Source organism: Hymenobacter baengnokdamensis (assembly GCF_008728635.1).
Lineage (GTDB): Bacteria > Bacteroidota > Bacteroidia > Cytophagales > Hymenobacteraceae > Hymenobacter > Hymenobacter baengnokdamensis.
In genome coordinates this window covers 1720859-1777863 of record NZ_CP044285.1, presented here as the reverse complement: position 1 = coordinate 1777863, position 57005 = coordinate 1720859, and the positions used below count along the sequence as shown (strand labels likewise).

The following is a 57005-nucleotide window of genomic DNA, read 5'->3' as shown; positions in this document are numbered from 1 at the left end:
AGATTATTTCGATAAGAAGCTTTGGAATGCTAGTATTATCCAGGTAGGAGGCGGCTGGACCTGGGGCAGCGCAAATAATACATTTAATACACTTAAGGCTAGGTCAGGTGGTGGATTTCTACGCACAGCCTTACGATTAGCCGACAAAACGTGGGAAGAGAAAAGCGGTTTGGCGGGTTTTATGTACTGGCATACACAACTCGTACTTAACATCCAGTATCAGCAATACCAAAATTCAGCAACCAAGCTGCCTGTAAAATCGCGTACTGTAACAGACTCCTTGGACAGCCGCTTGTGGTATGGCGCACGCCTTCTAGTAGGGGGAGCATACTTTCGAATGTCAATCGAAGGCTCAGTTCAAAACCTTTCCTATAATCAACTAGCGGAAGATGCTATTAAGAAAGTGAATAAGCAACTTCCAGGGACTATTTACAGCGCCACTATTGGTGCCGAAGTAAGGCTGGTAGATAAATTATGGCTAGAATTTGCAATTGGTAGCGCGAAGCCTAGTGGCCAAAATAGTCAACTACTTGCCCTATCGAGCCTCAAATACGCCATTCGAAACAGCCAGCGGTTTAAAACAAATTAAATATGTAAAATACTTTCCTTTAATTCATCTAGCTGTACATATGACACCCAACGGACAGTTAACAAAGGAGCAGTTGACCGAGCAACTGAGCTTGGCTGAGCTTGAGCGAAAAATAGCAGAAGCCAATCTGGGCACAACCAAGGCTCATAATGAGAAAAAAACAATCTTAGCGGGCAATACTCAAAATGCTGCGCAGGCTACCACGCCTCCGCCCAATGCGGCAAACAAACCCGAACAGCAACATAAGTCTGAAGAGCAGATACAAGCGGATGCCGCGAAAGCCCAGAATGATACCGTACAAGCCTATGTCAATGCTTTTAAATCCAGTGAGGTAACTCCTCCTACTGGTAAAATTACGTCTAAAGGGGATTTTATAGAGACTAGGATACTGGCGCGCGAAACCTTAGCTGCCACGCTTAAAAAGTTTCTAGACGAGTGGGCGAAAGCGGGCGAGCTAACCACAAGTCCTAAATGGCAGAAATTAGAAGAGCAAAAACAAGCTGCGAAAGTAGCTGCAGATGCAGCAGCGGAAAAACAGAAGGAAGCAGATGATTTAAAGGTAAAGGCGAAAAAGCAGAGGGAAGAGGAGAATAAAGTCGCACAGGAAATCGCAAGCGAACAAAATAAAGCAGATACTTCGAAGACAGCGGATGAATTAAAGTCGGCGGCTGCAAACAAACAGCAGGAGGCAGATAATTTAAAGGTAGAGGCGTCAATAGCTGCCTTAGTAGCAAAGAAGTTGGTTATAACATTAGTGTTGATTCAGCCAGCCGATGTAGCCGCATTAGAGCTATGTACACAGATGCTAGCTCAATTAACGGTTTTCCAAAAAGATTACCAAAATGCTTACGATGCTGCTACGGAGTTTTTGAATCCAAAGGAAACTGCTTTAGCTGAGACATCATTGCTTAGTCCCGCTGCGGCCGTTCCAGGGATAGTGGCAACTGGGATTGTGAGCTCTGTTGCGAAACTAGTCGCATTGTTTCGGACTACTACTGATATTACAAATGCGGATATACCCGTCGATAGCGCTCTATTGACGGCTACACTTGTTCAAGTAGCACAAGCAAAGAATAAGGAAGATAATGTAATTATGTGGCGGGTATTCGCTCCCAGCCTCTTCCCCGTTGATATGCTTCAAGAAGCAATCAGCCAAGACTCGTCCGGCCGGCCTGTTCTGCCACTGCCACTAATAAGCTCTTTGGAAAACTTATACCAAGAAGCTCAGCAAGTAACTAATAAGTTGGAACAGCAGATTAGCGACAAACAGCTAGAGCAAAGTTCCTTACCTGCAGAAGATGATTCAGGAAAGGCCGACTTGCAGCGCTCTATCACCGACTACAACTATCACCTTGACAAGCTTAGAGCTCTTGGTAATTCCTACAGCCAACTTAGTATTGGCTTTGCTGCCGCCACTAGCCCATTGGTGAGTTTAATCCGAAGCTCCCAACTCTTGAATAAGCTTCGCGAGCTGAACACATATACGGTAATGCTAACTGCAACATCAAAGGGTAGCACACGCACAAAGAGTTGGCTTTGGAACAGCGACCATATTAGCTTCAGCGCTGGTACTGAGCTAAGCTATCTGGTATTCGGAATAGATGGGCAGATTATTTATGCTGGCAGCACATGTGAGTACACACCATATACTAAATCTCAGGATATTCCTGGGAAGCTAATCAAACATTGATAAACACAATCGAAAAGTCTATGGAACCTGCAAACGAAACTCCAAAGCAACAGCCAGACCTTCAGCTAGGTAAGGCTACAGCCCAATTTGACCGTCGTAGCCTCAAATTTGCCTCGCTACTTAAGAGTGCAATGCTGCTACCTGATACGTATGACTTTGACGCAGCTCATCCAGATGTTCTTATTCCTACTCCAATGTTCGCTAATGACGTACATGGCGACTGCGTAATAGCTGGGCGGGCACATCAAACGATACGGTTTGAATTACTCGAACAAGACAGGATTATTGAAATTACGGACGGTGATGTTACTAATGAGTACTTTCGGGAAACAGGCGGTAATAATATTGACCATGGGCTGGTCGTGCTGGACTCTTTGAAAGAGTGGCGTAGCAGCGGCTGGCAGGTTGGCGATGACAGCTACTCTATCTCAGCCTTTGCTGAAATTAACTACGCCAACTCCGAAGAATTTAAGCAGGCTGTATATAGTGATGTTGGCTTAGGGCTAGGCCTACAGCTTCCTCTTTCTGCCAAACAACAATTTTTCAATAAACAGCCTTGGCAGGTTTCCCAAGGCCCTGACACCGCAGTAGGCTCCTGGGGTGGACATTACGTGCACATCTGTGGCTACACACCTGAAGGTCCGGTCTGCGTTACTTGGGGCAGAAAGCAGCCCATGACTTGGGACTGGATGGCTAAGTATGCTGATGAAGCTTATGCTATATTTGACGCAAACAATAACTTCAAAAAGAATATAGTGGATACGCTTAAGCTACAAGCTTTTATTGAGACTTTGCAATAGAGCTCACTGCGCAGCTATGCCACTTAAGACATATGTCAACTGAATTGCTAGCGTATATAAAAGACTTAGCTTCGCCACGCATGTGTAGGCCTGAGGTGGTCCTTTAGTATGTGAGTAGTCTGCCCGCCTTAGCTAAAGAGCACGCCGCAGCACTTGCCGTATCTCTGCCGCTGCCTTCTCGGCTGACCCTTTAGGGCGCTGGTCCCAGGCCGCGAACATACCGGGGTGCCGATAGGTTGTGGTGATAGGTAGACGGTACAGGTAGAAGAAGATCATATCGTACCAGTGAGGCGACCTGGCGCCAGGCAGGTCACCCCAATGATGAAACATACGGTGGAGGTAGAAATTGACAGCAAAATTCTCTTCCGCCCTCAGAAAGAATGGGGTGGTTGGGTGCCAGTGGACACGGAGCTAAGGTAGGTTAAAGTGATAATGGAGTTCGGTTTCGAGCGGGGTACGATAGCCCAGCGCCGAGTGCAGGCGCTGGGTGTTGTAGTAGTGATCGAGGTACTCGGCCAGTTCGAGCCGGGCCTCTTCCAGGTCGGCAAAGCAAGCGCCACGGGGTAGTAACTCGGTCTTGAGGGTGCTCCACCCGCTCTCGGCCAGGGCGTTATCGTAGGGGTTACCCGGTCGGCTCAGGCTGGCAATGGCCTGCGTGCGGTCGAGCAGGCTGGTAAAAGCGTCGCTGGTGTACTGGCTGCCCCGGTCGGCATGCACGAGCAGACCGGGCGGGGGCTGACAGACGGTTACGGCCCGGTTAAAAGCAGTCAAAAGCAGCTCCGTGTGCAGCGACTCGCTTAGGTGCCAGCCGACCACGCGCCGGGAAAAGGCGTCGCGCCAGCAGGCCAGGTACGCCCACTGGCCCGTGGCCAGGCCCAGGTAGGTAATGTCGCCCACCCAAATTTGGTTGGGAGCCGCGGCGGCCGGCCAGGTGGCGAGTTTGTTGGCAGCCGCGATGGCCTGTGGGTCAGCCTGGGTGGTGCGCGGGGACCGCGTGCTAGTGCGGGTACTGAGCGCACGCAAGCCACTCGCGCTGAGCCAGCCGCGTAGCCGCTGCCGGCCTACTTCATGCCCTTCGCGGCGCAGTTGGGCGCGCAGTCGGCGCTGCCCGTAGCGGCCGGCATGGGTGGCAAATACGCGCTGGGCCGCCACTTGCCAAGGAGGTAGCGTTTGCTCGGTCATCGGTGGCCGCTTGCACCACGCGTAGTAGCCGCTGGGGCTGACGCCCAGCCGTCGGCACTGCTGTCGCACGGGCCAAGAGAGGGCGTGTAAGGCAATGAACGTGAAGCGTTTCATCGGCCCGTCTTTTGTGAAAATGCGCGTCAAGCATTTGGGCGATGGTCAGCGCTTTTTTTAAAATATCACGCGCCATTTCGGCGCGCGCCAGCTGGGCCCGCAACTGCTTGTTTTCCTGCTCCAGCGCGTCGCTGCCGGCTGGACGAGCGGCTTGGGCGCGGGCCGCCCGCACCCATTTGCCCAACACGGCCTCGCTCATGCCCAGCGCCTGGGCGACCCGCGCCGCCATTTGCCCATCTTGGTTCACGCGGCGCACCGCCTCGCGTCGAAAGGCCGCATCATACTTGGTTCGGGGCCGTTTACCGGCTGGCTTTTCTGCTTCCATGACAAGGGAAAGTTACTTTCTCCGTGTCCACTTTCACCCGACCACCTCATAATAACGCTTGGTACTGCCAGCAGTCTAGCAAAGCGCAAGAGGCCTGCCTGCGAGCCACGTCCTTTTGATAAGCCCCTGCGGCCACCTGCCGCATGTATTTAGCTTTAAAAACTGGCGTATATTTCTTGCGGGTTACCGGCAAGCCACTCAGAATGATTTTGTTAGGCCTGGACAGAAGAAGACAAGTTTTGCCAATGTCTATTTTTACTAGACTTCTTCACAAACAGCTCATACTTTACACAGCCGCTCCCTTTAGTAAGGGTTGACTTTCCTAATTCTAACCATAGTCAACATATGTTTAAAGCCCTAAACCGTCTGATTGCATATATCACAGGAGAAAATAAGGAGGCGGAGCTAACGTTAGCACGGAAACAAGCACTGAGAGATGCTCAGCTTCACGCTGAAAAGGAGCAGAGTAAAGCAGCTAAGAAAGCAGTTGAATCGAATGAGCATTTAATAAGGAGGAAAAACGAAGAAGATAGGCAGGCCGCCAATCGTGCGCAGGAGTCCAAAACAAACAAAGCTATAATAAATAAAAACGCCGAACGAGAAAGAAATGAGCCACCATTGCTGGCTAAGTATGAAGTGGCTAAGCCTAAAGAGAAGCCCAAAAAAAACAAAATAAGCTCCTTATTCTATAAAGAAGACTTTTGGGATGGTGCTGATTGGGCTACAGAAATAAAATTATCAGAATCAGAAAACCTATTTTGGGAAATAGCTGTCGACCCTGATTTATACTGCCATGAGTCATTTTATGAATCTGAATCAGAACCAAGAGATTTTTGGGATGATACTGATTGGGCAACAGAAATAGAACTATTAGAATCGGAAAGTCTATTCTGGAAAACGGTAGAGGAAGAAAGAGAGTGGCGATATGAAATAGAGCAGGTTAAATCCAAAAGAGGCTTAGTAACAACTCCTGAACGGCTAATTAAAAAGCTACTTCCTAGTGTAGAGACACAAAAAAAAGACTGGTTTAAATTCCAACAGGTACTTAAAAAGCATAATATCTCCCGTCTGTACCATTTCACAGACCGAGAAAACCTTGCCTCCATTCGTGCAGCTGGTGGATTACTGTCTTGGTATTCATGCAAAGAGAATAGTATTAGTATTGCACGCCCCGGTGGCAGTGAATTCTCATGGCAGCTTGATGCAAGGAAGGGGCTGGCTGATTATGTCCGCTTATCCTTTATTCACGACCACCCAATGATGTACATTGCCAAGCAAGATGGCCGCCTCAAATCACCAATATTGCTTGAAATTGACCCGGCAGTAATCCTTCTTCAACCAACTAAGTTCAGCTTGATGAATGCTGCCAAAAGTGGGGTAACTGCAACTGGTGACTTGGAGAAATTTATGGAGCTTAAATTCGATGTGTTTCGTAAGAAGTACTTCGACCTGACTGATGAAGAAAAGCCGTATTATCAAGCAGAAATATTGATTCATAGAATGTTACCTGCTAAATACATCCTCAATCTTGACCAGCTTCCGGTATGATTTACGTTGAAAGCAAGCGCAAGTCTCTAGCAACCATTCGCGCCAAACATCCGAATTCTGTCATTATTGATGTAACATCGCGAGGCGAAGAACCATGGGTTCAGGTTAGTCCATTCTATCCACATGGTGGTATTCCGGTTCCATACTCAGAATCTATTTTTTCTGCTTCCGTTGAGGGAGTGTGGCAGGGGTTGAAAGTTTTTGAAGGAGAGGACGTCGACTTCTCTAAGTTCACAAACGAAGCCATGAAGGGCATTAAGCGTACAGTGCGAAAATTTGGTAAGCCTCTTGGACACCGTAAAGGAGTTTATGGAACAGAACTGCTTGACTACGGCACAGCTCGTGAAAAAATTTATTTGCGTACATACGCTTGGATGCTAGAAAATAAGGTTGCAGACATCATAGAAAGACTCACCCATATGGCTGAGACAGGTGATGTAGTATTGCTGGACTATGATACCAATGACGATATAACTAATCTCAAGTCCCCGATTTCACATGCTTCTTTGGTGAAACTTTACATTGAAAAGAAGCATCCGCATCTGAAAGTGTCTACTGTAGCACCACCTGTTGATTTGCTAAAAGCAGATATTATTAAACCAGCTAAGCCTCCTAGGAAACGTTCAACGCCGAAACCTAGCGTAATTAAGGGAAAAGACGACCCTGGGCAACTAAGCTTTCTATAATCCGAAACGAGCAGGCCAGATGGTTCGCTTGTTTTATGTTTAGGGGTAGTAAATTTCCGTTCAACACCTACTGTATGACGCACAGACAGATACCGTTCAGTAAGAAGATTGTATAGGAAGTAGCGGCTATACTTGCGGGGCTTATTCAGTAGCGCGGCCTGTTCCTTATGGATTATCTCTCTTCGTATCGGAAACGACTTGTTAAGCTAAGAGTAGATTCGGAGAAGGTTGACGGGGTAAAAGTAGAGTCGCCCTACAAGCCGGCGCTGTTGCTGGCGGTACTGGAAGGGGTAGAGGGAGGGCTGATTCAAGACAACCGGATTGCGATTACGCCGGAGCTGATTGCGGCTTTTAAGGCGTACTGCCAGCTGCTGAGTCCGGGGCCGGTGTACGCGGCTTGTCCGTTTCAGCTGCCGTTTTTTCACTTGCAGAGTAGTGGCTTCTGGCATTTGCACGCCTGGCCAGGGAAGGAGTTGGTGTTGACTTCGTCGAAGTCGGTGCGCAGCTTTGGGCACTTGCGGGAGGTGATTGCCTACGCTTCGCTGGATGCGGCGCTGTGGGAGTTGGTGCAGCAGCCCGTGGCGCGGGAGGAGATTAGGCAGGCGCTGCTGACGCGCTACTTCCCGCTGACGCGGCACTACTTCCGGCCGCGGGCGGGGCAGGAAAAGCTGGATGAGCTGGGGAGGCAGATGCTGGAGGAGCCGGCGGCCGTGTATCGGCGCGTAGACGTGGCAGATGAGGAAGAGGTGCTGGTGCGGAGCGCAGGGTTTAGCCGCGGGGTGATGAAAGCTTATCAGACAACCTGCGCGGTGTCAGGCTTGCAACTGGTGAGCACGACAGGGGCGGCTCCCCTACTCGATGCCTGCCACATCATACCCTGGGCGGTGAGCCACGACGATAGCATCGGTAATGGACTTGCGCTGTGCCCAAACCTGCACCGGGCGTTTGACCGGCATCTGTTTTGGATTGATGGGGACTACCGGGTACGGGTGGCGGAGGGCTTCGGCGAGTTGGGCGGGCACGATTACGGGGTGCAGCGCTTCAATGGGCAGCAGTTGCGGCTACCGAAGGTGCGGGCATGGTGGCCGCGAGTAGAGAATTTGGCGGCACAAAGGAAATGAGACGGCGAAACAAGTCTAGACTTATTATTGGAGCTGACTGATTGCAAATACCCCACTTAAATCGTTTGGCAATTCGATATTATAATCCACCCCCTGTTCATTTCTATCTAACCTAGATTCGATTGGGCGATTTAATAGCCTCAAAATGTAATTAGGAGGTGAATTAACCAGATAGCGCTCTCCATCACCCTCAACAGCCCCTATAAATCTTAAAATATACAACATTCGCTCAGTTATAGAATCATCATCATCAATACAGAACGGAAAGCATACAAGAGAAGAAAGTGGATAGGATAATGGTAGAGTATCTGAAATACTTCGTTTTAGCCTCAAACCTGTAGATGTTTTAATTCGTAATTTTTGAACATGTTGTGCCGCCACTATAGAGCATCCAAAATCGATATCGTTGTAGTATGGAGACCACATTTTAATACGACCAGATGCAGAAGATGGCAAAGAATTCCAGTATGAATATAGACAGTAAAGTGGCACCCTAGGACGCTTTACATCTTCGTTATTTGCCATATCAATTAATCTATCACACTGGTAAACATCTTTCAAAGCCATTCCTACTGCTTTAGTCTTACTGACATAAGAATGGTGCAAATGCTTAAATCCTTTACATGATTCATCTATGACTTTGGCTTGCACTCTTAAGCCCAGCCACTTGCCTGATTTTCCTCGAAACCACCATTCCCAATCTGCTCCGTTTCTACCTTCTACAGGTTTACTAAATGCCTCCATCTTAAACCCTGACAACCTTAACCGCAGCAAATCACGAATAAGCAAATCAGTTAGTGTTTCCTCCCCGAAAAGATAAGAAATACTATGACCTTCTTGAATTCGATTCCAGGTAGCAACAGAAGCCTTACTGAATGCAGAACATAGCAAACCTATCATATTCTTTTTATTTATTAAAAAATGTCTCTAGCTAAGCTATTTTTCTCAAACATAAAAGATAAATTATACTTTATGAATCGAAAAAGAACAGATTTCAGCCCATTGGTAAGCAGAACGCCAATTAAATCTTTAGTGGGTATCACTTACGAGGCATATGTAAATCACAAATCAGGCAATAATCTACTAAGCTTAATTTCAACGAGTACTTCAATAAGCGAAAATTCTAAAGAGCTTAATTATCGTATTCAATTTCTATTTGATACTAAAACCAATTTAGAATCCAGCAAAAAGGAAATAGAAGAAACATTTGAATTATGCTTTAAAGTTATTCAAGAAGACAATGGCTACGACATTGATTCTGATATTGAAATATACATTACACCCCTGATTTCATTAGTTGGAGAAGCTCATTTTAGCAGTGATGAAAATGAACGAATCATAACCAAGCTAGAAGAAAACATGAGAGATAAAATAGATAGAATAATTAAACAAGAAATTAATTTTCCAGTCATTATTGAAAATATAGTTTTGTGGTACAAAGCTCATTATGAATATTTAAAATATCTGAGCGTTGGATTTAAGTTTTATGAACTATCTTATTTAAAACAAATTCATAGAAATAGGGTCATCGACTTTGAAAGCTTGAAATCTTCATCACCTATCTATTTTATTCACTTTGTAAATGTGTTCAAAACGGCATTTGCTTCTATAAGTATAAATTACAGACTTAAATACAGAGAGTATTACTTAAATATGGCATTGCAACAGATAATTGTTGCAAAAAATGCTGGATATTTTTCTAGTTTTGGATTAATGCTTGAGGATTATTACAAAGAAAAGTTAGTAAATAAAAAATTCCTAAACATACTTTATAAATATCTCACGGGATACGGAGAAAAACCCTGGAGATTATTTTCATTATTTATGTGTGTAAATTTCCTTTTCGCTCTTATATTTTGTTCAATGCCATGTGATTTTGCAAGTCCTGCTGGAGTTCCATCTTTACACGAACTTTGCTGGCTAGAAAGATTTGCTACGTTTGTGACATTTAATAACACAACTATGTTGACAATTGGCTACGGGGATATATACCCAGCCAAGATTGGAGCAAAAGCACTCGTTATGGCTTTACAAATTATAGGCTTTGCTATATCAAGCTCTGCAATCGCGCTTTTTCTGAGAAAAATGTTACGCTTTTAATCTTAACGAGTAAGCAAAAGCTACCAAGCATTACTAATTACTTGCAGATTAAAAGCGCGGGTTTTGCGCAATAATACTTCAAGTCAAATTCCTACATTACCATCCTTATTCCAAGGAATTACCGTGCTCCTTTAGCCAGTCTTTGGCTTTTTGGTAGTGGGGCAACTGGACGGCAACGATGTTCCAGAACTGGGGAGAATGGTTGAATTCTAGTAGGTGAGCCAGTTCGTGAACGATGACGTAATCAAGGACGGATACGGGGGCCTGGATAAGGCGCCAGTTGAAGTTCAGGTTGGCGTTGGGGGTGCAGGAGCCCCAACGGTAGCGCAGGTCAGAGATTAATATTTGCTCGTATTGGACGCCGAGGGAGGCTGCAAACCGGGCTACGCGGGGTGTGATAAAGACACGGGCGCGCTCCTGAAGCCAGCGCATGACCAGGCCACCAGCACGGGGTAAGTCGGCGGTGCTCAACTGGAAATGGCGGGCATCGAAGTGCAGGCCGGGGGCGGCGGCATCGGATACCTGCAACTTGTGACGGCGGCCTAGGTACAGAATGGAAGAACCTGCTACATAAGTGCTTACTACAGCAGCTTCGGGATACTTCTGCGGGTGGGCGAGCTTGGCACGCAGCCAATGCTTTTTCTGCGCTAGAACTTGGTTTATCTGCTCGGGGGTGGTGCCGGTGGGCGCATGGACTACTAAGCGACGGTCGCGCTCGACGGTGAGGCCGAGGGTGCGACGGCGCGACGAAAAAACAACGTCGTATTCGAAGGGGGCCATCACCCCGAAGTTAGGCGTCGGAGCGGATTGCATCGGGGTTGAGGCGGGCATACTCTAGGAGGCGAGTAGTGATTTCCTTGCGCTGAGCAAAAGCGTTGGGGAAGGTGGCGCGGTGCTCAGCGGAAATAATGGTATCGGTCAACTCGGTGCGTAAGCGATTTTGCGCGGGAATATTATCCCAAAAAACGGAGAGGCTTAGCTCGGTGCGAAAGTGATGTACGAGCTGCTGAGTGAGTGTGACGAGGCCGCTAATCTGGTCTTCGGTGGGGGCATCAGCGCCGGCTCCTATTAGTTCGGAGCGCAGGATGCGGAAGGTGGGCATTTCGGAACGAGGGCGCAGGCCGTAGGTCGGCTCCTGGTCTTTGTTCTTGATTTTGTTGCGCAGCGCTTCAAGCAGGCGGTAGATTTCTTCCCAATTGTCAGCGTTAGCCTGGAGAATCTGGTTTAGGGCTTCGGCAAAGGAGGCGTACAATACGGGGTCTTCGCTGAGGCTGATATCGATATGGTGGCGGATGGCATGCTCAATACCGGCGGCTTTTGCCTTGGTAGTTCTGAGTTGCGCAAACTGCTGTTCAAATCCCTCGTCGGTGATACTGAGGGGTTCTACTTTGGTAGTTACTCCTAGTGAGGTGAGGTATTCGTCGACAATGGCGCGAAGCTTTTCGGGGATACCGCGCAGGCTCATGCGCTGGTCTTGGAAGTGGCGGCCGGCCATGACGTTGATGGCGGCTAACTCCTCGAAAGCTGGCTTGTAGTCGAGAGCTTCTTTGTGTGGGTACAGCGCATTAAGGGCACTGCTGAACTTTTGGAAAGCAGTGGTGAACTCAAAACGCAGGTCTTCATCATAGAAGAGGTCGTAGAAAGCGTCGAGGTCAGTGAGGTCGGTTAGGCCGGCGTGGTCGAGGAGGTCAAGCACCTCTTGATGGGCTATTTTGAGGTCAGCTAACTCTTGGTCGAGGGTGCTGAGATTTTCAATAATGTCCTGCTTTTCGCGCTCATCGTAGGTTTCGAGGGCATCGTTGAGGTGGTGACCCAGGCCAACGTAATCCACGATGAAGCCGTTGACTTTATCGGCGCTGTGGACCCGGTTGACGCGGGCGATGGTTTGCAGCAGGTTGTGGGCTTTGATGACGCGGTCGAGGTAAAGAACTTGCTCGATGGGCGCGTCGAAGCCGGTGAGGAGCATGTTATTGACGATGAGCAGGCCAATATTAGCATCGGCCTCCGGGTCGGGGTTGGCTCCTGAGTCGGGAAATGGCTTCTTGAAACCAGCTACTGCGGCTTTTTGTGGAGCCTTGGCAGTGTGGGCCTTGATGCGAGGCGGCTCGTTGTGGTCGCCAGCAGAGATGACAACGGCGGCTCGCAGGGCACGCAGCCGGTCGAGGGGGACATTCGTAGGGTTATCGGCTTCCAATTCGGCCACGAGAATGGGCAGCTCTTCTTGAATGGCCTCGTAGTAGCGGATGGCGGCCTCGCGAGAGGTGGCTACTAGCTGGCCTTTGAAGCCGCTGGGCAGAACCTGCGTGGCGAAATGGCGCAGCATGTCGCGGGCTTTGGCTCGGATGACGGGAATCGCCTCGAGGTAGGCTTGGCGGGTGGCATAGCCAAGGATGTGCAGCTTCTCTCCTAGCTCATATTCCGAAAATACATCGGCAAACTTGCCTTCGGCAGCGGCCTGGTCGGTGAGCTGGGCTTCGTGAGTGCGGCCCTCGTACACGATGCGCAGGGTAGTGCCGTCCAATATGGACTGGCGCATGGTATACTTGTCGATGTAGTGCTGGTACTTGTGGTCAGTTTTTTCGGTGGGGGTGCCGGTGAAGCCTACCCATGTGGCATTGGGTAGAGCGCGGTCGAGGTTGGCACCGAGGCTTTTGAACTGGGAACGGTGAGCCTCATCGGTGAGGATAAGGATGTGAGAATCGGTGTTGAGGATGGGGAAAATGGCTTGCTGCTCGGTCTCCTGAAACTTCTGAATCATGGCCATGACCACGTCGGAAGAAGAGACTGTCAGCATTTCCTGCAACTCGCGCACGCTGTTGGCCACCTCGACGGGGTAGCCGAGGACGGTGCTGGTACCGTGCAGCTGGTCTTCGAGGTCGGTGCGGTCGGTAACAAAGACAATTTTGTGGCCACGTAGGGCGGCCTCCTGGCGGTATAGCTCGCGGACCAGGAACATCATGGTGAGCGACTTGCCGGAGCCCTGGGTGTGCCAGATGAGGCCGCCGCGCTGGGCGGAAGTGTTGCCGGTGCGGAGGCGCTTGATGGTTTCCTGCACGGCGCGGTACTGCTGATAGCGGGCCACTACCTTGACCATCTGGCCCCGGTCGTCGGTCTGGTATATGCTAAATGAGCGCAGGATGCGCAGTAGGTGAGCGGGCATGAGTAGGCCATGCGTTAGGCGCTCCTGCTGGTTGGGGGGGCCGGCTACTCCTTCGTGGGGCACGTCATCGAGCGCTACGGGGTATGGGTCGGTCCAGCCGTGAAAGTGCTTGCGCAGGCTGGTAGTGATGGTACCAAATACGGCCTCGGTGCGGCAGGTAGCGACAATCAGCAGGTTGAACAGAAACAGGTCGGGGTTGCCTTCGCCCTGGTAGCCGCGCTGGCCGGCGTAGCGGAGCATCTGCTTGATGGCGTCATCAATCGGCTCCTGCACTTTGGGCGACTTGCATTCGATAACGACTAGGGCTAGGCCGTTGACGAACAAGACAATGTCAGGGCGAATATGCTCGGCGGTGGCGGAACCGGGGACGCGGACCTTAAACTGACAAACAGCGTGGAACTGGTTGAGGCCACGGCGGTCGTGGCCGTAGTCGAGGCCATCGAAGTCGAGAAGGCGGACGGTGGGGCTTTTGGCCCCAGTCTGGCGGTTTTCGCTGACCACGATACCGTCGAGTAAACGCTGCTGGGCAGTTTGGTTATTTTGGATGAGGCTGGCTGAGGGGAAGCGCAGCAGTTCGCTGATTACCTGGTCGAGCTGGTCGGGGGCAAGCCAGGGGTTGAGGTCCTGAATGCTGTCGCGCAGGACGCCAGGCAGGTGGGTTTGCCGAAAGTCGGCGTTGCGGCCGGTAGCAGCGTAGTCGTTCCCAATGTTAACATCAAGGTCAATGACCGTGTAGCCGATGCTGGCTAGGTGCCGGAGCAAGGGTAGCTCGACGTGGTGGCGCTCATCAAATTTGTGGGTAGGGTTAGGAACGGCGGGCATGGCGGCGGCAGGAGCTTAAGCTTCAGAGAAAACAGAATTAAGGTTGCTCGTTAGAACACGACCAATTAGAAGGTCTTGCTTGAGTCCTGTTTTAATGCGGCGAAGCTTATCAAGTCGCATAGTTTGCTGCTGAATTAGTTGTTCCTCTAAATCTAAGACATAGCCAATTTTGATTTGTTCTTCAATCTTAGGGCACGCAAATTCGATATCAAGAATTTGATAAGAAGAGATATGCTTAACAGTGGTTGCACCTGTCTTAGCTTCAATCTTTTTGAGGTGGCCTGCAATAAAATGAAATAAGAAAGAATCATCAATTTTATTTACTATTGGCACCAGCTTACAAACTCGCTGATTCAGTAGTGCTGGTCCACCTTGCCAACGACGGCAATTAAACTCCCCGTCCATACCGATAAGCATATCATTCTTATTTACCACATACTGCGGCTTGTAATTTCCCGCATACTTTTCGGTTGTAGTTAAAGAATCTAAATCCCGAATACGGATTAAGGGCATTCCTTCTCCTTGTGTAAACAGTTTGCTGTCAAATGCAAACCCATTCAATATACCACAAACCTGACTCAATTTTTTTACGTCCCAATCTGCCGGAATACGACCTATGTGCGAATCTTTAAATTCATCAGATTCTCTGTTGCGCAAGTGCTCATAGGTATCACCGAGAAAGTTTAGTGTAATCAGAGCATTACTTATTTCTAGCTCAAGCTGTTTATTTCTTGCTTCAATACTATTTAAGCTTACCCCATACTTATCCCACAGTTTCTCTAGTCCAGCCAATAGGGCACGGCGTTCGGCCTGAAGGTAGCGGGTTAGCTCGCGGTTGATAAAGTGATGGTGCTTGCGCAGAATCAACTCCTGGGCTTGGGCTTCGGTGATAGGGCCGCCGATGCCAGCAAGGCGGCTAGCGGCTGTAGTCAGAAGCTTAGTAGTAAAGGCAATAACTTCGTCGGTCTTGACGAGGTCTTTTTTGAGAGGGGTAGCGGCCTTTGCGGCGTCGGCTCCGCGCTTGGTGGCGGCTTTTAGTTTGTCCTCGAACGTAGTGCCAGCTACGTTGTGCTGAGTGAAGAGAGCAAGCAGCACCTGGCGCAGGCCCTGGCGATGTTGCTGGGAGATGACTAGCTCGGCCTCGGTAGTAACGGCGTCGAAGCCGTAAAGCTTGAGTTGAATTAACTCATCGAGGTCGAGGCGCTGAGCCGTGGCTTGGTCTCGGAGCAACTTGATGCGGGCCTCGGTTTGCTTAAGGTTAAGGAGTATGGTTTTAATAGCTAACGCTTTTGGGTCCTTAGTACTAGTAGCAAAGTCACGTAGCTGTTCGGTAAGATAATCGCGCACTGACTTTACAGTTAGCTCCTCGTCTTCGCTCAACTCATAGCCAGAATTCCCTAACAGCTCATCGAGGGTAGTTTGGGCAGTGGCGAGTTCGTCGGCTAATATAGCCAAATGCGCTTTTTCGGCTTGAAAAAATTCCTCCTCGATATAGCTAGCCGGAATCAACGAGGGACTCCAGCCAGCAGCAGTGATAGTTTTCAGGTCGTAGCGAATGCCCTGCCACCAGTTAGCGAATACGCCTGCCAACTGGAATGAGGTGAGAATGCGGGCCGGCGCAAGGTGGTGGCTCAGAGAATTGAGAAGGTGCTGGCGAATAGGCGCTAGGCGCTGGGGCTGGCGCTCTAGGCTAGCGAAATCATTACGGGCCTCTTCCCACCAGCTTTCTACTTCGCTCAACTGCTGAGTCAGGGTAGCCACGAGGCCAGGGTCGGCGTCGAGGGTAGCACGTAGTTGAGGGCGAGTTACAAGAGTAGGAGTGAAATCGAGATAGGCCGGGTCTTCAGGACGAGGCTGGACAAAGGCGTTGATGTTGGCCTTGAACACTTCGGCGCGGGGGCGTAGGGCATCTACTTCGGGAGCGGGCAGACCACCAAGAAGGTGTGCCCGAACATCCTCGGGTTCGGGCAGAGGTGTATTGTCGACATAGCTCCGAATATTGAGATTATAATCGTTTTCTTCTATCTCTTGCAAGGTTACCCAACGCGAGTAATTGAATACTTCCTGGTGGTTGGCAAACACTGTAACTATTTTCTCAACATCCTCAGGGCGGAGGAAATTTTGAGCTTTGCCTTCGCGGTACTCAGCGTCTGCATTAATGAATAGAACTTGGTCGAGACGGTCCTCAGGCTTATTATGCTGGCCCAAAATCAGAATGCAGGCCTCAATGGTGGTGCTATAGAATAGACCTGGAGGTAGAGCGATGATAGCGTGGAGTTGGCGGCGAGCTAATAATTCCTTGCGAATGTTACGTTCAGCCGCACCGCGAAACAGTACGCCGTGGGGCATAACGGTGGCCACCATACCGGTAGGGCTCATGCTAGCCAACATATGCTGGACAAACATGAGGTCGGCCTTTTTGCCGGTTTCGGGCGTGAAATGCTGAAATCGGCTTTTGAACTGCATCCCCTCCAAGGAATAGGTTTGGGAAAAGGGCGGGTTGGCCAGGATGCGGTCAAACTGCTGGAGGCGGCCCTGGCCGTCGAGCAGCAGGGGGTTCTGGATAGTGTCGCCGTTTTCGATGTTGGCATCGCGCACGTCGTGCAGCAGCATGTTCATGACACAGATACTCCACACGGTACCATTCTTCTCCTGGCCAAAAAGGCGTAGCGAGCGGGGGTTGTGGCCTTGCTCCTCGATGTATTGGCGAGACTGGATGAGCATGCCACCGGAGCCCACGGTGGGGTCGTAGACACTCATACCGGGCTGCGGAGCAGCGAGGCGCACCATGAGGCCCACTACCTGAGCGGGGGTGTAGAATTCGCCGGCCTTCTTACCAGCTGAATCGGCAAATTCTTTAATGAGGTATTCGTAGGCAGCTCCGAGCAGGTCGGGGAATTCAAAGTTGTCGTTGGTGAGGCGGATTTTGCTGAAGTGCGTGAGCAGGCTCACCCAAGTGCCGTCGGAGATGCGCGCCTGGCCTTTGCCACGCGTGGCATTGAAGTCAATATTACCTTCCAGCACTTTGTCGAGCTGAGGGTTGGCTTTTTCGAGGGCGGCAATGGCTTCGTTGAGCTTCTGGCCAACGCCCGTTTTGAGGTCTTTCAGGTTTTCCCAGCGAGCAGCAGGCGGCACAAAAAAAGTGTCGCCGTAGGCAGCTTCGTCTTCGAGGTATTCGGTTAATTCTTCGGGGCTAAGGTGGCTGTGCTTGGCACGAATAGCCGCGCGCTGCTGGTCGAATTCGTCGGAGAGGCGCTTGAGGAACAGCATTCCGAAGATGAATTCTTTGAATTCGGAAGCGTCCATGTTGCTGCGCAGGTCGTCGGCAGCGCGGTAAAGAAAGCGTTCGAGTTGGGCAAGGGAAATCTTAGCGGTGGGCATGAAGCGGGGTAGTATAAACTATACAATGATAAGGCTTCTGGAAGGGTGCAGCAAGGAAAATGGAGCTGGTTACTAACAACAGACATGTAGTGAATGGAGTAGCATTACCTTGCAAATCCTAGCTTAAATTCCTGTATTCTGCCCTATGCCAACGCTTACCGAAACGCTTGCTCCATGGATTGAAGACTACCAGCTACAACTACCCCGCTGGACCCAAGAAGAACTATATAAATGGCGGGCGGTGAAGGTCTTTCAAGATAACTGGGACTTGGAAGCCATGGATTTCCCGGCTATGCTGCGGCAAAGTTTGGCGGCGACAGCCAACTTGCTCACGTCGTCGATGTACTACGCCCGGTTAATGATAGAGCGCTTTGCTGACCAGCGGCCGGAGGATGTACGAGCGGCTTTTCGGCATTTGTTTGATGAGGAACTGCCGCTTTTAACGAGGCTAGAACAGTTTAGAAGTTCGGCTGAGGTATGGCGGCAGGAATTGACCACCCCAGCCAACAGCAGCTATCAGCATCAGCGGGCACTGCTGGCTTATTTGACTTTGCATTACCCAGAGCGCTACTACTTGTATAAGGCAGAGATGTACAAGAACTTTGCGGCACTAGTTGCGGCCCCATTTGACAACCGACACAAGGCAGCTGTTACACGGGTGCAGGACTACCTAGCACTGGCTGAGCAAGTACGGGAAGTGCTAGCCCAAGCGCCGGCACTATTGGCGGCGCACCAAGCACGTCTCACTCCAGAATGCTACCCTGATACCGCGCTGCATCTGCTGACGCAGGATTTTATTTACTGCACGGTGCGGGCCAGCGCGGAAGCCGCGCAGGAAGAAGCAGCCGAGACGGGCAACGGTGATGCAGATGATGAAGAGTACCCTAGCGACGAAGCGGATGGTACTACTGATGGTGAGGGCGGTGCTACTGAGATTCCAAGGGTGAAACCACACTGGTGGGCGATAGGAGCAGGCGAGGACGGCTACCTGTGGGAAGACTGGAAGAAGGAAGGTATCATGTCCGTGGGCTGGGACTTTATGGGAAATTTGCAGGGCTACCCTTCGAAGGAAGCTATGCGCCAGCGTTTATTGGAGGACAACGCAGATACGAAACGGAATAACGATGCGCTGGCCTGCTGGGAGTTTTGCCAGGCTATCCGGCCCGGTGACATCGTAGTAGCCAAGCAGGGCAAAACAAGAATACTGGGCTTAGGACGCGTTACTGGGGCCTATGAATACGATGAGGAAAGGGACGAGTTCCTGCACGTGCGGCAAGTATCGTGGCTGCTAGAAGGCCCGTGGATACGAACTGCCGACGTGGCGTTTACAACGAAGACGCTCACCGATATTACGGGTTATCACCTGACGCAAGCCATAGAGTTAGAATTGGAAACACCGACGCAGCTGCACCGCATTCCGGCTAAGGAGTCGGGTGAGGGCAAGAAGAAAAAGCCAATTGGGCTTCCTCCCTACACTTTTGCACAAGCGTCGGCTGACTTATTTATGCCCGATGAGGCGCTGGCCGGGCTGCTCAACAGCTTGAAGCGCAAAATGAACCTCGTTTTGCAGGGACCTCCTGGGGTAGGTAAGTCGTTTGTAGCGAAGCGGCTAGCGCACTTACTACTAGGTGAAGCCGACGACACGCGGGTGGAAATGGTGCAGTTCCATCCATCGTACAGCTACGAAGATTTTATAATGGGCTACCGAGCTTCGGGTACTGGTTTTGTGCGCGAAGCAGGGGTATTTTTGAAATTTGTCCGCGATGTGGTTTTGGTAAATCCAGAAAAAAACTACGTGTTTATCATCGATGAGATGAATCGGGCTAACCTGGGCAAAGTACTGGGTGAGTGTATGCTACTTCTGGAAAGCGACAAAAGAGGACCCGAACACAAAGTAATGCTGCCTTACGGGGGTGAGTACATGTATCTACCTGATAACCTGTATCTGATAGGCACAATGAATACGGCCGACCGGTCATTGGCATTGGTGGACTTCGCGTTAAGGCGGCGGTTTGCCTTCAAGCGATTGCAACCAGAACTGGGGGAGCGGTTTATTAGCTACCTGACGGAGAAATACGGCCTAACAGCGGTCTTCGTGACGCAGTTGACGGATGCTGTGGGGCGGCTTAACGCACAGGTAGCGGGAGACCGGACCTTAGGGGCTGACTTCTTGATTGGACACAGCTATTTCAGTGGGGGGCCACAGGAAACAGAAAGCCCCGAAGCATGGTATGAGCGAGTACTGGAAGATGAAATAGGGCCACAACTGGAAGAATACTGGATAGAGAACCCCAGCTTGGCGCAAGAGGCGCGGAAGCTGCTAGACCTAGCACCAGTGATGGTCAGCGAAAATGAATAGCCCGGCGCAACCGCTGGCGACTTACAGCCCTATCCGGGTCGAAAACCTATACTACCTTCTCAGCTATGCGTGGGGGTTGCTGCCGGTAGAAGCGCCGGAAAGCCGCGGGACGGAAACTCCGCCGGAAACCTTACTGGAGCTTCTGGCTGTGCTGCTGCGTGACCGACTTGAACAGCTGGTGAAGCGGGGGTTGGACCAAGACTATCGAACGGAGGAAACGCTGACGGCTATGCCTCGGGGGAAGCTGCTACTGGGCCGCTCGATGAGAGAGTTGACGCTGCCCCGAGCCAGATTGTGGTGCGAAACCGACCACCGGACGGTGGACACGACTCTAAACCGGCTGGTGAAAGCAGCCGCGCAGCGGCTTGCCGAGGAAGAAGCCGTCAGCATGGCCATTCGAGAAGAACTACGGTGGCACCTGCGCTCTTTTAGGGGCGTGCAGGAAGTGCCATTGCTGGCCCCGAAGCTTGGCACAGTCCGGGTGTACCGGCACACGGCACGGTATGGGATGGCGGTGCACATCAGCCAACTTGTGCGACACCTAGCACTACCTACACAGGAGGCGGGCACGGTACTAGTGCCGGATGTATGGCGGGATGAGCGAAAGATGGCCCAACTATTCGAGCAATTTGTTAGGAACTTCTATGATTTCCACCTGCGAGGAAAAGCAAAGGTGTGGGCCAAAGCATTTCGATGGAATCTAGTGGCAGAGGATGACCAAGCAAAGAAGCACCTGCCCCGAATGAAAACGGATGTGGTCATTGAGTACTTGGATAAAAAGCGAATTGCACTACTGGAATGCAAATTCTACCCACAGGCGCTAGCGGCTGAGCATTATGGAAGCCGGCGAGTGAGGTCTAGCCACTTATACCAGCTGTTTGCCTATCAGCAGCATTTAAAGGGGCAGTTTCCGGGTCGAGAGCTACGCTCGGTACTGCTATATCCAGTTGGTGACGAGTCGTTATTACTGCGCTACCAGCTGGAGGGAGAGCCGGTACGAGTGTACACGCTGAATCTTAATCAAGCGTGGCAGGACATACACAAGGATATGCTGTCTTTATTAGAAACTATTTAGCGCAAGGAAAACACCATAACTCTCAGGAGTTATTCAATGGATTAGCATCCAACGTGAGTACATTAAATAACACGTATAGGCAGCGCGATAAAGAGAGTATAATTACTGTAAGCACTGCGGCAGCTAGTAACAAGTTGTGCCGAGGTGAAAACATGTCAGTGATAAACATAGCGGCGTGCATTATTGCAAATGCAGCGACTAGCTCTATTATCGCGAATTGGAACACATGTACAATTCGGCCATAATTATCACTGTTGAATAACAGCTCCATACCGTTTACAGATTCATCTACTTTCTTGGCTTGAATATTAGCCTTGAAAGTGACTATAATAGTGAGTGCAGCTATGATGAAACCCGCTAGCGAAACTGCAGTACTTGCTAAGCTACTCTGAATACCGTTCAAGTTGTCGGAAGCAATTGGCAACCTGCCTGCATAATAATGAAGACCCAAAAATATTAATAGGCAAACAATTGCATCACTGATAAGCGGATGCGCCAAATACGAATCTACTATTCGAAAAATTATTCTCATATTATCCTACGCTTCTGCATCGAGTCAACCATTTTGCCAAACATGTCGAGGGAGTTTAGCACACGGGATTTAGCCCTTTTCTCCACGCTAATACGGTCTTTGATGTCATCTTTTAATAAGTCAAATACTTGTAAGGTGCCCCTAGAATCAGAATCTTTAGCGCGAACCTTGAACGTTTCAAAGTCTTTTCTACGCAACGGATTACGAGTCCATTCATTAATAATATCCTTAACAAAAGCCATCGCCGAATTCAGCTGATTTGCGCTGCTTAAATCAAAGTCTGGACGAAATACTAATCTATTACAGTTGAAAAAATCTTTAGACACTGACATTGAGGTAGCCAAGCCAGGACTGTATTTCTGAATTTGACCAATACTATCGGAGGGGACGCATATCTCCAATGATTTTAAGGCATCAACTCGTCGCTGAAAATCTTTGAGTGAGTCTTCGGTGAGGAGGGGCTTGAGTACTACTGCTAGTAAGCCAGCGCTGGCCCCTACGTGTTCCAAGTACTCCGCTAGCTCATGCGCCTTTGCACCGGCAACGTTATATTCTACTGCTATTCGCCGACGGTTTTTCTTGTAGTCGATGACGAAATGAGTAGTTTCAACAATACCTTCATCTTCTGCCATTTCAATATCTCGGGCCTCATCAGTGGCCATGTTCAGAATTTCAGGGGAAATATCAATGCGAACAGCTCTGAGTTTACCGTGAATTTGCTTTTCTGCGGGCACGAAGCGGATGCCTTGAATAAACAACTTTTTGTCAACACTTTTGAAGTACCGATTCTCTGCCCGGTCTTCCGACATTTTAATGATTTGGCGGAATAGCTCAACGAAATGCTCCTGTGGCAGGGAGTCATCTTTGAAGCTGAAAGTGATGTCGTAGTAGTGAACTGTTCGGTCGCAGTGGGCTATCCGGGGAGGGGAGGCTTGGGGTTGGGCTAGAGAAGCTAAGGCCTTGGCCGTAAGTTTTTTTGTTTTCTTAGGAGTGTCCACTGAGCAGATGTTATATATTGGGCCCAAGGTAGAAACAAGGTCAACAATGATTGCTGTTTTAGCAAAGCAAAGCTTCAGTCTGATTCCAATAGTACTTCTATTTAACTAGTTGCTCTTCAGGTTTTGAAACAGGCCCCGGCGCATGGAGCAGGCGGCGATAACCTCGTCGGTGGCGCCGTTGCGGTGCTTGGCCACGTCTAAGAGGATGGTGTCGGTGGTGGAGGTGCCGTCTTCGTACTCGGCGATGTTGTAGTACTCGCCACGCCAGAGGAAGATGATGCAGTCGGCATCCTGCTCGATGCTGCCGGACTCGCGTAGGTCGGAGAGTAGGGGGCGCTTCTCCCCTCCCCTCTTTTCCACGTCGCGGCTCAGCTGGGAGAGGGCAATGACGGGGGCGTTGAGCTCTTTGGCCAGCTCCTTGAGGCCACGGCTGATGCTGGCAATCTCCTGCTCGCGGTTGCCTTTCGTGTCGCCGCGCATGAGCTGGATGTAGTCGACCAGGACCAGGCCCAGGGGGTGCTGCGCGTGGAGGCGGGCGCACTTGGCGCGCAGCTGCTGGATGGTGAGGCCATGCGTGTCGTCGATATGCAGGCGGTGGCCGTGGGTACGCAGGCGCTGGGCCTGCTCCTGGATGTGGGCTACCTGGTCGAGGCCGCCGGGTAGGTTGCCGCGGCGCAGGTCGGAGTTGGAGTAGCCGGGCACCTCGCTGGCTACCAGGCGCTGCATGAGCTGCAGGGTGGGCATTTCGAGGCTGAAGACTACGGTGTGCTGCTGGTGGTCGAGGGCAGCGGTGCGGGCGAAGTGTAGCAGAGCGGCGGTTTTGCCCATGCCGGGCCGAGCGGCCAGAATGATGAGGTCGGCGGGCTGCCAGCCGCCGGTGAGGCCGTCGAGCTGGGTGAGGCCAGTAGGGATGCCAGTGAGGCCCTTTTGCTGCACGGCCTGGGCCAGGCGGTCGAACGCAGCCTGGAAAGCGGCCGCGGCGGTTTGGGCGGGTTTGGTTTCGAAGGCTTGGTGCAGGCCGGTGAGTTGGGCTTGGGCATCGGCCAGCAGCTGCAAAGGGTCGCGGGTATCGTCGTAGCCGCGAGCGGCGAGCTCGGAGCCAGCGCGGATGACGACGCGGCGGGCGTGCTGCTCCTGCAGAATCCTGCAGTGGGTTTCGAGGTGGGCGGCGGAGTTGATTTTGTTGGTCAGGCCCGCTACGAAGGCTACGCCGCCGGTGCGCCCCAGGGTGCCGCAGTGGCGTAGCTGGGCCACGACGGTGAGCATATCGGCGTGCTGGCCAGCTTGCACCAGGTCGCGGATGGCCAGGTACACTTGCTGGTGAGCGGGTAGGTAGAAAGCCTGTTCGTCGGGGAGCGTGGCCAACAGGGTACGCTGAGCATCGGCTTCGAGCAGGGCGGCGCCGAGGACGGCGGCTTCGAGGTCGAGGGCTTGGGGGGGTAAGTGGCTGGGCCGAGGCGGCGTAGGCACGGCACCGCGGCGGGTAGAGGGGGTAGAAGACAACATAATGAGTTAGCTCCAGCGAGTGGGGTCAGTGGGTTTGGGGGCGGTGCGGGCGCGGGTCGGTGGGGCGGCTGCCGGGCTTCCGGGGGCCGCGAGGAATTGGGGACGGCGGCGCATCCAGCCACGGAAAGCGGCCTGCCAGTCTATCATGGGAGTTTTGCCGCCGACGCGCCAGCCATTGCTAGCGAAGTAGTCGAAGAAGGCAGTGGCCTCGGCCGGGGCGTCGAGGCTGGTGGGGTACTGGCTGGCGGCGTAGGCGCGCACCTCTTCGGGGGTGGGTCGCCGGGGGACCTCACCCCCGGCCCCTCTCCCAAGGAGAGGGGAGCCAGACGACTTCTTTTTAGCAATGGGAGTGGGTAGGGCGGCCTCGGCCGCCTCTCCCTCTGAACGTAGTGAAGAGGTAGTAGAAAGTGAAGATGAAAGGTTGCTCTTCTGTTGGCCTTTTTGGGAACGAGTGTTGGCTTTTGGGACAACAGGTGTTAGCTCATTTTCAACAGCTGTTAAAAGGGGGGTGATTGGGGCTAGCGGTGTGGTGCTCTCAGTCAACAGTTGTTGAACAGGTGTTGCTTGCTGCTCAACACCTGTTGCATTAGCTGCCCGCTTCTGAGCAGAGGCCTTGCCGGCGCGTGATTTTAGCTCGCGGTACTCTAGCTGCTTAGCCGCCTCGGCGCGGAGGCGTGGGTTGTAGCGTAAGGTATCGTCTTGGGGATTGACGGGGAACTTGCTTAGCAGCAGCTTGCGGCTGGTGGCCCACTGGTCGGCGGAGAGGCGCGCGGTGCGGCGGAGGCGGTCTTCGTCGTTGGGCAGGAAGCCGGGCCGGTCGGACTGCCAGGAGTTGAACAGCAGCAGGCAATATGCGCCCACCTCATGGGCTTCCATGAGCTGCACGTCGGGCGAGCTTAGGAAATCGCCGGTGTAGAGGAGGAACGCGGGCGCCTTCATGCCATTGGGCGCATGGGCACCACTATGAATTCTTCGCGGCTGGACTTAGGATACTCAAATAGGTCGAGCTGGCGATAGTCGGTGCACTTGCCGCGCAGAGCCGCTTCTACTTCAGTGAGAGCGGTTTGCACATCAGCTTCTAGTAGACCGGTATAGGGGTAGGCACTGTGCTCGTCTTCGAAAAGCAGGTAGGAAGTAGTCAGGTTCAGCACCCGGCCGCCGGTCAGCTCGCGCTGGCCGACCAGGGTGACGCCAGCCTGATTTTTACCCAGTGAGAAGCCGGTGACGGTGAAGGCGGCGAAGCGGGCGGGTAGCTCCTCCCCGGCGCCAGGCCAGTAGTCGGCATCTTCGGTTAGCTGCTCGGTGAGCAGGCAGAGGTGGGGCACCAGACGGCTGAAGGTGTGGAGCAGGTCGGGGTGCACCTGCTCTTGGCAGATGAGCGCGAAGCTTCGCGCGGGAGCATCCTCACTGCGCTGCTCGGTGAACTCGCAGGCGAGGTGCTGGTCTTTGAGCCGGGCTTTCTGCACGGCGATAATGGACCGGTTTTCGGGGCTGTCAGGGCCAACAATAAGCAATAGCTGGGGCATGGGGTAAGAGGATAGTGGAAATGGTGAATGTTAGGTTGGTGATATGCTGCGCGGGTGGTGAAACTTCACCTCCAGCCCCGGTTCGCTTTATGGGCGAAGCCCAAGGAGACGGGAGCCGAGAACACCACTAATTGTATGCGGGCTAGCCAGCGCTAAGCAGCTTGGGCGAACTGCGGGCGGTTATAGCGCTTCAGGTAGCGCTCTAGCTCGGAGCGGCGGAAGCCCCACTCCTTTTCGTTGAGGCGCACGCCGGAGAGCCGGCCTTGGCGGCGGGCCTTGCGGATGCCATCGAGCGACATGTGGAAGAGGTCGGCGACCTGGCGCACGGTGAACAGTTCGTTGGGGTCGGGCGGGGCAGGTAGGGCGGCAGCGCGGGCAGCCTCGTTGGCTTTGAGCCGCTGCACGTCGGCCAGCAGCGCCCGCCACTCCTGCTCGGGAATGACTACGGCGACGTGCATGGCTTAGGAAGCGAGGGTTTGGGTGCGGGCTTCGAGGTCGCGGCGGTGCTGGAACTCGGCCTCGGCCACATTCAGAAATTCCTCGGCGATAACCGAGTTCTTCACCCGGCCTTGTACTACCTGGTACACGGCGGAGGTGGTGTAGACAATGCCACGGGCGGCAAGGCTTTCGACTACCCGGCGCACGCTGCTATTGCGGGGCCCGAGTTTGGCGAAGATGTCGCGCAAGGTGGCGGGCTTAGGGTCGTCTAAGGGGACGACTGCCGGAATTTTGATTTGCTCCGGTAGCAAGTTGTTGGTTGGCTCTTGCATTTTTGTTGTAGTATGTTATATTTGTTGCGACTACGCTCCAAATGTAGGCTACTACTACAACATAAAGCAAACAATAAGGGTCGGCCTGACCTGTCAAATTATGCAACAAGCAACTCAGATTGGTGACCGCATAAAGCTACTCATTGCTGAAAACCAGATGAGTACCTATGAAGCTAGTAAAAAATTAGGCTACGACCGGGCGTCTAAACTTTACAAGCTTATCGCAAATGAAGTGAAGCCGAGCTACGAGACGATGCTCGATTTAATGAATACCTGGCCGAATGTGTCACCTGATTGGCTCCTAAAAGGCGTGGGGCCGATGCACCGGGATGAGCAAACGAGTCAGCCAGCGCGGGAAGAGGCTAGCCAACAGAATGAGGCGGTAGTAGCGCTGAAGCGGCCGACGCCAGATTCGGGGCGCATGCCCGCCGTCATTGCAGTGAACCCGGATAATAACGAGGAAGAAATCTTGGTGGTGCCGATTAAGGCCCAGGCCGGCTACTTCCGCTCGGGTAAGGACAAGGACGTGCTACGCGAGTATGGCACGTTGAAGCTGCCAGGCTTTGATGGCAAGACGTACCGGGCGTTTGAGGTAGATGGCGACAGCATGGAGCCGACCATTGGCCGCGGCGACTACCTGCTCTGTGACTTCGTGGAGCATTGGGACCTAGTGAAGCCTGGTCACGTCTACATCATCGAGACGATAGATGAATTCATCTGCAAGCGTCTGCGCGGACCGCTGCCAGAAGGCAAGCCGATTGAGATGCTATCGGACAATACGTTCTACGAGCCCTACGTCATCGCTTTTGACCGGGTAGTGGAAATCTGGCAGGTGCGCGGGCAGCTGACACGGCATATCCCGGCTAACTCCAACGCGGCCCACGAGCGGATGTACCGGCTCATGGAGGATATGGCACGCGACTCACAATTGCTGAAGCAGACGCTGCTGGAAATCACCAACCGGTTTGCCATGCGGCTCGTGCCGGAGGGTTTGTAGTGACGGGGTCACTGATACGGTCACTAAGCATTAGGCTTTTACTATTTAATTACTCATTTACTCACTGTTTGCCAATGAATTAAATGCAGTAGATGGTGACCTGGCGGTACCCCGGCTCTGGGTACTAGGAGACCCTAAAACAGCCTCCAAACCACTAAAAACCCCCTTTTCAGCATTGCTGAGAAGGGGGTTTTCCCAATTTCGGCCTACCCCAACTGACCACTTACTGACCAAGAAAAAAACCACTGACCAACATGGGCTATTCCGCGAACGTGGTATTGCGTCGACCGGCGCGTAAGGATGGCACCTGCCAGGTGCGGCTCATCGTAATTCTGAACGGCCGCTCGGTACCGGTGGCGCTGAAGGTGGCCTGGCCGCCCGCGCTATTCGACGAGGAAGCAGGGCGGTGCGTCGCATTGCTGCCGGCGAAGGAGCGCGGGCCCGGCTATGGCGCCCAGCTTGAGGCCGCCACCGCGGCGGCCGGCGGCCGCGCGGGGCTAGCTCAGCTGGCCAGCGACTATAACCTCATCATCGGCCAGGCCCAGGCGAAGGCCAACAGCATTTTCGTCGAGGCCCGGCTGAGCAGCACGGTGCTCACGGCCGACAAGTTTTTGCAGGACTACAATACGGAAGGCAGCAAAACCGACTTCGCCAAGTATTTCCATGATAAAATCATCGAGCGTCACCGCAAGGGTAAGATTTCCGATAATACCCGCAAAAATCATTTGAGCACCTGGCGCGAATTAAAACGCTTTCGTGAAGTAATTCCCTTCCACACCCTCACAATTGATTTCGCCGATGATTTTAAAGAATATCTCGACAAAAGAATTAAAAGCCTGAACACCCGTTGGGGCCGGCACAAGGATGTAAAAACTTACCTGGCTCTGGCCAAGCGTGATAAAATAAAATTCGAGAATCCTTACGCCGACTTCACCAACCAAAGCGGGCCGGGCAAGTGGTTACCGCTATCACCCGACGAGTTGCGCAAGCTGGAGGCCTACTATGTGCTCTGCGCCCCAGGCACGCCGCAGCGCCGCATCCTATGCAAGTTTTTATTCAGCTGCAAATCAGGTCTGCGCCTGGGCGACCTGAAAAACATCGGCAACGCGCAGCTGGAGGGTAACCGCCTCACCTTCGAAATGCAAAAAGGCTGGAGCAAAAGCCTTCAGGCTAGTATGCTCCCGCTCACGCGCCAAGCGCTGGGCTACTTGGTCGATGCCCAGGAAGAGGAAGGCGGCGCCGGTTTTCGCGATTATGCCGACCAATATGAGAATCGTGCGCTCACGGCCATCGGCGTGCAGTTGGGCATCGAAACGAAGCTGCACCACCACGTCGGTCGCGAAACCTTTGCCACCAACTTCATCCGGTTGGGCGGCAAGGCCGAAATATTGCAGAAGCTGCTGGGCCACAAGAAGATTTCGACCACTATGAAATATGTGCACGTCGATGACGAGATGAAATCCGATGCGATTGCCAGCCTCGACGCAATGGATATCGAAAAATTATAGGCCCGTACTTTACACTATGGAGCAAAACGCAACGACCCGCACCTACGTCGGTGAAACCATTTCTCCCATTCATCGGCCTTCAGCGTGATGCCGGTTTTCGGATTGGCCAGCGCTACACTGGCACCCCACAACCCGAAGGCACCGTGCTTGTGGCCACTGCCGGCGGCCAACCGGGCACCGGCATCACGCTGAAGGCCGATGAATGGGAGAAATGGTTTAAGAAATAAAAAGCCCCGGTCGATTGGCCGGGGTTTTTATTCAAAGATTCAGCGGCAGCTGTACATGGAAAGCCGCGTGCTATTTCTTATCTCGCGACAAATATACCGTTGGCTCAAGGGGCATTCAGGTAGCTGTTCACTTTGCCCACCGACACTCCTAGCGTGGCGGCAATCTTGCGCTGGCTCAGCCCCTGGCCAGCCAGCTCGCGGGCCCGGCTGGCCACCTCCTCCCCTAGCGGGCGTCGGCCGTGCTGATAGATTTTGCCAGCGGCTTCCACCTGAGCACGCTTGCGGGCCTGGCCCAGGCGCACGTTCTCGCTGTGGCGCTCGTTGCGGTAGCCGGCGGCCCACGCGATTATGGCCTTATATAAAGCAGCCATCGGGCCGGTGGTATTCAGCATCGGTTCGCAGTAGCTCCAGAAGGCTACTCCGCATTGGTCGAGCGCAGCGGTGTACTCGAATACCGCCTCGATACCCTGGCTGCTGAAGCGGTCGAGGGCAAAGACGCGCACCAGGTCGAAGTGGCGTTTGCTGGCATCGCGCATCAGCATTTGGAATTGCTTGCGGCTAGCCTTGCCGCCAGATTCCTCATCGACGTACTCCTTTATAATCGTGTCGCCGGCGCGTTCAGCTTCGCGGCGTAGCAGCACGAGCTGGTTTTCGGGGTTCTGGTCTCTATCGCGGGTTGAGACGCGGGCGTAAAGGGCTACTCGCATTTTGAATATTTGCCTTGTCAGGGGCGAAATAGCGCTTAATAGGTTCAGTCACACATACGACAGCAATAGCTGTTATGAGCGCTATTAAAAAGTTTAATCTTCGTTCGCGCCATTTTTTGGCATTTTCCAGAGCTTCGGCAACCCCTTGCTTATCTAGGCTTTGCCCATGACTTACAAAATACCTGCCTTTTACAGAAATATCTATTGGATAAAGAATAAGTTTTATCTCAGGGAATGTATTTTCTGGGGATGTGGCAACTTGATTAGGTAAGTCGTACCCGAATGCAGACAGCCTCCTACTATCCTTATTCTCTTTAATCAGCTCCTCATCCAACAAGAGTTGAAACACAGCCTTTAAGAGGGCGACATCTTTATAGATATTTTTTTTAGATAGAAAATCGTTTAGAAAAAATAACTCTGATGATACTCCTCTCTCATGAAGATGCTTTAGCACCAAGTCAGCAATTTGCTCCGGGCGTCTAGTCTTTGGCTTTCGACGAAAGTTCATGCCCCAAGATAGTGTTCAAAATAGATTTCTTTTTTGAACACTTTTGGCACCCCACCCAGCTCCCCCAAAACGGCGTTTTTGGAGACGTTTTTCGAGAGAGTATTTTGAACACAAAAAAGCCCGGCCAATCGGCCGGGCTTTTTAATTAACACTACCCCCACCCAGACCGGCACCGCTTTTGAGCTGCTGGCGCTGCTGCATGACGCGCTCCGCGCTGCCCGCGTGGTAGTCAACGCCCAGGTTGGTGGCCCAGGTGTTGATGCGGTCGTTATGCTCGAGCATGATTTGGGTGAGCTGCTGCACGGCGGCGGCCGTGGCACCATCGGCCTGGCTACCCCCGCCCGCCGCGCTGGGTGGCAAGCTGGCCGGGCCGGTGTAGCCGCCAGTTGCGTAGCCCCGACGTTCCGCCTCCAGGTAGCCGATGACGTTCGCGAATTTGGGCGTGGCTAGCATCCACTTGGGCGCCACCCACTCGTTATCATGCACGACGCCGGCCACCCGGTGCCCGGTGGCATCTATCTGGCCAACGCCGGCACCGGTGAAGCCCCCGCCCGCAAAGCCCGCAACTTTGGCCGCAGCGGCCGCAGCTCCCACGACGGCAATCGCATCGTTCACGATTTGAAAGGCCGTGCCGCTACCAGGTAGCGCAGTATTCATTTCGCTGGCCGTCACGGCATTGTTGGTAAGCTGCTTTTGCAAATTCACGCCGATTTCGGCCAACGCCAGCGTCTTGCGCAGGGCCTGGGCCGTCTGGTAGGCCGCGCCCTCCTGGTCGAGGTGGCTCATTACCGCATCGAGCACGTCGCTCCCCAGTTGAATTTTCGCACTGGCTAAATCCATCTCGGTTTTTTGGCGGTCGATTGCCTCCTGTTTTTTAAACTCGGTAATGCGCTTTTCGCCGTCTACTTCGCTGGTGGCCAACTCGTCTTCAATTTTAAGCAAATCCTGCTTTAGTTTTTGGACTTCTTTGATTTCGGCCTTGCTATCGGCCTGAATAATGGCCAGCTTCGCGGCGGCGGTTTTCTTGCGCAGCTTCAACTCCGCATCGGCCCGCGCCTGTTCGGCTACCATATACTCCAGCGTTTGTTTTTGCAGGTGCAGCTTTTGCTCCAGCCACCCGTTGTCGAGCACGACGAGCTTATCCTGCTCGTCGGTATCGAGCCCGGCAAATTCATCCTGACGGGCTTTTTTGCGGTCGGCCGCATCCTTTTGCGCCTGCTTGGCGCGCGCATCCGCTACCTGGGTTTGGTAGCGGGCCTCAGCCATCAGGGCGGTCTGGTGATACTGCTCCAGCAGGTGCTGCTTATCGGCCGCGCTGGCGGCCACGTTGGCCAGCGTTGCCTTGCGCTTTTCCTCCAGCCCCACCAATTCCTGGTCACGCTCCAGCTTCAGCTTGGCCAGGGTCTTATCGAGCCCGTCCTGCATTGCCTCCACTTTCAATTTCTCAAATTCGGCGTCCGCCTTGAGCACCAACGCGTGAAATTCCTTCCGGCTCTTTTCCAGCTCCGCCTGGTGCTTTTTAGCCGCCGCCTCCGCTTTTTTCTGGGCTGCTGCTGCTTCCTTCTCGCGTTTTTCGCGCGCCTTGCGCTGGGCACTATTTTCTTCCTCCCCTTCGGCCGTGCCCTGTGCACCGGCTTCCTCGACTTTCTTTTTTCCGGCTGCCTTCCGGGCGGCTTCAGCCGCCGCCGCCTCCTGGTCGATTTTGCCCTGGTAACCGGCATGAAATGCGGCCGCGGTATCCTTGCCCACGGTGCCGAAGCTATCCTTCAGCGCGGCGGCGCCGGCCTTGATTTTGGAAATGTTGAACGTAAAAACGCCCTCCAGCAATTCGGCCAGCCCGCCCAGCGACTGCATAGCCGTTTTTTTCACACTCTCGAAAAACGCGCTGGCCGCCGCCGCAATGCCGGCAATCCCCGCGCGCACGGTCTGGCTGCTGTTGTAGAGCTTCACGAAACCACCTACCAGCAGCGCCACGGCCGCGATTACCAGGCCGATGGGGTTGGCCTTCATCGCTGCGTTCAGCAGCCACTCCGCCGCCGCCGACGCTTTGGTGGCCGCTGCCCGACCTTTCTCCGCTGCCGTCGCCGCCAGTGACGAGGCCGCCGCCGCAATATTGGCCCCATTCAACGACACCAGGGCTACCCCTAGCGCAATAAACAGCTCCTTGTTTTCCTTGATAAACGCGGGCATGGTGCGCAGCCCGTTGGCCAGCACCAGCACACCGGTGACCAACTGGAGAATGATAGGGTAGAGCAGCTGCAAGCCGTCCGAAATGAGGCTACCAACGGACTCCTGCAACTCGTGCATGGACTCCTTAAAATCGCCCTGGGCGCCGGCCGCCTTGCGGGCAGCGGCGGCTGAACCCCCGAATTCCTTATTGACTTCGGCCAGAATAACCTTTTGGGCCTCCTGCACCTTGCCCTGTTCCATCAGACTCTTAATCAAGTCTTTCTGGCCCTCGGTAAACGTGACACCCACCCGGCTCAGCGCAGTAATCCCTTTTATGGGGTCGTTTAGCGCCTTGCCGACCTGAATAGCAGTCGATTTAAGGTCAACCTCACCGCCGTTGGCCATTTTGGTGGCCATGTCCTCAATCGCCGGCAGCGCCTGCTCATATACCCCTTTCTTAATATTGGTGAAGGTTAGCAACAGGCTTTCCGCGTTCTGGGTAGCATCCTTGGTAAACAGCGTATTGTGCTGCTGACTCTCGGCCAGCTGGTCGAGGGCCTCCCGGCTCATGTTGGCCGCGTGGGCAGTGCTCTGAAGCGTCACGTCGAGGCTGGCCGCCGCCTGCTTGCCTTCCTTGAACACGTCGAACGACTCCTTGCCGAACTCGATTGCCTTGAAAATCAGCTCCAGCGGCGCCACGGCGCCCAGCATCCGGGTAAAGCCTTCCTGCATCAGCGTCTGCTCGCGGGTAACCCCAGAAATAGCGTCTTTTACCTCCGTCAAATTGGCCTTTACCTCGCGCAGCTGCGCGCTTTTCTCCACAAACTCGGCGGTGCCAGGGGCCAGGGTTTTGAGCTGTGAGCTGAGGGCACGCGCCGCGCCCTCCATCTCCTTGAGATTCGCGTTGGCCTTCTGGCCATTCACGATAATCTCAATGGTCCGTTGGTCTTTATCAGATGCCATACAAGATAGATTTTATAAGGCTAAAGGCTACGCAGGCGGGGGTCGTTGGCCAGGTCGAATAGGACCTTTCGCACTTCGTGCAGCTCGGCACTGTGCGCGCGCAGCTGCTGCTGAACCTGGGCAAACTCAGGCGAACCCATCGGCAAGGTTTTAAGCTCGCTTTGCAGCGGCCTTATCTGCTCTATATAATAATTTTCTAGCTTTTTGAGGGTAGCAGAGGTTTTCATAACGCACGTTTTATAAGTCGATATTTAATTCACGGGGCAGCGTTTGCATGACAATGCGGCCCGCCCGGTCGGCCGCGTCTATCTGGAGTAAATCGCCCAGCTTAAATAGCTGGCCGGGGGTCGTTTTGGTGAGCCAGGGCTTCGCCTGGCGGGCATTGCCGCGCACCTTGCCCATGAGCTTGCGCGAATCGGAGTTATCGCGCTGGTCGCCGTTCTTGGTGCCCCGGCCCACGCCCATATCCACAAACAGGCCGTAGTAGAGGTACGCCAGCTCGATGCGTTGCAAATCGCCGTTGCCGTCAACTTCGACCTGGGCGCGAAAGCTGCGCTCCAAATCGCCCGGAATGCCGCCGCCGATGTCGTATTTTTCGAGCGCGCCCACCCAGCGCTCAATCACGAATTTGGCCCAGGCCTCGCCCATTTCCCGCTGCGAGTGCGGCGCGTCGAGGGGTTCCATCAGATTTTATAAAAAGGCACCTGGGCTACCTGAATGCCATCTTTTTGGGAAATTGTCACCTGGATTTGCTGCCAAAAGGCGAGCGTCGTGCCTTCCGCCGCCCGAATCAGCACCTTGCGACGCGGGTCGAGCGTTAGTAAATCAGCCACGCGCAGCCGAATGCCGCGCGTAATTAGCTCGGTGCGCGAGCGAAATGCCAGCCAATCCTGGTGCCACACCTGGTAAAGACCCTTGGGGCCCGCCCAGCGCAGCGAGTAGTTGCCGGTACTGGCTCCCGAATAGGCCACGGCTTCAGCGGAAGCCAGCGGGTACGCGTTACCGGCCGCATCGTGCTGCACGCCCCGGTCAAACAGCAGCCGCAAGGTGGTTTTGTTGTCCGACTCAGCGGGCAGGGCGGGGGTATTGCCCTTCTGCACCGTCACGGGCAGCAGGATTGCCGGCGCGGTACTGGTGGGCGTGCGTGGGCCCGCCTGCATAGCCAGCGAGCTAACATCTACCTGAATTACCTCCTTGGCGCCGCCAATCTTCAGTTGGTACTCGTCGGCGGGCGCGTTCTTGCTCAGGTCGTCGCCGCCGTCCAATTTTTGCTCCAGCGTATAGCCCGCGCTCACGTTGGGCTCCCACTCAAACGCCGCTTCCGCCTGGTCGGTCCAATCCACGTAGGCGGGGCTGGCCAGCACGTCGCGCAGCGCGTCAATGGTGAGCACCTGGCGCACGGGGTCGAACAGCCAGCACTGGCAGAGCAGCGCCCGAACGGCCAGCAGGCAGCTGGGCACCGTCACGTCGGGCAGCTGGCCGGCCAGCGGTACCAGGCCCGTGGCCACGTCCACGGCCTGGTTGGCGTAGAGCACCAGGGCTTGCAGTTCGGCGTCGTCGAAAAAGGTGCCGGCCAGCGAGTAGCCGATGAATTTGGCCACCTGCTCCAGCACCGTGCGCAGATAGGGCATGGGCACCACGGGCTGGGTCGTGTCGTACTGGCCCCCCGCGTAAGCATTGACTACGCCCTGGTAGCCCAGCGTAGCCACGCTGGCCTCGGGCACAAACAGGCTGTTGGCCACGCTGGGCAGCGCATACGCGCGGGCCGGCCAAGCGCCGCCGGCCGTGAGCACCAGCGGCACCGTGGGCCAGGGCAGCGCGCTCAGCTGCACGTCGGTTAGCTGGGTGCTCACGTCGCCCACATCGGTCTTAAAACTCAGCTCGAAACCATCCACCGACCGCTTGACCACGCTCAGCTGGCCCCGCCGCCAGCGCACGCCCAGCAGGTAGAAGTCGCACACAAACAACTGATTGCGCACGCCAGCTACGGCCAGAAAGCCCGGAAAGCCCAGCATCCGCCGATTTTTCGGCGTGTTGGGCACCGTGAACGGATATACCAGCGTGCCGGGCAGCGTGTCGGTTTCAAACAGCGGGCTGGTGATTTCGAGCTGAATTTCCGTTTCAGCGGCCAGGTCGAGCGATTCATCTCCCAGCCGAAAATCAAGGTTAGTAAGGGGCATGGCTAGAAATGCAGGGGCAGAGTGGGCGTGTAGCGGCGCTGGGTGGGCAGCACAAAGGCGAATTCCACGGTTAGCAGGCCGGTGTCGTCGTCTTGCAGCAGCAGGGTAGTGGCCGGCTGGAGCGAGCCCGGCCGGTAGCGGTCGGCGTCGTAGCGGCGGATTTCCTCGCTGAGCAGAAAATCGGTAAAGGCGTCCATCTGTGCCGGGCCCAGGTAGCCGGTGTTGACGCGCTGCACCGGCACGCCCGACACGCTGCCGGTGTAGGTTTCGCCAGCGTTGGCATCGTACCCCGGTTGCAGCGAGCGCTGCACCAGGACGTTGGCAAAATCGGTTTCGATTTTGCCCTTCCCTGTCGTGGCCAGCGTGTTGATGCCGCCCACGCTGTTGGCATAGAGGAAATAACGGCGGTTGGCCGGCAACTCCTCGCTGAGCTGGTAGCTACGAATTTCGGTCAGCAGTCCGCCCGTAGCCGTAGCCGCGTACACGTCCCAGGCCACGACCTGGGCCGACACCAGGGCACTGCCCAGCACGGCGCGCAGCTGGGCCAGGCCCACGGCCGCGCGCCACACCTCAAAGCGCAGCACCCCGGTGGGCTGGCCCAGCGTCGCGGTGCTGCTTGTGCCATCCGCATAGTAAAACTTCACCAGTAGCGCAAACGTGTCTACCGTGGCGCTGTCGTGGTGGTAGTAGAGGTATTCGGGCTGGTCGGCAAATACCTCCTTCTGGGTAGGTTCCCAGCTCAGAAAGGGGTGGACGCTAGGGCGGTACACCGTAAAGTAGCTTTGGGTGGCCTGCTCAAAAAAGTCGAGGCCGCCGTACACCAGGTAGTGCGTGTCACGGGTTACGTAGAGGGGGGCGCCGCTACCATCCCACTGCTCCGAGTGCTGAAGGTAGAAGCGGCAAAATGCCGGCCGCGCGAGCGCCAAACCCGTTTCGCCGTGCACCGGGAACGCGGGCTGCACGTAGGAATCGAGCAGGGTGCTCACGTCAAACACGGTCGCCCCGGCCGCGTCGGCCGGCTGGGTCAGCACGCCGGCCACGCTGACGAAATTGCCGCTCAAATAGTCCGTTTCTACCTGCACCTCACACAAAAACTTCAGGTTGGGCTTGCTGGCCAGGTCGGTGGCCTGAAGGGCCAGCGTGACGGGGTTGCGGCTGAAGTAGAAAACATCGAAGTCGGTAATGGTCACCGTCACCGTCACCTGGCCACCGTGCGCGTCGGTCACGGTGGCCAGGTAGGTGCCGGGGGGCAGGTTGTTGCGCACCAGGTCGGTGCTACCGTCAGCCCACACCACCGCGTAGGGCGGCACGCCACCGGCAATAACCAGCGTGACGTTGCGGCCCACACGCTGTACGGTTACGTCTAGCCGGTCGTCGCTGGCAACAACGATGGATAGCGCAATGCTGGCGCCTGAGCTGAAATCGCTTATCACGCACGGATACGTGCCGGCCGTCAGGTTCGTGCGCGTGGAACTCTGGGCACCATCAGCCCAGGCGTAGAGAAAGAGGCCGGGGGCCGGGTAGGAGCCACCGGTGGCATTAATCGTAATGGCGCCGGTGGCAGTGCCGTATACCAGCGCCGGCGTTACGTCGGCCGTGGCGAAGACCGGCGAAATATTCGTTTGCCGGCTCGTTACTACAAAGCCAGGCTCGTTGGCATAGCCGTTCGTAAAATCCAGCGTGTTATCCGCGCTGTAGGTAGTGGCCTCAATGTCAAACTCAACGACCGGCATAGGCGTCGAGCTATAAGGGTCGGGCTTGGTGCCCGCTGCGCGCGGGGCGCTCACGACAAACGGCAAGCCCCGGAAGAAAATGGCGGGGCCTAGCACATTCAGCATGTTTTGCACGCACTGCATCACATACTGCTCTCCCACGTGCGCGTCCTCGGGGTCAGGCACTACAAATTCGCCCACGCCTCCACCCCGCCGTATCTCCAGCGTGGTGCCCGCCAGCACGAAATCCAGGGCATACGTTTGGGCGCCGCGCACGCTGATGTCGTGCGAGAGCGCCGCCTGAATCGTGATTTTTGCAAACCGTTCGCCAGCCATTTAGGGTAAGAATTTAGCAGCCTGATAGGCTAGTGGGGAGTTGGCCACGCTGGGCAAGGAAAAATTGAAGCGCACGCCCCAGAGGAAATCGCCGATGGGGCCCACTTTCTCGCTGGAAATGGTGTTGGGGTCGAGCTTAAGCTTCTGCTTGCGATAGTGCTCGATTGCGAAGCCCAGCACGTCCTCGCCGATGCGCTCACACCGGTCCAGCACCTCGTCGCGCTTATCGAAGCTGTCTTTGCCTACCTTGTCGAGCACGATAATGGCCGACGTGGCCAGCTTGCGTACGTTGTCGTAGCCGTTGTCCTGGTAGCGGGCGTCGTAGCTCTCCAGCAGCAGAATGGGCAGCCGCATTTTCTGCTTTTGCGCGTCGAGGTACTCGCTCACGTCGAGCTTAGTGAGCGGCCAGCCGGTTAGAATCAGGCGCCCAAAGTGCATTTCGGTGTCGCTGTGTTGCAGGTCCACGTGGCGCCGGGCGGCCTCGCGAAATAGGTCGGTGTAGTCTAGGTGCTTCATTAAACCCTAATACTTAATAGATTCCAGTTGCTTAACCGCTACCAGATTCACGCCACAGGCCTGAATCAGCGGGTCCTGGTAGCGGTCGAGCACCTGCTGCACCTGGTAAGCACAGTCCTGCACCAGGTACTGCTGGTCGGCGCTGAGCGTGGAAATGTAATTTTCGAGTGCTTGCAGGTCGCTCATTGGTCGGTCGGCTTATCGCGAATGAATTGATTGGTAAAGAGTAGCACGGTATGCAGGGGGCGCTGGCCAATCTGCTCGATGTCACCAAACTTGTCGTTGGGCAGCTTGCCGATGAGCGTCAGCCAGGGGTTGGGGTCCTGGCCGTTGGCTTCGTCACCGCTGAACAGGTGCGGGTAGGCATTTTCCAGCGTAGCCCGGCAGCCCAGGTAGTAGAGCAGCACGGCCTGGCGCTGCACCAGGGGCACCCTGGCCACGCGGGCGGCGCGGGCGGCCACGGTCTTGGAATTGAAGGCCTGGCGGGGGTCGCCGGTATAGCTCGGGCTAAACCGGTGCAGCCACCAGAACCAGCGGCGCGGCCGGTAGAGCACGGCCACCAGCTTATCGAGGTCGGCCGGGGCCTGGCTGCTGGTCCACGTGCGCAGGTGGGTTTCGGCGTTGGCGAATTCCCACACGCAGACGCCGGCCAGCCAGTCGCCGGGGCCGGCCAGGCGCGCCCACCACGGGCCCAGCTGGGGCAGCAGCTGCCGGGTCAGGCGGCTGGGCTCGGTGAGCCAGCGCACCAGGCGTAGGTGACTGGCAATCTGAAATGCGGTGAGCGCGCGCCACAACGGCCGGGGCAGCCGGGCCAGCGTACGCAGCAGCAGCATCTGGGTGGCCACCACGTTGCGGGCCCGGAACAGCAGCGACGCCGCCAGCAGCAGCTGCACGCGCGTCAGTTCGTTCCAGGTAGTGGGTAATTGCCGGTGGACGTGGCCGAATTGCACCTGATTCATACCCAAAGCTCATTGGCTGGGGCAGCTAAAAAAAGGACACGAAAAAGCCCCGCTAACCAGGGCTGGCGGGGCTTTTAGAGGGGGTTGCATCCGGGGCTCAACCCGCGCCGGGATGCCAGGGCAGCCACTTGAGTGGGTTGAACTGGTGCGTCAGGTAGTCCCAGCCCACAATCGAGAGAATGCCCACCACGATAAACACCCAGAACGGCACGCCGCCTTTTTTCTGGCTGGCCTCGATGTGGCTGTTAGCGCCGGTCGCCAGGGCCTGGGCGCGCTGGCCCGTTTTGTCTTTGCCCACGGTGGTGCTGGTGTTGCCCTGGCCAATCTGAAACGTCACCGGCCCGTTGAACTTGATGCGCCGCACGGCCAGCGGCGGAATGCCGGCCTTCGTCAGGGCCGAATCTACTTTGGCGTCGACGGCCGGCGCGTAGCGCTCGGTGGTGCAGCCCGACAAGCCAAACAGGCAGTAGCCCAGGCCGAAGGCCAGCACTAGCCCAATTAGAAAATTAATGACTCGCTGTTTCACGGGGAGGAATGGCTAGGAGTTGGGACGCGGCACAAGCCCGCGCATCGAGCACGGCCTGCTTGGGCCGGCGGGGCAGCGGCGCCGGCAAGTAGGCCGGGCCAGCGAAGCCGCGCCAGGGTTGGCGCGGCCGGGGGGAAAAGCTGGCCAGCGAGAGGGCTAGCAGCAGCATATATACGTTTTTCATAGTGCGCTTCGCTATTCGCCGTGACTATAATGCGGGTCGTCTACCACGTTGGCTACCTTGGCTACCATGCGCTTGAGGCGCCAATTCACGTACACGCCGTCGCCCTCGCGACTTTGCCGGCCGCCCGACGTGTTGCCCTCGACTGTTTGGCAGGCCGGGCCCGTACCCCACACGTCGAGAAAGCCGACGTGGTGCACTTCGTCGGCGCCCCAGGTGTAGCCCACCAGGTCGCCCTGCTGGGGCGACGGCCGGCCCGCTACTTGCCGGCCGCTGGCCCAAACCGTATGCCGGCGGTCAAACCAGCTGCGCGCGGCCCCAAAACGCGCCGTCACGATGTGGGCCAGGTGCAGGCAGTAGCTCACAAAGCAGCTGCACCAGGGCGAACGCTCCGGGGCGCCGACGAAGTGAATATATTTTTCCACTTCTACGCCCGAATTGAACCCGCGCTCCCGCACGCCGACCTGGCTGAGGTACGCTTTTCTTAATGCGGCACGACGGTCAGTACCGTCGTGAGCGCGAGCTGGGCCCCAATGAAGAAAAAGGCCAAAGGCAAGAAGCAGAAATACAATCTTTTGCATCGGATAGTAAATTTTAATTCTAAGAGTTTGCGGTGTTCGATAAGCACGGGCAGCAGGCCCGTGTCGAGCGTCTCCGGGTGCAGCAGCTGGGCCTCCAATTCGCCCGTCACGTTTTCCAGCACCTTATCCTGAAGCGTATCGACCAAGTAGGCGTAAAAGCCAGGCAGCAGGCGCTTGTAAGTGAACAGGGCCAGCTGAGCCGCCGCGAAATACTGGAGCGCGGCCAGGGCCAGCGTGTTAATCGTGCCCTGGTCGAATCCGCCGGCCGTGGGGTAGAACAGGCGCAGCACGGGCGGCAATACCAGGAAGATGCCCACGGCTACCAGCAGCGCGGAAGTGGCAAATTTGAGGTAGCCATCAGCCGCCTGGTAGTAGGCTACCAGCTGGCTGTGTAGGCTGGCCAGTCTGGCCAGGGCGCGGGCTTTTACCGCGCCGACCCTCGCGAGCACCCGGCCAAAGGTGCGGGCGTAGAGCGGGGGCGAAAGATGCTGCACTAGCAGGGCCAGTAGCAGCAAAATAAGGGGGCTAAACCAGATTAGGGTTACTAACATATAGTATTGATTGATAAAGGGTGAAGGGTTATTTAGTGTGGGCTTGCATCCATTGGTCGTGCAGGGCCAGCCGCTGCTCGACGGAGTTTAGGCGCGTATCGTGGGCCAGGTGCACGGCGGCGGCATCCTTTTTGGCATTTTGCAAGTCAGCAACTTCCTGCTTGATAAAATCCATTTGGGTCTGGGCCACTTTCTGATTAGTCACTAGCTCGTTAAGCGTGCGGTTGGTATCGCGCATCTCGGTGGCCGTGGACGTGATGACGTAGGTAAAGAAGCCCTGCACCAGCAGCACCAGGGCGCCACACAGCCCAAGCAGCGCCCAGTTGCGGGTCTTGTGCTCGCTGATTTCCAGTTTTTCGAGGGTAGCCGAAGTATCTGACATGAGCTTAGCAGGCGTTATAGACCCTGCGGCGGTGGTGGTGGATGGGCGGGGCATTGGGGTCAGGGGGTGGAGGCGGCGGCACGAAGGCAGCCGAATTGAAAAATGCGGGGTAGACCGTCGCGCTGGCCTTGGCCTGGAGCAGGGCCAGTAGGTCACGCAGGTAGGCGCGGCCCTTTTCCAGCGCCTGGCTGCGCTTCAGGCTCAGAATCGTGTCGCTGGCCTGCTTGCGCACGCGGTTGTTGGTAGTCGTCTTGTCAAGTTCTTTCACCACCAGGCCGCCCTCAGCCAGGTCCACGCCTAGCTCCAGCACGGCCTCGGCTACGGTTAGGTTGGCCAGCGCCGGCTGCAAGAGCTTGAGCGCGGCCTGGGTGTCGTCGCTCACGGTGCCAGTGGCCAGCTCGTCGCGCACGGCCTGGCAGAATTCGGCCGACAACACCGGCTCCAGGCTGAAGTGCTCGACTTGACTAATGAGCGGCACCAGGGCCAGGAATGTGCGCCGGGACTGGGCAATGCGGTAGTAGCTGTCAAAATCGACGGCGTTGTTCAGCAGCAGGCCCTTGTTGTAGGTATACGCTACGCTGCTTTTCCACAGCGGAAACTCGTCCTTGTTTTCATCGAGCACGCTGAGCACGTCATCGAGCGCGGTATAGCCGGTTTCCGTTAGGTACTCACGTAGGTCGTCAATCTGCCACTGAAACGCCGTTTTGTTGTTGGCGTCGGTCTGTATCCGAATGCCGGCGTCCGAAAGGTCGAGCTGGGCAATCGTGATATAGGGCGCGTAGGCCAGGTTGGCCAGCGCCACCTGCACCGCCGCCAGCAATTCGGCCTGCACCGTGCTCAGGCTGTTGGCCGCGTAGGCGTCGCACAACTCCTTGTACTGGGGCCGGCCCAGCACGGGAATGATGTGGCGCCGTTCGGCCGCCGCCAGCGCCCCGGTAATCAGCGCAATGCTGCTGCTCAGGTTGACGGGTACGCCAGCCCGAAATTCTTCGATAGTAGTAAGTAGCGGCATGTTATGACTGAATTACAGGGGTTTTGGTAGGCGTTTTCATCTCGCTGCCCGTGTCGAGCGTGGTAATGAGGGCATTGCGAAAGCGCCATACCAGGGGCATGCCGTCCGGGCCGGTCCAGCCGTTGTAGTCACAGATGAATTGCAGCACTTCCGTCACCACGTCCTGAAAAGCCTGCTGGAGACTGATATACAGGTTAAAAGCCACCCGCTTATCACTGCCTGAGCCGCCGCCCATTGACTTGCCGGGCGTGATGCCGCGCAGGGTGGGGTCGATATCGAGGGTCGAATACAGGTGCAGGCTAGCCTCCTGGCTATCCTCCACGTAAATGCCGTCCTTGATTTTGTTATCAACCGCCGTGATTTTCCAGCCCGCAAACTCTTTTTGCGTGATGGGGTCACTGTGAAACGTCACCATCAGCGAGTTGCCGGTGGCGTGGGTGCCGACCATGAAATTCTCGAACCGCTCCAGCTCGTCGTTCATGTGCTTCTGGCGCTGCTCCAGGGGCAGACTTTCCCAGTTTTCGCCGTACTTCCACTTCCACCACCAGGTGCTGACCTCAATGAGGTACTTGATGGAAATCTGGTTTTCAAACAGGTGCTGCTTGAATTCCGGGATGGATTTGGCGACCTTGAGCCAGCCGCTGGTGCGGGCCGCGTTCCAGTTTTGCAGCTGGTAAAACGTCTCGCTGTGGCTAGGGTAGCTCAGCGGGTAGATGTACTTGTAGCCCCGGCGGTCGTCGCGCAGCGAGTCTATCAGGTCGTAGCCGGGCAGAATAACCGGCACCTTGCTGGTATAGATGTCGTTTTCACTGGTCCAATGGAACCAGTTGGCATTTATAAAGCAGTTCTCGATAAAGCCCGTCGCTGGGTTCTGGCGGGCCCAGCGGCAAAACGGCACTTTCTGGCGCGTGATGTTAGTAATCTCGCTCCGGTCCTTGCTCACAATCAGCTCCGGGAACGCGTTGGCGAACGTCACCACGTCCTGGGCCGTGCCCATTGCCCAGCGGTGCAGCTGGTTGCGGCGCACGAAGTTCTCGACCTGGGGCAAACGCAGGGGCTTGAACGTTTCGGCGCCGTCGTCGCCGTAGGTGAACGTACCGTACATGAGCCCGCCACCGTACAGGGCGCGGGCTTTCCAGTCGAGGCCCGAGAGCAGAATAGTGTTGTCGCGGATGTCGGCCAGGATACGCTGGGGCTCCAGGTTGTCGTAGCCCCAGCGGGCAATGGGCCCGGTGCCCAGGGTCAGGTCGCGCACGAAGGGCGCGGTCGGGGTGGCGCCGGGCTGCTCAGCCGGGGGTAGCCCGGCGCCGGCATTGAGGCGCACGGCCGCGCTTATCTTAGGCAGGAAGGCGACGGTGGCCGCCGGGTTCATGTAGGGAGTAGTAGACATTACCAGTGCACTGTTTGACCGTTGAATTCCACGATGAGCCGCACGTGCAGCTTGCGCGTCTTACCACTGCTCAGCACCGTCACGTTGCGGGTCTGGTTGACCCGGTGGCCAGGCCGGCGACCCAGCGCCAAGCCCGCGACCACTGTCCACTTCACCGGCTCAGCTGGGGCCGGCGCCTTGGGCTTAGGCTTGCCGCCCGTGCACACGCAGCCCTCCAGCGTCAGCAGCTCGCCACCGGTGCCGCGTTGGCGGTCGGCCGTCGAGTACACCACCGTAAAGGGGTCGGACGTGGTGTCCATTAGCAGGAGCACGTCGGCCAGGGCAATCAGCTGCATAAGTGTGAGCGTAGTAGTAGCTCAAAATTCCGCCGACCAGCAACCCGAAAAAAGGACAGGAAATGGCGCTGGTGCCCGGCTGCCCGGCCGGCTACCCAGGTAGGCCAGGGCGCTACTGCCGGGCCCGCAGACGTGGCAATTCGGGGGCGCGGTGCCCGGCTGCCGACCCACTACCCCAGGCCACCCCCTAATCATATATCCTAAAAAATTGCCCTAAAAAATTGCCGGTCGCCATCAGCGTGTGACAGGGGCTCCCGTTAAAAAAGAGACGACTCCGGCCGGCCGTATGCACGTAACGACCTGTTTACAACCGGCTTGCTGAGCGCCTGGCACCCTCATTTTGAGACGGCAAAACGGGCTGTTTGGGCCCTAAAAAGCCCCGCCTGGTGAGGCGGGGCTTTCGCCACTGGAGCACGTGCACGCGGCAATTAGGTTTTGCCGTAGACGTTATCCTGAAAGGCGGGCATCGTGGCCAGGTAGTGCTGGTAGAGGCCCCAAACCAGAATATCAAACGTGTCGCTCAGGTGGGTGGCCTGCTCGGCCGGCACGGTGCTGGAGCGCTCGCTGCTCTTGTTTTTTTTCACTACGCCCATTAATTCCGTCACCGGGGCCAGCGACATCGAGAGCAGCAGGTGTTTGCAGTTGTGCTTGTTAAACCGCAGCTTAGGGTAGCGCGGGTCTAACTCTTTGAGCAGGCGCGAAATAAGCAGGTACTTGTCCTTGTGCTCCGGGGCGGCGCCTTTCGACACCATGTAGACTTTCCACCCGTTGTTACGCAAAATCCTAGCGAACTGCTCGGCATACGTTAAGTCGCTGTTAGCCTGGCGACTGTTACCCGTGTGGTCGTAGTGAAAGTAGAACTCCTTGCACAGGTGGTAGGCGTAGTAGCGGCAGAATTCCTTAGCCAGGTCGTCGAGAATGAGCGGGGCCTTTACGTACAAGTCTTTCAGCAGGTTAAGCTGCTGAAGCTCCTGCTGTGCTACGGTCATGCACGTGATTTTCGCGCCCCAGTCCACGGCCCCGCGCAGGGGCAGGCGACTTTTGCAGTCCGAATCCTGCCGGCTGTCCATCTGTTCCTCCTTCAGCAGCTGCTGGCCGTCGAGGCCTACCAGGCGTAGGTGCTCATTATCGAAGGCCGTGTAGGTGTGCACGGCCGGGTCGAGGTTGGCGTAAAAGCCGCCCTCAACCTTATCGGTGCGCATGTTGAGCAGCTCGACCTTGTAGGTGTAGTCGGTGAGCTTACGGCGCTCGTTTTCCAGGTATTTGAGCTTCACGTTCGTGAGGTTCTCAAATACGTTGGCCTCCGAGTACATAAACCCGTTTTTGTCCGGGTAGTAGCGCATGCGCCGCATCAGCTGGTCGATTTCGGGCCATAGCTTCAGGCGCTTGCGGGGGTCCTTCTCATCAATAAAGGCCAGCTGAAGCCGCACCAGCTCCGCGCGGGTCAGCTTGATGTCTACCCCGTCCCGGTCGTAGTAGTCGCCGGCCTTGAGCAGCCAGCTGGCGCTGGCCCCGTACGGCATACTGGTAAAGTGGTGCACCCCGCCGTGCAGGCGGCACTTATCGAAGTAACAGTAGTTGCCCCGGATGGTGGTACTCACTTCCTGGTCGAAGCGCTCCTTGTCGAGCAGCAGCGACTCGTCGCAAATAGCGCCGTCTGTGTTGAGGCCCCGAGCGCTGCCACCGCCCTTGTCCTGGCTTACCAGGTGAAACAGGGTGCCATTGCGGAAAATAATGGCATTCTTGTAATTGTGCGGTGGCTGATAAGGCTCCTTAAAGCCGTAGGCGGCATCGGGCTTTTTACCGATAAAGTAGTGCACACCGTGGTAGTAGCCCAAGCGCTCCAGTGAGGCCCTGGTACTGGGCAGCGTGCGCGTCAGGATTGCCTGGTAGGTGGCGCCCGTGATGGTCCACGCCGCCCTGGGCATCGTGCGCACAATCATGTGCATGAGCCAGGCAATGATGGTCGATTTGCCGGTGGCGCGGCCCCAGACGTTGACCGACTCTTTGGGCTGAACGGCCGCAAACCGAAGTTGCGGCACGTTCATGCTGAGGGGCTTATTCGGTAATTCCACGGGCGGCTTCCTGAATTCGTTGTAGCATTTCCAGCGGGCTGTTGCCGTGGTGTTGAATCGCGTCCATGACGGCCTCGTATTCGTGGGCGGGCAGCCCGGCAATGGCTTCGAGGTTGAGCGTGAGGCCGGGGCCCGCCTGGCCTTTCACCTCCAGCAAGTAGTTGCTGGGCTCCAGTGATTCCGGGTCGGGAATGTGGGCGTCGGCTTTGTCGAGGCCCGTGATTTTTACCAGCGTGGCCACCGCAGAATTCATTTCCTTAATTTCCCCCGCCTTTTTGGCGCGGTTGTAGGTATCGAGCGCCATTTCCTTGAGCAGGTAGCGGTCGGCTTCCTTACTCGACTTCACTACGTCGCCGTACAGCTGCTTGCAGTCGGCCAGGTCCCGGTAGGCCTGGGCCCGGCTCACCTGAAACCGACTTATGAGCTTGGATGTGGCTTTCTCGTTGGTTTTCGCAGCGAGCAGCAGCCCCCACGCAGCATCGAGGCGCGTGAGCACCTGCTGCTGGTGGGTCGTGAGCACCACGGGCGCCTGGGTGCCCACGGCTTTAAAATAGGCGCGCAGCCGGTCAAGAGTCGTTTCCCGCCGTCCGGGGCTAACGGTAGGGGCCAGCTCGCTCTCGGGCAAGTCTTCGGCCTGCACCACCAGCACCTGGTCGTCGGGCGCCGGGGCCTGGTCGTCACGGTCGAGCCGGGCCAGCTCGGGCTCCTTAGCGTAATACTCCAGGCCGGTTTCATCTTCGCACACGTGCCAACCCACCAGCTTCAGGAAGTCGAGGCCGTAGGGCCCGAACGATACCAGCGTGACGAAGTGGCCCGCGTTGGGGTGCTTGCCCACGACCAGGGCACGGTCGCCGGGTTTAAGCTGCTGGCTCATAACTAATTGATTAATAATTGACTAATAATAGGTATCCCAGTTGGCGCGCTGGGTTCGGGTAAGGTATTTTTTCGGTATTTCGCCGGCCACGATGTTGTTAATGCGGCCCTTGCTCTGCACCCAGGCCTTGGCGCCGCCCTGGTTGTGAAACCAGTACCTGGTGTAGAAATGAGCGTAGCCGGGCGGCATGCCGTTGGCCGGGCGTAGCAGCCGCTTCAGGCTGTTTTTACTTAGGTTTCTCACACCCTAAAAAGGCTGAGGTAGAATACCCTGCTCTTCGTGCGCGTTGTTCCATGTTGCCAATCGCGCGCCTGGGCTAGCAGCTCTAATGCCACCTTCATAGCGTCCTCACTGGTAGCAAAGCGCCACACGGTGCCGTTGGCGTGACGAGCCAGACGCCAGCGAGTGCGGCCCAGGGGCAGTTTCCAAGCCCGTTGTAACTCGTAATGACTACCCCGGCGCCCATGTATCTCAATCGTGCGAAAGCAGGGCAGCAGTTGCAAGCGCAGGAGCCTTAGCAGCACGCAGACCAGTATCAGGGGCCAGACCAAGTAGACTGCGATAACTTTTAACAAGGTCACCGGCCCGACAAGCCTATAAAGAGCATCCCAGCAGCCCTTAGCGGGGATATTGTTTATCACGCACAGCATCGCGCTGGCACCGATAGAAAAATAATAACACAGGAAAATGGCATCCATAAAAAAGGGTTAATTAAAAGGTTTGCAATACATTATCTAGCTGTTCAATCTCTATTTTCCAGGCCGCTACCTCGTCGGCCCGCTCCTTATTATGCTTCTGCTTGCTCACCTGGGCACGCAGGTTGTTGCGCCGCTTCAGCACGGCGGCTTGGTCGCCCAAGTCGAGCACCGGCGGGGGTACTACTTCCGCCACCGGGGGCAGCTGGCCGTGCTCTTTCACGTAGGCCCCGGTGTCCCAAATCGCCTGCACCTTATCCATGAGGTCCAGAATCTGGTGGGACCAGGTGCCGCGCTGCTGCACGTCCTTGGCGTGCTTTAATTGAGTTTGCAGGTGGCTGGCCTGCTTGTAGAGCGGTTTCCACTGCTTATCGAGGTCGAGCAGCAGCTGGGGGTTAGCCGGCGCCGGCTGCGCGGCCGGGGCGGGCGCGCAGCCGGGCTGGTTGAGGCTGGTGAAGGTGAACGCCTGACCGACGTAGCCAACGGGGTAGGGCGCGCCGCCGTCGTGCACGCGGCCGGCCAGCTTGGTGAGTTCTTCGCGCACGGCCGACCGGTTGTAGGCGGTCGGGCCGTGGCTGAGCGTGCGCTTCAGCGTGCGGTTCAGCCCATACTGCTCATAGAGCAGCCGGCCGGCCTCGTACTCCTGGGGACTGTCGAGCCACTGTTGAATTAAGCACATTGCTTGGTAAAGCCTAAGTAGGAGCTGCTCTTTGGGGCGCCCAGTATGCCCAGCTGCGCGTAGGGGTAAATGCCCAGCGACGGGCAGTAAATCAGGCCGTTGTGGTACACAACCCAGTGCCCGTAGCGCTGCACCTCCTTGGGATAGCTGAGCCGGAGCAGGCAGGTGGCCGGCAGCGCCGACTCGTTGCGAAAGGACTTCAGGCGCTCGTTGGCCAGGTAGCCTAGCTTAGTCAGCGCCCGCCGCACCGATTTAGTAGTGGTTACGCCCTTGGTGCCGAACACCTTGCAGCTGGCTTTGCGGTCGAGGTCGGCCACCATCGCCACGCAGCACTGGCCGCAGCAGAATGAGCCGGGCTTTTGACGTACCAGGTTCATTTCAGGTAGACGTCGTAAACGACCTTGGGCCATAAAAGCATGAGCAGCACCAGCACAGTCATTCTAGCCTTCAGGCCAGACCAGGCACGTTCTTGAGCCACTTGAGCCGCTATTTCGTCTACTACCTTAGAAAACCAGCTGTAAACCAGCATTCCTACCAACAGGTAGAGACAGCAGCAATTCACGAAGCTCACTTGGCCGGCACCAGCTCGCTCAGCTTGGTAGAGAATAGGCCGAAGTTTGCCGGCTCGATGTGGGGCTTGCAGTAGGCCAGCACGCCGGCGCGGCCGGCGCGCTCAAAGGCGCGCAGCAGCCGGCGCGCGTGGTTGACCGGGTGCGGATTGCCTAGGCGCTTATACGTCTGCTTGGGGTCCACTTCGCCGCCGCCGGTGAGCTTGGTTTTGCCGGGGTTCTCGTCGAGCAGCTGCTGCCCGCTTACAACTTCACCGATTAGGTAGGTTTGGGCCGGCAATTCGGCCGCGAGCGCGGTTAGACCAGCGCGCAGCTCTTGGGTCAGTTTGGGCATTTGAGAGAGGCTAGAGAAAGGTTCTCTACAAAGCTCTCCGCCGGCAATTCGCAAAAAAAGGACACGAAAAAGCCCCGCCAGAAGCTAGCGGGGTTTTTCGTGTCCTTTCTTCGTAAAGCTTCTTTTTTAGTCTTCCAGGCCCAGGTCCTGCTCAGTAGGGTCGCCGCCGCCATCAGCAGCTACCATGACCTTGCCGGTAAACACGGGCGCGGGGCCCTTGCGGCTGGAGTGGAACGTGAAGGTGGTTTTGCGGCCGTCCGTCGATTTCTTACCCGTCGAACCGGGCGCGGTGGCCAGCTTGGCGGGGTAGCCACGGGTGCCCAGCACGCGGATTTGGCCGTCCACTTCGGGCACTAGGAAAATGAGGTTGCTGTTTTTGCACCACTGGGCAAAGCCCAGCTGCTCGGGCTTGGTGCCGGGGTGGGCAAACTCCAGCTCGTTTTTAAACGACATCGAGTCCGTTTCACCCTGGCCGCTGTGCTTCAGCTCGCCATCCTCCAGCGTCACGTAGATGCTGCTGAGCGGCTTCTTTACCACGATGTCGGCCGTAATCGTTACCAGGTCGGCAAACGTGCCAGTAGAGGCGGCCGAATCGTCCTCGGTAGGCTTAGGCAGGGTTACGATGTTCTCCAGCGTCGTGTAGAAAATCTTCTGCTGAATGCCGGGCGTGTTATCGGTGCCCGACGTGTGGGTTAAATCTTGCGTATCCACGGTAGATAGTAGCTAATTGATTGATAAATTGATAGCTTAAAAACCGGCCCCTACGTTAGCAGGGGCCGGTTTTAGGTGCCTAGTAATCCCTTACTAGCTCGGCAGCGGGGCCGACACGTTGGGGAAATACTTGGTCGTCAGGGCCGCGTCGGCGTCGGCATCAACCCCGGTGCCCAGACCTTTCAGGGTGCCGGCGGGCACGGCAACGACTACCATCTGGTTGGTCCAGAAACCAACGCCTTCCCACCACTCCATGAAAATCTTCACCTGGTAGTCGAGCACCTGCACGTCCGTAATCACGGCCGTGTCCACGATGTCAATCAGACGCAGGAAATTCTGGTCCGGGGTGGCGAAAATGATGTTGGTGCCGTTGAGCGACGGCAAGCCGATAAGCTTGCGCTGGCCCAGGTACGTGCGCATGCCGTCCTCCAGGGTGTAGGTAGGCATCAGGCCGTGCTTGTTGCGGTAGTCGAGGCGGTAGGCCTCCACCAGGTTTTGCGGCATGTAGATTTTATCCAGCAGCGGCTTCAGCTCTTCAGGCAGGTTCAACTCGAATTCCTCGATTTGGTCCACCATGTTGCTGCGAGAAGGGGCCAGAATCGGCACCTTGAACATCGAGCCATCGGCCACGCCCTGGTTGATTTTGGCCTGAATGCCGTCCATCGAGTGGCCGAACACACCCAGCTTGGTAGGGTCGTACTGGCCCTTTCCAATCAGCGTTTCGCGGTTCGATACCACTTTAGGCATCAGCTCCTGGTCAATAATGTAGTGGCTGATAGGCATATCCGCCGCCTTCTTACCTTCCTCGTACAGGAACGCAATCCAGCTGTTTTGCACCTGGGCGGGGGTAATTGGGAAGTTGACCTTCTGCTGGTAAGCCACCAGGGGGTTCACCTTGAATTCGGTCACGCCCATCGGGGTCCACACGGCCGTGAAGCCCTGCACCACGTCGCTGGTGATGGACTGGAGCGCCGGAAACTTGCCCTGCTGGGCCGGAATCGTGCGCATGTACTGGGCCGTTACCGACTTCTGGTAGAGGGCCGCGATAATCTGGCGGTTGTTGGCGCGGAAGTAAGCACCAAGCTCGGTCGCCAGTTCGGTAGCACTAGGATTGAGGTCTGCCATTGCAGTAATAATTAAAAATAGAGTTATAAATAATTGATAAACTGATAGTTGTAATTGCCTGGCGGAGAGGCCTAGAGGCCGTAGGCAGCAGCAGCGCGGTTGTGAGCTGCGTTGGGGTCCACGATGGGGTTGACGGGGGGCGTCGTGTCGCCTTCCTGACTGCTCGGGTTGAGGGGGTTGGTCGGTACCGCGCCGGCCTGCTTGCCGTACTTGGCCACCTGAGCCTCCAGCTCGCCCACTTTGGTGTTGGCCGCGGCCAGGTTGCCGGCCGATGTGGCCAGCTCCGTTTCCTTCGCCTTGATGGTGGCCACGGCCGTGTCGCGCTCGGTGGTGAGCGTGGCCACGAGGCCATTGGCGGCCACCAGCTGGTCAGCCTGCTCCTGGGCTTTGGCGTTGAGTTCTTCCACGCTGGCCTCAGTCAGCGGGGTGGAGGGCGCGGCCGTAGCCGATAGCCCTACCAGGGCGCGCAGGGCGCCCCAGGATGGTTTAAAATTCATCTTAGTTTGGGAGTTTGGGGTGTTGCTTGGGGTACCCGCTTTCGGGTCGGAAGCCATGTCGAGGGCCAGCTGCACGGCCTGCTCAAAGCAGCCGATAGAGTCGGCCAGGCCGAAGTCCACGGCATCAGTGGCCAGGTAAACCTTGCCGCTGAGCACGTTTTCGGCGTTTTTGCCGCTGGGCAGCTTGCCGGCGCGGTTCTGGCGCACGGCGTTGAGGAAAACCTCGTTTAAGGGGTTCAGCAGCTGGTCCTTAATCGGCTGGTCGTTGCCGGCCAGCAGTTGCAGATACGCCTCATTTTTGTCGCTGCTGGCGTCAGCGCGCACCATTTTGTCCACGAAGCCCGCCTTCTTGTCGGCCTTGCTGGAGTCGGTGTACTGAAGCATCGTGCCAATGCTGCCCACCTGGCTGGTAAGCCCGCTGAGCATGATGTGGTTGGTACCCGAAATGCTCCAGTAGCCGGCGCTGGCCACCATGCTCTGCACGTAGCCCACGGCGGGCTTCTGGGTGGCGGCAATGGTGTTGCTGAAATTCTCGGTGCCGGCCACCGTGCCGCCGGGCGTGTCGAAGACGAACACGTGCGCCACGATGTTGGGGTGGGCATCGGCTTCCTGGGTCAGGCGACTGAGCGTCTGAGTGCCCAGTGAGCCGCAAAAGTCCTGCTGCATCATTGGGCCCTGCACCGGAATGACGGCCACGGAGCCCTGGGGCGCCTCGTCAAACGAGCTGTACTTGCTGGCCTTGTGCACCTGGGCGCCGGGCTCCAGGGTCAGGGCGACGGCGTAGGGCGCGTTTTTCTTTTTCTGGCCTTTAAACAGGGCCGCCGCTGGCTCGAAATTGCCGGCGCGCAGCTGGTTAAGCAGGGGCAGATAGCCCTGGGCGGCGCCCAGCTCCATGAGCCAGGCGCCCCGCATTAATTGGGATAGTAGTTGATAATCGGCCACATTGATAGCATAAGGGTGCCTCAAAGGTGGCGGGCTTGAAAACGCAGAAAAAGGACACGAAAAAGCCCCGCCTGGTAGAGCGAGGCCTTTCACGAATGTCCCTGGTTTCAGACGCGGAAGATGTCGAATTGCTTCACTGCACCCGTAAAAGCGCCCCCCTGCGGGTTGAGGCTAATGCCCATCTGCGGATTGGAGGCCACGAAATTGATATGGTACTCTCCCGGTGCAGCTGGTATGGCATGTGGGTTGCCATCCACTGACAGAAATAACGTGCCGCTAACGGCAGTGCCATCCGGCAAGTCCTGCACCACGATAACGGCGGTGTAGGCCGCGCTGGTGACAAAGCCGGCCACTATCTGATATAAGAACAGGCCATTGCCGCTGCCGGCGTTTGCGCCTGCCGGTGAAATAGCCAGTAGGTCTACGCCATCCCAGTACCAGCCGCCGCTGCTTCGCCAGCCAGTGGTTTCGTCACTGGTGAAGGGGTCGAGAAACTTGCCGTTGATGGTGAGGGACTGCGGAGCGCCGGGGTCAACCGGGAACGTCGGCAGTTTCGCCGGGGCCGGCGAGATGATGCGCGTACTACTATACTCAATGCCAATGAGCGACGCATCCGGCTGGCTGACCGGAATGGTTTGGATATAGAGCTTCACCCCGCTCGCAAAGTCGGCCGGGGTGAGGGCAGCCAGCAGTACCATTACCTGGGCCAGCGTCTGGCCGCCGGTGCCATACTGGCGGCTGCCTACCCTCGTATGGGTATCGAGCTGGTAGCGCACAGCTGAGACATTCTTGTCCAATACCTCATCCAGGATGGTGAAGCCAGGCAGTACCGGAATTTCGCGAATGCGCAGGCCATTATCCGCGCTGACTTCCAGATAGCCGCTGAGCAGGCTCGTGGTGGCGGTGGCGGTGGCCGTACCAGCCAGGGCATCCACCGCGACCGGCGTAAGCGCGCCGCTACTGCACAGCGTGCCGGCCACGTCAAAGCGCCCGCCGGCCAGCCCACGCACGTACACTACCTGGTCGGCTGCACCCCCGTTCCAGGCCCCAGGGATGCCGTAGAGCCGCCCGGCCGTGATGCCGGCTGTCGCATACCCATTGGCATCAAGCAGGTACCGCTGCACAAAACTCAGCAGGTAAGTGCCATACAACGCAACGGGCGAAGTAGGTGGGGCCGCCGGCACCCAGGGCGGAGTATCATTGTCGCTGGCGCCAGCGGGAGCGGGGAACGGGCCACCCGCTACACCGGCGATGAAAAAATAATACTCATCGTCGAAGATGATTTTCATCAACTCGCCCAGCGCCCAATCTTGAATACTAGCCGTCCAAGTTCGCACATTGGCCGGCGCGACCAACGACATCGGCGCAAACGAATCAGTAAAATCGGTGACCAGGCCGCGAAAATCGCTTTCTTCCGTTTTCGCAAAGTTGTTGTCCGCAAATACGCCCACCACGGGCGCGTTGTATTTCGCCACTAGGGCGGTGGGGCTGAGCTGAGTCATTACTGAACGAGAAGAGTGGTCCGAAACGGCCCGGTGACAATCAGCCGCTGGCCCGCCTGCACCGTCCGCAGCAGCGTGCCGTGCCCGTCGAATACCTGCACCGTGCCGCCGGTAGCCGGCGCGCTGGGGCGCACGTATTCGACGTCAGGCACGGCAAATGTGCCGGCGTAAAACAGCGCGGGCCGCAGCTGGCTGCCAGCCAGTTCCAGCGCGTAGCCGGCGCGCGCCGCCGTGGTGGCTTGCGTGGCCAGGCTGTAGTTGAGCGTGTACCAGCTGGTGGTATCGCCGGCCAGCTTCAGCCGGCCGTTGCCGTCCCGGTAGAGCAGCACCAGGCGCACGCCCCGATAGCGCAGCAGCGCGGCGGCCAGCGCGGGCGTGTCTTCAGCCACGAAGCCGGCCAGCTTGCCGGTATAGAGGCCCCCGTTCCGGTCGTCGGTGAAAGCCTGGTCGAAGCTGGCCGTGTCGAGCGTCGCGCGCAGCGGATACCACAGCGCCCCGGCGCGCGTGGCCAGGTTGCCTAGCACGGCTAAGCCGTTGCGCAGGGGGTCGCGCAGCAGCGCCGCCTGGGGCAGCAGGTAAATCTCCTGAACCCCGCCCTCGTTGTCGCCCACTGGCTGGCCGATGGGGGCTAGCAGCGGTAGCGGGTCGGTCGGGTTGAGGGCGGGCATGAGGGCAAAAAATTAGGGGACAAACTGAAACACGATTTTACCAAAAAAGCCTGTTTTTTTTCAGGCCGCCAGACGCTGGCCAGGTAGGGGACAAACTGAAACACGATTTTGCACATTTTCCGGCGCTAGCTGGTCTGCGCAGTAGCGTTGCCAGGCTTTTTTCAGCGCGTCGTGGGTAATGTCCTCGTCGAGGAAATTATACTTGGCTCGGAACTGCTGAATCGCCCCATACTGGCTCAGGCCAAAGTCGCGTCGGTGGGCCACCATGCCGTAAAACTCGGTTTTAATAATGGCCTCTACGTCATTATTAAAATCAATAATATCGGTGGATCGAAGTGCTTTAAATCGCCTCTGAAACAGCAGGTTACCCTCAATAGACACGCTAAACTCAGCCGTGTAGCGGCCGGTAAACCCGTCTAGATATGCGTTGGTGCGGGGCGCTTGAAGCCGCAACCGCAAGATGCGCCCGATAGGGTCCAGCTGGCTCAGCTTATAGGCTGGCCCCAGGTGGTGCAGCAGGTATTTCTGAACGTGGGGCTTAACTGGAACAGTAAAGGTGCGCAGCATAAAGGGGTGGCCAGAATGGGTACTTGAAGGTAGCATACCCCCGACAGCGCATCAAGGACACAGCACACCCCAAAAAGGCAAATTACCAGCCGGCGCGCGCCACTCACCAAACATTCACACCAGTGGCTAAAACTCCTCGTTTTTCACTGAAATTCAAAAAGTGTGTTGTTTTTGTTTCAAACACGACTATTGACTTTTACAACCACTGTAAATCAATATAATAACCCTGAAACATTCTGAAACAAACCCCTTGTTTCGCGCGTTTCGTTTGTTTCAGAAAACCACATTTGAAACACGGCCTTTTTTTTTGTTTCAGACGGACAGGCGTGAAAAAGTGCCTCTACAGCATTCTAGAGCTATTTTTTATACTTTGAAACAATTGAAACAAAAGAAACAGTGTTTTTCAAGAAATCGGCAAAAGCTCCCTTTATGGCCCAAAAAAAGGGGCCCGGAGGCCCCTGTTTCATTTGTTATGCATGCCAACTATCTCCCCCACCCGCTGCCGAACTTCACGCCGGGAACGGCTGGCGGCGCGGCGACTTGAGCCGGTGAGGTCGGCAACCAGTTGTCAGACACGTAGGGGGCCTCGAAGGCAGCCAGCTCCTGCTCACTCAGCCAGTCATGCACCAGCAGCTCATAGTAGCGGGCCTGCTCCTCGTGGAAGGTCATGCCGGCCGTATCGGGAAAGCCCTGCCCGTTCAGCATCTCGTAGTTCACGCTGGTCGGGATTTTAATGCGCTGGCTCGGGTTGGGCTCCAGCCCCCGCTTATTCTTGAAATACTCGCGCACGTCCTTCTCATCCACGCGGTACTTGCTCGTCTCGTTGATGGCCTTCACCAGCCATTTCACGCTCATGCGGATTTTCCCGAGCCGATACGTCAGGAACATATCCTTAATGAATTCCTCGATGTTGTGGTCGAGGCGGTTCTTGGTGGCCTTCACAATGATGCGGAATTGCTCGGTGATGAAGTCCTCGGGCTTAAACCACAGCCGGCTCTCACGGGGGTGGTGCACCTGGCGCTGGTGCAGGAAGTGAAGCCAGGCCGGAATCTCAGCGCGCAGCTTCTTCTCCATATCCGGGTCTTCCTTCGCAAACACCGGCACCTTCACCACAAACCAGCGGGTATCGTTGTCGTCGAGCTTCATCACCTTATCCTCCTCGTTGCTCGTCATGACGATTTTGCCGTAGAACGGCACTGCTTTGAGGTCCACGCCTTTGCGCTCCACGTACATCTCCTTGGCCGTCACCATCTGCTTGAGGCGCTCCTTTTCCGCTTTCTTTTCCAAATCCTGAAACGCCTCGTCGAGGCCAATCACGAACTTGGTAGCATAGTGCGAGTTGAATTTCATCGCAAACTGGTCGTTGTTGAGGATGGTGGCATTCGAGCCATAAATCCACGTCAGCCAGTTCAGGAAGGTGGTTTTGCCGGTCTTGTTATCCTTCGATACCAGAATAATGACGGGCAGTTGGTGCTTGGGATAGTTATGCAGCACCGTAAGCCAGTCGAGCGCAATGGTAAAGGGGTCGGCCGTCACGGGCTTTTCCTCCGTGCCATATTGAGGCTTACCGTTCTTCAGCGTCTCAGTTTCGACGAGCGTGCCGGTGCCGGTGAAAATGTGCTTGAGAAACGCCAACGTATGCTTGATGGAACCGCTCACTACCTCGTGGCCCAGCGGCTGTATCAGGTTCAGGTTCTTGGCAATCACGCGCTGGTATTCGCCGTTGAAATTAGGCTCCACCGT

The 57005-nt window shown here is 56.0% G+C and carries 55 protein-coding genes and 1 pseudogene (2 of these 56 running past the window's edge); 12 read left to right on the top strand and 44 right to left on the bottom strand.

Annotated features, from left to right (window positions below):
- The 3 genes in view from F6X24_RS07510 to F6X24_RS07500 are tightly spaced (at most 20 nt apart) and all read left to right on the top strand, a layout consistent with a single transcriptional unit that may run on beyond the window.
- Positions 1–589: the 3' portion of a hypothetical protein gene (locus F6X24_RS07510; RefSeq protein ID WP_151087418.1), read on the top strand. It extends 980 nt beyond the left edge of the window; only the last 589 of its 1569 coding nucleotides appear in the window; its start codon lies beyond the left edge, outside the window; its stop codon occupies positions 587–589.
- Positions 510–2279 (top strand): hypothetical protein, encoded by a 1770-nt coding sequence (locus F6X24_RS07505; RefSeq protein WP_191906498.1) that lies wholly within the window; start codon positions 510–512, stop codon positions 2277–2279. The genes F6X24_RS07510 and F6X24_RS07505 overlap by 80 nt, the downstream gene beginning before the upstream one ends.
- A 20-nt stretch (positions 2280–2299) precedes the next feature.
- Entirely contained in the window at positions 2300–3079 is a 780-nt protein-coding gene (locus F6X24_RS07500; RefSeq protein WP_151087416.1) for a hypothetical protein, read from the top strand.
- Between the two features lie 411 nt (positions 3080–3490).
- Here F6X24_RS07500 and F6X24_RS07495 read toward each other — a convergent pair whose 3' ends face one another.
- A complete protein-coding gene (locus F6X24_RS07495) occupies positions 3491–4375 on the bottom strand; it encodes an IS3 family transposase (protein WP_151087415.1) in 885 nt (294 codons plus the stop codon).
- Between the two features lie 145 nt (positions 4376–4520).
- Positions 4521–4700, bottom strand: a pseudogene (locus tag F6X24_RS19410) (transposase); the annotation flags it as partial.
- A gap of 345 nt (positions 4701–5045) precedes the next feature.
- Between F6X24_RS19410 and F6X24_RS07485 the strand changes: the two are divergent.
- The 3 genes from F6X24_RS07485 to F6X24_RS07475 all read left to right on the top strand — a co-directional run bounded on the left by F6X24_RS07485 (position 5046) and on the right by F6X24_RS07475 (position 8055).
- The gene (locus F6X24_RS07485; protein WP_151087413.1) at positions 5046–6248 is read left to right on the top strand and encodes a DarT ssDNA thymidine ADP-ribosyltransferase family protein; all 1203 of its coding nucleotides are present in this window, start codon (positions 5046–5048) and stop codon (positions 6246–6248) included.
- A complete protein-coding gene (locus tag F6X24_RS07480) occupies positions 6245–6934 on the top strand; it encodes a DUF6939 family protein (RefSeq protein ID WP_191906497.1) in 690 nt (229 codons plus the stop codon). Before F6X24_RS07485 ends, F6X24_RS07480 begins: the two co-directional genes overlap by 4 nt.
- Before the next feature lie 167 nt (positions 6935–7101).
- On the top strand, positions 7102–8055 hold the full coding sequence (locus tag F6X24_RS07475) for an HNH endonuclease (RefSeq protein WP_151087412.1): 954 nt from the start codon (positions 7102–7104) through the stop codon (positions 8053–8055).
- A 24-nt stretch (positions 8056–8079) separates the two neighbouring features.
- On the opposite strand, the gene F6X24_RS07470 is transcribed toward F6X24_RS07475, so the two are convergent.
- Positions 8080–8955, bottom strand: a complete 876-nt coding sequence (locus F6X24_RS07470) for a DUF6615 family protein (RefSeq protein WP_151087411.1) — start codon at positions 8953–8955, stop codon at positions 8080–8082.
- 21 nt (positions 8956–8976) lie between these two features.
- On the opposite strand from F6X24_RS07470, the gene F6X24_RS07465 reads away from it, so the two are divergent.
- Complete coding sequence (locus tag F6X24_RS07465; protein ID WP_151087410.1) at positions 8977–10155, top strand: potassium channel family protein; 1179 nt, start codon at positions 8977–8979, stop codon at positions 10153–10155.
- A gap of 105 nt (positions 10156–10260) precedes the next feature.
- Here F6X24_RS07465 and F6X24_RS07460 read toward each other — a convergent pair whose 3' ends face one another.
- From F6X24_RS07460 to F6X24_RS07450, 3 genes are read right to left on the bottom strand one after another with little or no spacing between them, the layout of a single operon-like run.
- Positions 10261–10968 carry a M48 family metallopeptidase gene (locus F6X24_RS07460; RefSeq protein ID WP_229725414.1) on the bottom strand — a complete coding sequence of 236 codons (708 nt, stop codon included), beginning with the start codon at positions 10966–10968 and terminating at the stop codon, positions 10261–10263.
- Positions 10946–14137 carry a type I restriction endonuclease subunit R gene (locus F6X24_RS07455; protein WP_151087408.1) on the bottom strand — a complete coding sequence of 1064 codons (3192 nt, stop codon included), beginning with the start codon at positions 14135–14137 and terminating at the stop codon, positions 10946–10948. Before F6X24_RS07455 ends, F6X24_RS07460 begins: the two co-directional genes overlap by 23 nt.
- Positions 14138–14152: 15 nt before the next feature.
- The gene (locus tag F6X24_RS07450) at positions 14153–17518 is read right to left on the bottom strand and encodes an N-6 DNA methylase (protein ID WP_191906496.1); all 3366 of its coding nucleotides are present in this window, start codon (positions 17516–17518) and stop codon (positions 14153–14155) included.
- A gap of 145 nt (positions 17519–17663) precedes the next feature.
- Between F6X24_RS07450 and F6X24_RS07445 the strand changes: the two genes are divergently transcribed.
- Positions 17664–19877, top strand: a complete 2214-nt coding sequence (locus tag F6X24_RS07445) for an AAA family ATPase (protein WP_151087407.1) — start codon at positions 17664–17666, stop codon at positions 19875–19877.
- The gene (locus F6X24_RS07440) at positions 19870–20952 is read left to right on the top strand and encodes a 5-methylcytosine restriction system specificity protein McrC (RefSeq protein WP_151087406.1); all 1083 of its coding nucleotides are present in this window, start codon (positions 19870–19872) and stop codon (positions 20950–20952) included. The genes F6X24_RS07445 and F6X24_RS07440 overlap by 8 nt, the downstream gene beginning before the upstream one ends.
- A gap of 528 nt (positions 20953–21480) precedes the next feature.
- Here the strand turns inward: F6X24_RS07440 and F6X24_RS07435 are convergent.
- The 6 genes from F6X24_RS07435 to F6X24_RS18930 form a co-directional block, all read right to left on the bottom strand.
- Complete coding sequence (locus F6X24_RS07435) at positions 21481–22482, bottom strand: DUF6731 family protein (protein ID WP_151087405.1); 1002 nt, start codon at positions 22480–22482, stop codon at positions 21481–21483.
- Positions 22483–22587: 105 nt separating this feature from the next.
- On the bottom strand, positions 22588–23988 hold the full coding sequence (dnaB, locus tag F6X24_RS07430; protein ID WP_151087404.1) for a replicative DNA helicase: 1401 nt from the start codon (positions 23986–23988) through the stop codon (positions 22588–22590).
- Positions 23989–23994: 6 nt separating this feature from the next.
- On the bottom strand, positions 23995–24927 hold the full coding sequence (locus tag F6X24_RS07425) for a DUF1376 domain-containing protein (protein WP_151087403.1): 933 nt from the start codon (positions 24925–24927) through the stop codon (positions 23995–23997).
- Complete coding sequence (locus tag F6X24_RS07420) at positions 24924–25514, bottom strand: hypothetical protein (RefSeq protein ID WP_151087402.1); 591 nt, start codon at positions 25512–25514, stop codon at positions 24924–24926. The genes F6X24_RS07425 and F6X24_RS07420 overlap by 4 nt, the downstream gene beginning before the upstream one ends.
- A gap of 152 nt (positions 25515–25666) precedes the next feature.
- Positions 25667–25972 (bottom strand): helix-turn-helix domain-containing protein, encoded by a 306-nt coding sequence (locus tag F6X24_RS07415; RefSeq protein WP_151087401.1) that lies wholly within the window; start codon positions 25970–25972, stop codon positions 25667–25669.
- Between the two features lie 3 nt (positions 25973–25975).
- Positions 25976–26284 (bottom strand): hypothetical protein, encoded by a 309-nt coding sequence (locus tag F6X24_RS18930; RefSeq protein ID WP_191906495.1) that lies wholly within the window; start codon positions 26282–26284, stop codon positions 25976–25978.
- Between the two features lie 100 nt (positions 26285–26384).
- On the opposite strand from F6X24_RS18930, the gene F6X24_RS07410 reads away from it, so the two are divergent.
- From F6X24_RS07410 to F6X24_RS18925, 3 genes are all read left to right on the top strand, one after another.
- Complete coding sequence (locus tag F6X24_RS07410; protein ID WP_191906494.1) at positions 26385–27281, top strand: LexA family transcriptional regulator; 897 nt, start codon at positions 26385–26387, stop codon at positions 27279–27281.
- 254 nt (positions 27282–27535) lie between these two features.
- Positions 27536–28789 (top strand): tyrosine-type recombinase/integrase, encoded by a 1254-nt coding sequence (locus F6X24_RS07405; protein ID WP_151087399.1) that lies wholly within the window; start codon positions 27536–27538, stop codon positions 28787–28789.
- 50 nt (positions 28790–28839) lie between these two features.
- Positions 28840–29016 carry a hypothetical protein gene (locus F6X24_RS18925; protein ID WP_191906493.1) on the top strand — a complete coding sequence of 59 codons (177 nt, stop codon included), beginning with the start codon at positions 28840–28842 and terminating at the stop codon, positions 29014–29016.
- 104 nt (positions 29017–29120) lie between these two features.
- Here F6X24_RS18925 and F6X24_RS07400 read toward each other — a convergent pair whose 3' ends face one another.
- From F6X24_RS07400 to F6X24_RS07245, 32 genes are all read right to left on the bottom strand, one after another.
- Positions 29121–29723, bottom strand: coding sequence for a recombinase family protein (locus F6X24_RS07400; RefSeq protein ID WP_151087398.1), 603 nt, complete (start codon positions 29721–29723; stop codon positions 29121–29123).
- Entirely contained in the window at positions 29683–30231 is a 549-nt protein-coding gene (locus tag F6X24_RS07395; protein ID WP_151087397.1) for a hypothetical protein, read from the bottom strand. The genes F6X24_RS07400 and F6X24_RS07395 overlap by 41 nt, the downstream gene beginning before the upstream one ends.
- A 141-nt stretch (positions 30232–30372) precedes the next feature.
- Positions 30373–33363 carry a hypothetical protein gene (locus F6X24_RS07390; protein WP_151087396.1) on the bottom strand — a complete coding sequence of 997 codons (2991 nt, stop codon included), beginning with the start codon at positions 33361–33363 and terminating at the stop codon, positions 30373–30375.
- A 20-nt stretch (positions 33364–33383) separates the two neighbouring features.
- The gene (locus tag F6X24_RS07385) at positions 33384–33590 is read right to left on the bottom strand and encodes a hypothetical protein (protein WP_151087395.1); all 207 of its coding nucleotides are present in this window, start codon (positions 33588–33590) and stop codon (positions 33384–33386) included.
- Positions 33591–33600: 10 nt separating this feature from the next.
- Entirely contained in the window at positions 33601–34047 is a 447-nt protein-coding gene (locus F6X24_RS07380) for a hypothetical protein (protein WP_151087394.1), read from the bottom strand.
- Positions 34047–35543 (bottom strand): hypothetical protein, encoded by a 1497-nt coding sequence (locus tag F6X24_RS18920; RefSeq protein ID WP_191906492.1) that lies wholly within the window; start codon positions 35541–35543, stop codon positions 34047–34049. The genes F6X24_RS07380 and F6X24_RS18920 overlap by 1 nt, the downstream gene beginning before the upstream one ends.
- 2 nt (positions 35544–35545) lie before the next feature.
- Positions 35546–37591 (bottom strand): SprB repeat-containing protein, encoded by a 2046-nt coding sequence (locus F6X24_RS07370; RefSeq protein WP_151087393.1) that lies wholly within the window; start codon positions 37589–37591, stop codon positions 35546–35548.
- Positions 37592–38107: a BTB/POZ domain-containing protein gene (locus tag F6X24_RS07365; RefSeq protein WP_151087392.1), complete on the bottom strand. Its 516-nt coding sequence runs from the start codon at positions 38105–38107 to the stop codon at positions 37592–37594.
- Positions 38108–38113: 6 nt separating this feature from the next.
- Positions 38114–38293 carry a hypothetical protein gene (locus F6X24_RS07360; RefSeq protein ID WP_151087391.1) on the bottom strand — a complete coding sequence of 60 codons (180 nt, stop codon included), beginning with the start codon at positions 38291–38293 and terminating at the stop codon, positions 38114–38116.
- Entirely contained in the window at positions 38290–39066 is a 777-nt protein-coding gene (locus F6X24_RS07355; RefSeq protein ID WP_151087390.1) for a hypothetical protein, read from the bottom strand. Before F6X24_RS07355 ends, F6X24_RS07360 begins: the two co-directional genes overlap by 4 nt.
- A 97-nt stretch (positions 39067–39163) precedes the next feature.
- Positions 39164–39592, bottom strand: coding sequence for a hypothetical protein (locus F6X24_RS07350; protein WP_151087389.1), 429 nt, complete (start codon positions 39590–39592; stop codon positions 39164–39166).
- Positions 39573–39776 (bottom strand): hypothetical protein, encoded by a 204-nt coding sequence (locus F6X24_RS07345; protein ID WP_151087388.1) that lies wholly within the window; start codon positions 39774–39776, stop codon positions 39573–39575. Before F6X24_RS07345 ends, F6X24_RS07350 begins: the two co-directional genes overlap by 20 nt.
- An 11-nt stretch (positions 39777–39787) precedes the next feature.
- Positions 39788–40138, bottom strand: coding sequence for a hypothetical protein (locus F6X24_RS18915; RefSeq protein WP_191906491.1), 351 nt, complete (start codon positions 40136–40138; stop codon positions 39788–39790).
- A gap of 119 nt (positions 40139–40257) precedes the next feature.
- On the bottom strand, positions 40258–40905 hold the full coding sequence (locus F6X24_RS07335; protein WP_151087386.1) for a hypothetical protein: 648 nt from the start codon (positions 40903–40905) through the stop codon (positions 40258–40260).
- Positions 40906–40933: 28 nt separating this feature from the next.
- Positions 40934–41287: a hypothetical protein gene (locus F6X24_RS07330; RefSeq protein WP_151087385.1), complete on the bottom strand. Its 354-nt coding sequence runs from the start codon at positions 41285–41287 to the stop codon at positions 40934–40936.
- Positions 41288–41291: 4 nt separating this feature from the next.
- Positions 41292–42299, bottom strand: coding sequence for a DUF6712 family protein (locus F6X24_RS07325; protein WP_151087384.1), 1008 nt, complete (start codon positions 42297–42299; stop codon positions 41292–41294).
- A gap of 1 nt (position 42300) precedes the next feature.
- Positions 42301–43689 carry a hypothetical protein gene (locus F6X24_RS07320; protein WP_151087383.1) on the bottom strand — a complete coding sequence of 463 codons (1389 nt, stop codon included), beginning with the start codon at positions 43687–43689 and terminating at the stop codon, positions 42301–42303.
- Positions 43689–44024 carry a hypothetical protein gene (locus F6X24_RS07315; protein WP_151087382.1) on the bottom strand — a complete coding sequence of 112 codons (336 nt, stop codon included), beginning with the start codon at positions 44022–44024 and terminating at the stop codon, positions 43689–43691. The genes F6X24_RS07320 and F6X24_RS07315 overlap by 1 nt, the downstream gene beginning before the upstream one ends.
- Positions 44025–44452: 428 nt before the next feature.
- Positions 44453–46099, bottom strand: coding sequence for a hypothetical protein (locus F6X24_RS07310; RefSeq protein WP_151087381.1), 1647 nt, complete (start codon positions 46097–46099; stop codon positions 44453–44455).
- Positions 46083–46973 (bottom strand): hypothetical protein, encoded by an 891-nt coding sequence (locus F6X24_RS07305; protein WP_151087380.1) that lies wholly within the window; start codon positions 46971–46973, stop codon positions 46083–46085. The genes F6X24_RS07310 and F6X24_RS07305 overlap by 17 nt, the downstream gene beginning before the upstream one ends.
- Positions 46974–46994: 21 nt before the next feature.
- A complete protein-coding gene (locus tag F6X24_RS07300; RefSeq protein ID WP_151087379.1) occupies positions 46995–47216 on the bottom strand; it encodes a hypothetical protein in 222 nt (73 codons plus the stop codon).
- The gene (locus tag F6X24_RS07295; RefSeq protein WP_151087378.1) at positions 47213–47671 is read right to left on the bottom strand and encodes a hypothetical protein; all 459 of its coding nucleotides are present in this window, start codon (positions 47669–47671) and stop codon (positions 47213–47215) included. The genes F6X24_RS07300 and F6X24_RS07295 overlap by 4 nt, the downstream gene beginning before the upstream one ends.
- 13 nt (positions 47672–47684) lie before the next feature.
- On the bottom strand, positions 47685–48347 hold the full coding sequence (locus tag F6X24_RS07290) for a hypothetical protein (RefSeq protein ID WP_151087377.1): 663 nt from the start codon (positions 48345–48347) through the stop codon (positions 47685–47687).
- A complete protein-coding gene (locus F6X24_RS07285; protein ID WP_151087376.1) occupies positions 48338–48724 on the bottom strand; it encodes a hypothetical protein in 387 nt (128 codons plus the stop codon). The genes F6X24_RS07290 and F6X24_RS07285 overlap by 10 nt, the downstream gene beginning before the upstream one ends.
- A 190-nt stretch (positions 48725–48914) precedes the next feature.
- Positions 48915–49250, bottom strand: coding sequence for a hypothetical protein (locus tag F6X24_RS07280; RefSeq protein ID WP_151087375.1), 336 nt, complete (start codon positions 49248–49250; stop codon positions 48915–48917).
- 126 nt (positions 49251–49376) lie between these two features.
- On the bottom strand, positions 49377–49961 hold the full coding sequence (locus F6X24_RS07275; protein WP_151087374.1) for a hypothetical protein: 585 nt from the start codon (positions 49959–49961) through the stop codon (positions 49377–49379).
- Between the two features lie 93 nt (positions 49962–50054).
- Complete coding sequence (locus tag F6X24_RS07270; protein WP_151087373.1) at positions 50055–51086, bottom strand: hypothetical protein; 1032 nt, start codon at positions 51084–51086, stop codon at positions 50055–50057.
- A gap of 71 nt (positions 51087–51157) precedes the next feature.
- Positions 51158–52549 (bottom strand): S49 family peptidase, encoded by a 1392-nt coding sequence (locus F6X24_RS07265; protein WP_151087372.1) that lies wholly within the window; start codon positions 52547–52549, stop codon positions 51158–51160.
- 83 nt (positions 52550–52632) lie between these two features.
- Complete coding sequence (locus tag F6X24_RS07260; protein WP_151087371.1) at positions 52633–54027, bottom strand: hypothetical protein; 1395 nt, start codon at positions 54025–54027, stop codon at positions 52633–52635.
- Complete coding sequence (locus F6X24_RS07255; RefSeq protein WP_151087370.1) at positions 54027–54695, bottom strand: hypothetical protein; 669 nt, start codon at positions 54693–54695, stop codon at positions 54027–54029. Before F6X24_RS07255 ends, F6X24_RS07260 begins: the two co-directional genes overlap by 1 nt.
- 60 nt (positions 54696–54755) lie before the next feature.
- Entirely contained in the window at positions 54756–55262 is a 507-nt protein-coding gene (locus F6X24_RS07250) for a hypothetical protein (RefSeq protein ID WP_151087369.1), read from the bottom strand.
- A gap of 483 nt (positions 55263–55745) precedes the next feature.
- Positions 55746–57005: the 3' portion of a primase-helicase family protein gene (locus F6X24_RS07245; protein WP_151087368.1), read on the bottom strand. Its footprint extends 1242 nt past the window's final position; only the last 1260 of its 2502 coding nucleotides appear in the window; the start codon falls outside the window, past its right edge — the gene reads right to left on this strand; it ends in the stop codon at positions 55746–55748.

What these genes read in the sequence shown, in the direction of transcription:
- F6X24_RS07500 (WP_151087416.1), top strand. Translation starts at nt 2,300, where the DNA reads ATGGAACCTGCAAACGAAACTCCAAAGCAACAGCCAGACCTTCAGCTA.
- F6X24_RS07495 (WP_151087415.1), bottom strand. Translation starts at nt 4,375, where the DNA reads ATGAAACGCTTCACGTTCATTGCCTTACACGCCCTCTCTTGGCCCGTG.
- F6X24_RS07485 (WP_151087413.1), top strand. Translation starts at nt 5,046, where the DNA reads ATGTTTAAAGCCCTAAACCGTCTGATTGCATATATCACAGGAGAAAAT.
- F6X24_RS07480 (WP_191906497.1), top strand. Translation starts at nt 6,245, where the DNA reads ATGATTTACGTTGAAAGCAAGCGCAAGTCTCTAGCAACCATTCGCGCC.
- F6X24_RS07475 (WP_151087412.1), top strand. Translation starts at nt 7,102, where the DNA reads ATGGATTATCTCTCTTCGTATCGGAAACGACTTGTTAAGCTAAGAGTA.
- F6X24_RS07470 (WP_151087411.1), bottom strand. Translation starts at nt 8,955, where the DNA reads ATGATAGGTTTGCTATGTTCTGCATTCAGTAAGGCTTCTGTTGCTACC.
- F6X24_RS07465 (WP_151087410.1), top strand. Translation starts at nt 8,977, where the DNA reads ATGTCTCTAGCTAAGCTATTTTTCTCAAACATAAAAGATAAATTATAC.
- F6X24_RS07460 (WP_229725414.1), bottom strand. Translation starts at nt 10,968, where the DNA reads ATGCAATCCGCTCCGACGCCTAACTTCGGGGTGATGGCCCCCTTCGAA.
- F6X24_RS07455 (WP_151087408.1), bottom strand. Translation starts at nt 14,137, where the DNA reads ATGCCCGCCGTTCCTAACCCTACCCACAAATTTGATGAGCGCCACCAC.
- F6X24_RS07450 (WP_191906496.1), bottom strand. Translation starts at nt 17,518, where the DNA reads ATGCCCACCGCTAAGATTTCCCTTGCCCAACTCGAACGCTTTCTTTAC.
- F6X24_RS07445 (WP_151087407.1), top strand. Translation starts at nt 17,664, where the DNA reads ATGCCAACGCTTACCGAAACGCTTGCTCCATGGATTGAAGACTACCAG.
- F6X24_RS07440 (WP_151087406.1), top strand. Translation starts at nt 19,870, where the DNA reads ATGAATAGCCCGGCGCAACCGCTGGCGACTTACAGCCCTATCCGGGTC.
- dnaB (WP_151087404.1), bottom strand. Translation starts at nt 23,988, where the DNA reads ATGTTGTCTTCTACCCCCTCTACCCGCCGCGGTGCCGTGCCTACGCCG.
- F6X24_RS07425 (WP_151087403.1), bottom strand. Translation starts at nt 24,927, where the DNA reads ATGAAGGCGCCCGCGTTCCTCCTCTACACCGGCGATTTCCTAAGCTCG.
- F6X24_RS07420 (WP_151087402.1), bottom strand. Translation starts at nt 25,514, where the DNA reads ATGCCCCAGCTATTGCTTATTGTTGGCCCTGACAGCCCCGAAAACCGG.
- F6X24_RS07415 (WP_151087401.1), bottom strand. Translation starts at nt 25,972, where the DNA reads ATGCACGTCGCCGTAGTCATTCCCGAGCAGGAGTGGCGGGCGCTGCTG.
- F6X24_RS18930 (WP_191906495.1), bottom strand. Translation starts at nt 26,284, where the DNA reads ATGCAAGAGCCAACCAACAACTTGCTACCGGAGCAAATCAAAATTCCG.
- F6X24_RS07410 (WP_191906494.1), top strand. Translation starts at nt 26,385, where the DNA reads ATGCAACAAGCAACTCAGATTGGTGACCGCATAAAGCTACTCATTGCT.
- F6X24_RS07405 (WP_151087399.1), top strand. Translation starts at nt 27,536, where the DNA reads ATGGGCTATTCCGCGAACGTGGTATTGCGTCGACCGGCGCGTAAGGAT.
- F6X24_RS07400 (WP_151087398.1), bottom strand. Translation starts at nt 29,723, where the DNA reads ATGCGAGTAGCCCTTTACGCCCGCGTCTCAACCCGCGATAGAGACCAG.
- F6X24_RS07395 (WP_151087397.1), bottom strand. Translation starts at nt 30,231, where the DNA reads ATGAACTTTCGTCGAAAGCCAAAGACTAGACGCCCGGAGCAAATTGCT.
- F6X24_RS07390 (WP_151087396.1), bottom strand. Translation starts at nt 33,363, where the DNA reads ATGGCATCTGATAAAGACCAACGGACCATTGAGATTATCGTGAATGGC.
- F6X24_RS07385 (WP_151087395.1), bottom strand. Translation starts at nt 33,590, where the DNA reads ATGAAAACCTCTGCTACCCTCAAAAAGCTAGAAAATTATTATATAGAG.
- F6X24_RS07380 (WP_151087394.1), bottom strand. Translation starts at nt 34,047, where the DNA reads ATGGAACCCCTCGACGCGCCGCACTCGCAGCGGGAAATGGGCGAGGCC.
- F6X24_RS18920 (WP_191906492.1), bottom strand. Translation starts at nt 35,543, where the DNA reads ATGCCCCTTACTAACCTTGATTTTCGGCTGGGAGATGAATCGCTCGAC.
- F6X24_RS07370 (WP_151087393.1), bottom strand. Translation starts at nt 37,591, where the DNA reads ATGGCTGGCGAACGGTTTGCAAAAATCACGATTCAGGCGGCGCTCTCG.
- F6X24_RS07365 (WP_151087392.1), bottom strand. Translation starts at nt 38,107, where the DNA reads ATGAAGCACCTAGACTACACCGACCTATTTCGCGAGGCCGCCCGGCGC.
- F6X24_RS07360 (WP_151087391.1), bottom strand. Translation starts at nt 38,293, where the DNA reads ATGAGCGACCTGCAAGCACTCGAAAATTACATTTCCACGCTCAGCGCC.
- F6X24_RS07355 (WP_151087390.1), bottom strand. Translation starts at nt 39,066, where the DNA reads ATGAATCAGGTGCAATTCGGCCACGTCCACCGGCAATTACCCACTACC.
- F6X24_RS07345 (WP_151087388.1), bottom strand. Translation starts at nt 39,776, where the DNA reads ATGAAAAACGTATATATGCTGCTGCTAGCCCTCTCGCTGGCCAGCTTT.
- F6X24_RS07335 (WP_151087386.1), bottom strand. Translation starts at nt 40,905, where the DNA reads ATGTTAGTAACCCTAATCTGGTTTAGCCCCCTTATTTTGCTGCTACTG.
- F6X24_RS07330 (WP_151087385.1), bottom strand. Translation starts at nt 41,287, where the DNA reads ATGTCAGATACTTCGGCTACCCTCGAAAAACTGGAAATCAGCGAGCAC.
- F6X24_RS07325 (WP_151087384.1), bottom strand. Translation starts at nt 42,299, where the DNA reads ATGCCGCTACTTACTACTATCGAAGAATTTCGGGCTGGCGTACCCGTC.
- F6X24_RS07320 (WP_151087383.1), bottom strand. Translation starts at nt 43,689, where the DNA reads ATGTCTACTACTCCCTACATGAACCCGGCGGCCACCGTCGCCTTCCTG.
- F6X24_RS07315 (WP_151087382.1), bottom strand. Translation starts at nt 44,024, where the DNA reads ATGCAGCTGATTGCCCTGGCCGACGTGCTCCTGCTAATGGACACCACG.
- F6X24_RS07305 (WP_151087380.1), bottom strand. Translation starts at nt 46,973, where the DNA reads ATGAGCCAGCAGCTTAAACCCGGCGACCGTGCCCTGGTCGTGGGCAAG.
- F6X24_RS07295 (WP_151087378.1), bottom strand. Translation starts at nt 47,671, where the DNA reads ATGGATGCCATTTTCCTGTGTTATTATTTTTCTATCGGTGCCAGCGCG.
- F6X24_RS07290 (WP_151087377.1), bottom strand. Translation starts at nt 48,347, where the DNA reads ATGTGCTTAATTCAACAGTGGCTCGACAGTCCCCAGGAGTACGAGGCC.
- F6X24_RS07285 (WP_151087376.1), bottom strand. Translation starts at nt 48,724, where the DNA reads ATGAACCTGGTACGTCAAAAGCCCGGCTCATTCTGCTGCGGCCAGTGC.
- F6X24_RS07280 (WP_151087375.1), bottom strand. Translation starts at nt 49,250, where the DNA reads ATGCCCAAACTGACCCAAGAGCTGCGCGCTGGTCTAACCGCGCTCGCG.
- F6X24_RS07270 (WP_151087373.1), bottom strand. Translation starts at nt 51,086, where the DNA reads ATGGCAGACCTCAATCCTAGTGCTACCGAACTGGCGACCGAGCTTGGT.
- F6X24_RS07260 (WP_151087371.1), bottom strand. Translation starts at nt 54,027, where the DNA reads ATGACTCAGCTCAGCCCCACCGCCCTAGTGGCGAAATACAACGCGCCC.
- F6X24_RS07255 (WP_151087370.1), bottom strand. Translation starts at nt 54,695, where the DNA reads ATGCCCGCCCTCAACCCGACCGACCCGCTACCGCTGCTAGCCCCCATC.
- F6X24_RS07250 (WP_151087369.1), bottom strand. Translation starts at nt 55,262, where the DNA reads ATGCTGCGCACCTTTACTGTTCCAGTTAAGCCCCACGTTCAGAAATAC.